The 57671-nt window shown below is 60.2% G+C and carries 40 protein-coding genes (2 of these 40 running past the window's edge); 18 read left to right on the top strand and 22 right to left on the bottom strand.

What is annotated here, in order from left to right:
- Positions 1–695, bottom strand: partial view of a hypothetical protein gene (locus AC24GY_RS06560; protein WP_487681336.1) — the 5' portion only. Its footprint begins 415 nt before the window's first position; the window shows 695 of its 1110 coding nt (coding positions 1–695); the start codon lies at positions 693–695; the stop codon falls past the left edge of the window.
- A 184-nt stretch (positions 696–879) separates the two neighbouring features.
- Between AC24GY_RS06560 and abc-f the strand changes: the two genes are divergently transcribed.
- Both abc-f and AC24GY_RS06570 read left to right on the top strand, forming a co-directional pair.
- On the top strand, positions 880–2739 hold the full coding sequence (gene abc-f / locus AC24GY_RS06565) for a ribosomal protection-like ABC-F family protein (RefSeq protein WP_487681338.1): 1860 nt from the start codon (positions 880–882) through the stop codon (positions 2737–2739).
- Positions 2740–3038: 299 nt separating this feature from the next.
- A complete protein-coding gene (locus tag AC24GY_RS06570; RefSeq protein WP_487681340.1) occupies positions 3039–3467 on the top strand; it encodes a L,D-transpeptidase family protein in 429 nt (142 codons plus the stop codon).
- A 16-nt stretch (positions 3468–3483) separates the two neighbouring features.
- Here the strand turns inward: AC24GY_RS06570 and AC24GY_RS06575 are convergent, their stop codons facing one another.
- A complete protein-coding gene (locus tag AC24GY_RS06575; RefSeq protein WP_487681342.1) occupies positions 3484–4503 on the bottom strand; it encodes a phosphotransferase enzyme family protein in 1020 nt (339 codons plus the stop codon).
- A 147-nt stretch (positions 4504–4650) separates the two neighbouring features.
- Between AC24GY_RS06575 and AC24GY_RS06580 the strand changes: the two genes are divergently transcribed.
- The gene (locus tag AC24GY_RS06580) at positions 4651–5037 is read left to right on the top strand and encodes a hypothetical protein (RefSeq protein WP_487681344.1); all 387 of its coding nucleotides are present in this window, start codon (positions 4651–4653) and stop codon (positions 5035–5037) included.
- Position 5038: 1 nt separating this feature from the next.
- Here the strand turns inward: AC24GY_RS06580 and AC24GY_RS06585 are convergent, their stop codons facing one another.
- The 10 genes from AC24GY_RS06585 to AC24GY_RS06630 form a co-directional block, all read right to left on the bottom strand.
- Positions 5039–5329 carry a VOC family protein gene (locus AC24GY_RS06585; RefSeq protein ID WP_487681346.1) on the bottom strand — a complete coding sequence of 97 codons (291 nt, stop codon included), beginning with the start codon at positions 5327–5329 and terminating at the stop codon, positions 5039–5041.
- 202 nt (positions 5330–5531) lie between these two features.
- Entirely contained in the window at positions 5532–6089 is a 558-nt protein-coding gene (locus AC24GY_RS06590; protein ID WP_422321403.1) for a chloramphenicol phosphotransferase CPT family protein, read from the bottom strand.
- Positions 6090–6126: 37 nt separating this feature from the next.
- Entirely contained in the window at positions 6127–6504 is a 378-nt protein-coding gene (locus tag AC24GY_RS06595; protein ID WP_487681348.1) for a VOC family protein, read from the bottom strand.
- 93 nt (positions 6505–6597) lie between these two features.
- Positions 6598–7032: a type II toxin-antitoxin system VapC family toxin gene (locus AC24GY_RS06600; RefSeq protein WP_487681350.1), complete on the bottom strand. Its 435-nt coding sequence runs from the start codon at positions 7030–7032 to the stop codon at positions 6598–6600.
- Complete coding sequence (locus tag AC24GY_RS06605) at positions 7029–7280, bottom strand: ribbon-helix-helix protein, CopG family (protein WP_422321400.1); 252 nt, start codon at positions 7278–7280, stop codon at positions 7029–7031. Before AC24GY_RS06605 ends, AC24GY_RS06600 begins: the two co-directional genes overlap by 4 nt.
- Positions 7281–7351: 71 nt before the next feature.
- Complete coding sequence (locus AC24GY_RS06610; protein WP_487681352.1) at positions 7352–8254, bottom strand: hydroxypyruvate isomerase family protein; 903 nt, start codon at positions 8252–8254, stop codon at positions 7352–7354.
- A gap of 227 nt (positions 8255–8481) precedes the next feature.
- Entirely contained in the window at positions 8482–8694 is a 213-nt protein-coding gene (locus tag AC24GY_RS06615; RefSeq protein WP_487681354.1) for an addiction module protein, read from the bottom strand.
- A 41-nt stretch (positions 8695–8735) separates the two neighbouring features.
- The gene (gene hisF, locus AC24GY_RS06620; RefSeq protein ID WP_487681356.1) at positions 8736–9494 is read right to left on the bottom strand and encodes an imidazole glycerol phosphate synthase subunit HisF; all 759 of its coding nucleotides are present in this window, start codon (positions 9492–9494) and stop codon (positions 8736–8738) included.
- Positions 9495–9590: 96 nt separating this feature from the next.
- On the bottom strand, positions 9591–10529 hold the full coding sequence (tal, locus tag AC24GY_RS06625; RefSeq protein WP_487681358.1) for a transaldolase: 939 nt from the start codon (positions 10527–10529) through the stop codon (positions 9591–9593).
- Between the two features lie 43 nt (positions 10530–10572).
- Positions 10573–11721: a lactonase family protein gene (locus tag AC24GY_RS06630; protein WP_487681360.1), complete on the bottom strand. Its 1149-nt coding sequence runs from the start codon at positions 11719–11721 to the stop codon at positions 10573–10575.
- Between the two features lie 125 nt (positions 11722–11846).
- Between AC24GY_RS06630 and AC24GY_RS06635 the strand changes: the two genes are divergently transcribed.
- From AC24GY_RS06635 to AC24GY_RS06645, 3 genes are all read left to right on the top strand, one after another.
- The gene (locus tag AC24GY_RS06635) at positions 11847–11993 is read left to right on the top strand and encodes a hypothetical protein (protein WP_422321394.1); all 147 of its coding nucleotides are present in this window, start codon (positions 11847–11849) and stop codon (positions 11991–11993) included.
- Positions 11994–12388: 395 nt separating this feature from the next.
- Entirely contained in the window at positions 12389–13501 is a 1113-nt protein-coding gene (locus AC24GY_RS06640; protein ID WP_487681362.1) for a D-TA family PLP-dependent enzyme, read from the top strand.
- 289 nt (positions 13502–13790) lie between these two features.
- On the top strand, positions 13791–14255 hold the full coding sequence (locus tag AC24GY_RS06645) for an EVE domain-containing protein (protein WP_487681364.1): 465 nt from the start codon (positions 13791–13793) through the stop codon (positions 14253–14255).
- A gap of 513 nt (positions 14256–14768) precedes the next feature.
- Here AC24GY_RS06645 and AC24GY_RS06650 read toward each other — a convergent pair.
- From AC24GY_RS06650 to AC24GY_RS06660, 3 genes are read right to left on the bottom strand one after another with little or no spacing between them, the layout of a single operon-like run.
- Positions 14769–15353, bottom strand: coding sequence for a hypothetical protein (locus tag AC24GY_RS06650; RefSeq protein WP_487681366.1), 585 nt, complete (start codon positions 15351–15353; stop codon positions 14769–14771).
- Positions 15350–16828 carry a sulfatase family protein gene (locus AC24GY_RS06655; protein ID WP_487681368.1) on the bottom strand — a complete coding sequence of 493 codons (1479 nt, stop codon included), beginning with the start codon at positions 16826–16828 and terminating at the stop codon, positions 15350–15352. Before AC24GY_RS06655 ends, AC24GY_RS06650 begins: the two co-directional genes overlap by 4 nt.
- 57 nt (positions 16829–16885) lie before the next feature.
- Positions 16886–18427 (bottom strand): sulfatase, encoded by a 1542-nt coding sequence (locus AC24GY_RS06660; protein WP_487681370.1) that lies wholly within the window; start codon positions 18425–18427, stop codon positions 16886–16888.
- Between the two features lie 523 nt (positions 18428–18950).
- On the opposite strand from AC24GY_RS06660, the gene AC24GY_RS06665 reads away from it, so the two are divergent.
- Positions 18951–33254 carry a beta strand repeat-containing protein gene (locus AC24GY_RS06665; RefSeq protein ID WP_487681372.1) on the top strand — a complete coding sequence of 4768 codons (14304 nt, stop codon included), beginning with the start codon at positions 18951–18953 and terminating at the stop codon, positions 33252–33254.
- A gap of 221 nt (positions 33255–33475) precedes the next feature.
- On the opposite strand, the gene hflC is transcribed toward AC24GY_RS06665, so the two are convergent.
- The 3 genes from hflC to AC24GY_RS06680 are packed head-to-tail and all read right to left on the bottom strand — an operon-like array spanning position 33476 to position 36532.
- The gene (hflC, locus tag AC24GY_RS06670) at positions 33476–34528 is read right to left on the bottom strand and encodes a protease modulator HflC (RefSeq protein WP_487681374.1); all 1053 of its coding nucleotides are present in this window, start codon (positions 34526–34528) and stop codon (positions 33476–33478) included.
- Complete coding sequence (gene hflK, locus AC24GY_RS06675) at positions 34525–35526, bottom strand: FtsH protease activity modulator HflK (RefSeq protein ID WP_487681376.1); 1002 nt, start codon at positions 35524–35526, stop codon at positions 34525–34527. The genes hflC and hflK overlap by 4 nt, the downstream gene beginning before the upstream one ends.
- Positions 35527–35563: 37 nt before the next feature.
- Positions 35564–36532 (bottom strand): NAD-dependent epimerase/dehydratase family protein, encoded by a 969-nt coding sequence (locus AC24GY_RS06680; RefSeq protein WP_487681378.1) that lies wholly within the window; start codon positions 36530–36532, stop codon positions 35564–35566.
- A 56-nt stretch (positions 36533–36588) separates the two neighbouring features.
- On the opposite strand from AC24GY_RS06680, the gene AC24GY_RS06685 reads away from it, so the two are divergent.
- Entirely contained in the window at positions 36589–37461 is an 873-nt protein-coding gene (locus tag AC24GY_RS06685) for an NAD(P)-dependent oxidoreductase (RefSeq protein WP_487681380.1), read from the top strand.
- Between the two features lie 301 nt (positions 37462–37762).
- Positions 37763–38581, top strand: coding sequence for an ATP-grasp domain-containing protein (locus AC24GY_RS06690; RefSeq protein ID WP_487681382.1), 819 nt, complete (start codon positions 37763–37765; stop codon positions 38579–38581).
- A gap of 167 nt (positions 38582–38748) precedes the next feature.
- On the opposite strand, the gene AC24GY_RS06695 is transcribed toward AC24GY_RS06690, so the two are convergent.
- A complete protein-coding gene (locus AC24GY_RS06695) occupies positions 38749–39504 on the bottom strand; it encodes an SDR family NAD(P)-dependent oxidoreductase (RefSeq protein WP_487681384.1) in 756 nt (251 codons plus the stop codon).
- A gap of 430 nt (positions 39505–39934) precedes the next feature.
- On the opposite strand from AC24GY_RS06695, the gene AC24GY_RS06700 reads away from it, so the two are divergent.
- From AC24GY_RS06700 to AC24GY_RS06720, 5 genes are all read left to right on the top strand, one after another.
- Positions 39935–41299, top strand: a complete 1365-nt coding sequence (locus AC24GY_RS06700) for a DUF1501 domain-containing protein (protein ID WP_487681386.1) — start codon at positions 39935–39937, stop codon at positions 41297–41299.
- Between the two features lie 5 nt (positions 41300–41304).
- The gene (locus AC24GY_RS06705) at positions 41305–43722 is read left to right on the top strand and encodes a serine protease (protein ID WP_487681388.1); all 2418 of its coding nucleotides are present in this window, start codon (positions 41305–41307) and stop codon (positions 43720–43722) included.
- 77 nt (positions 43723–43799) lie between these two features.
- Positions 43800–44591 carry a GxxExxY protein gene (locus AC24GY_RS06710; protein WP_487681390.1) on the top strand — a complete coding sequence of 264 codons (792 nt, stop codon included), beginning with the start codon at positions 43800–43802 and terminating at the stop codon, positions 44589–44591.
- Between the two features lie 152 nt (positions 44592–44743).
- The gene (locus AC24GY_RS06715) at positions 44744–46936 is read left to right on the top strand and encodes a DUF1549 domain-containing protein (RefSeq protein WP_487681392.1); all 2193 of its coding nucleotides are present in this window, start codon (positions 44744–44746) and stop codon (positions 46934–46936) included.
- A gap of 321 nt (positions 46937–47257) precedes the next feature.
- A complete protein-coding gene (locus AC24GY_RS06720) occupies positions 47258–48637 on the top strand; it encodes a c-type cytochrome domain-containing protein (protein ID WP_487681394.1) in 1380 nt (459 codons plus the stop codon).
- Here the strand turns inward: AC24GY_RS06720 and AC24GY_RS06725 are convergent.
- Positions 48572–48931, bottom strand: coding sequence for a hypothetical protein (locus tag AC24GY_RS06725; RefSeq protein ID WP_487681396.1), 360 nt, complete (start codon positions 48929–48931; stop codon positions 48572–48574). The two genes, AC24GY_RS06720 and AC24GY_RS06725, sit on opposite strands and share 66 nt — an antisense overlap.
- A gap of 212 nt (positions 48932–49143) precedes the next feature.
- Here AC24GY_RS06725 and AC24GY_RS06730 point away from each other — a divergent pair, with 212 nt between their 5' ends.
- Together AC24GY_RS06730 and AC24GY_RS06735 are read left to right on the top strand one after the other, a co-directional pair.
- Entirely contained in the window at positions 49144–49785 is a 642-nt protein-coding gene (locus AC24GY_RS06730; protein ID WP_487681398.1) for a 3-keto-disaccharide hydrolase, read from the top strand.
- Positions 49786–50216: 431 nt separating this feature from the next.
- A complete protein-coding gene (locus AC24GY_RS06735; protein ID WP_487681400.1) occupies positions 50217–51293 on the top strand; it encodes a hypothetical protein in 1077 nt (358 codons plus the stop codon).
- Positions 51294–51319: 26 nt separating this feature from the next.
- On the opposite strand, the gene AC24GY_RS06740 is transcribed toward AC24GY_RS06735, so the two are convergent.
- Positions 51320–53215: an ABC-F family ATP-binding cassette domain-containing protein gene (locus AC24GY_RS06740; RefSeq protein WP_487681401.1), complete on the bottom strand. Its 1896-nt coding sequence runs from the start codon at positions 53213–53215 to the stop codon at positions 51320–51322.
- Positions 53216–53642: 427 nt separating this feature from the next.
- On the bottom strand, positions 53643–54434 hold the full coding sequence (locus tag AC24GY_RS06745; RefSeq protein ID WP_487681403.1) for a glycerophosphodiester phosphodiesterase: 792 nt from the start codon (positions 54432–54434) through the stop codon (positions 53643–53645).
- A 46-nt stretch (positions 54435–54480) separates the two neighbouring features.
- Here AC24GY_RS06745 and AC24GY_RS06750 point away from each other — a divergent pair, with 46 nt between their 5' ends.
- Together AC24GY_RS06750 and AC24GY_RS06755 are read left to right on the top strand one after the other, a co-directional pair.
- Complete coding sequence (locus AC24GY_RS06750) at positions 54481–55866, top strand: alkaline phosphatase family protein (protein ID WP_487681404.1); 1386 nt, start codon at positions 54481–54483, stop codon at positions 55864–55866.
- Positions 55867–56503: 637 nt separating this feature from the next.
- Positions 56504–57671, top strand: partial view of a hypothetical protein gene (locus tag AC24GY_RS06755; RefSeq protein WP_487681406.1) — the 5' portion only. Its footprint extends 983 nt past the window's final position; 1168 of the gene's 2151 nt are visible here — the first part of the coding sequence; it begins with the start codon at positions 56504–56506; its stop codon lies beyond the right edge, outside the window.

The following is a 57671-nucleotide window of genomic DNA, read 5'->3' on the forward strand; positions in this document are numbered from 1 at the left end:
AGCTCCTTCTCCGGCGGATACACCGTGTCGAACCCGGCGCGATCCGCATTGCTGAACGGCGCGATCATCTTCCAGCTCATCAAAAATCCAAAATGCTTCGGCAGGTCCACCTTCTGGTCCAGGCCGCGCAGCTTCTTCGCCAGCACCTTGATCTGGTCCTCATCCCGCGCTCCGCCCAATCCCTTGCCATAGGCCACGATCGCCGCTGCGTTGTCCTTCTTCTCCAGCGCCGCATCACCCGCCTCGATCAGCTTCGCCACCGGATGCCGCCGCAGGTCCGAGCTCGGATCCTCCAGCAGCGTCGGCGTCAGCTCCTCCGCCAGCTTCTCATCTGCCCGGTGGATCAGATCAAACGCCACCACCCGCGCTCCCGGGCTGTTTTGCGTGTTCTTCAAAAATGCCACCAGCGCCGGTACCGGCAGCTTCTTCGCCTTCAGCGCCTCATCCGCGATCACGCCCACCGCCGCCCGCAGCCAGTTTTCCGCCAGCGGATTCGCCCCGTTCATGCCCTTCAGCACCTCCGGCAGCGTCGCCGCATCCGCCTTCACGATCTCCCGCCACGCCTTCCCCGCCGCCTCATTGCCCTGGCCTTCTTTTCCCACCGCGCGCAGAGCTTCGATGGGTTTCGACAAATCCTCCGCCGCCTGCAAAGACACAGCGGCGAGGGCAAACAAACAGAGGAGACTCAATTTCATAGGCAGATGGGCAAGCTTTCACAAAGTACGCCCCACGCCAAGCCGGAGTTTCGTTCCCGATGGCAAAGAGTTCGTTGCTTTGCCTTGAAACACCCCCTGCCGTTGGGAATCTCAGGGGCAGTCCCCCAGCCTGCGCCCTCGACACTGGGCATTTCATCGCCACAGTGCGCGCCCCCTTTCCCTCATGCTCTCCGTTTCCAATGTCAGCAAAACCTACGCCGGCCGCACCTTGTTCAGCCAGGTGTCGTTTCACATCAACCGTGGCGAAAAAATCGGCCTGATCGGCCCCAATGGCGCCGGCAAATCCACGCTCTTCTCCCTGCTGCTGCGCGACACCGTCCCGGACGATGGCCAGGTCGTCATGGAGCGCGGCATCACCTTTGGCTTCCTCCCGCAGGAAAGCGCCCCCATTGAAGACGTCACCGTGCTGGAGCTTGCCACCGGTCATGTGGACGAACATCAGCGCTGGGAAGTCGAGCCCAAGGCCAAGCGCATCCTCAGCGGCCTCGCCTTCCGCGAGTCCGACTTCGAGCGCAACGCCCGCACCCTTAGCGGTGGCTGGGTCATGCGTGCTCACCTTGCCCGTCTCCTCGTGCAGGAGCCCGATCTCCTCCTGCTCGACGAACCGACGAACCACCTCGACCTCGAATCCCTCATCTGGTTCCAAAATTACCTCCAGAGCTATCCGGGCGCCATCCTCATGATTTCGCATGACCGCGAATTCCTCAATGCCCTCTGCGACAGCATCCTCGAAGTCGCCCACAGCAAGATCACCCGCTACACCGGCAATTACGACGACTACACCCGCGAAAAAGCCGCCCGCATGGAGCAGCTTCAGGGCGCCTACGACAATCAGCAGCGCGAGCTCGCCAAGATGCAGGCCTGGGTGGACAAGTTCAAAGCCAAGGCCAACTTCGCCTCCCGCGCGCAGGACAAGGCCAAGATGATCGACCGCATCGAAAAAGTCGATGCACCCGTGGCCGATGCCAAGACTGTCAAGTTCCGCTTCCCGCAGCCACTGCGCAGCGGCCAGCGCGTCATCCGCATCAAGGATGTCGATTTCGCCTACGGCACCCAGCCCGTTTACACCGGCCTCGATCTCGAAATCGAACGCGGCCAGCGCACCGTGCTCGTCGGCCCCAACGGCGCCGGCAAATCCACGCTCCTCAAACTTCTCGCCGGAGCTCTCAAACCTCAGGCCGGCACCTATGAGCTCGGCCACAACGTCAAACTCGGCTACTTCGCCCAGTATCGCGGCGATGTCCTCAACATGCGCCACACCGTGCTGCAGTCCGCCATGGACCTCCCCAGCCGCCCCGGAGAAAACATGTGCCGCACCCTCCTCGGCTCCTTCCTCTTTCACGGAGACGATGTCTTCAAGCCCGTCGGCGTTCTCAGCGGGGGTGAAAAATCACGCCTCGTGCTCGTGCGCCTCCTGCTCGATCCACCAAACTTCCTTCTCATGGACGAGCCCACCACCCATCTCGACATGGGCAGCATCGACGCCCTCATCGGCGCGCTCGATCAATACGAAGGCACCCTCGTCTTCATCAGCCATGACGTGCACTTCATCCGTCAGATGGCCAAGCACGTCCTGCACGTCAGCGCTGGCGTCATCACCCCCTACGCCGGCGACTACCAGTACTACCTCGACAAGTCCAAGGCCGGCTCCGCCCGCGAGGCCCTCACCGCCACCCTGCACAACGCCCAGCCCAATTCTTATAACAGCGCCCCAGCACCAAAAGAGGCCAAGAGCAAGCAGCAGCGCCGTGCCGAGGCCGATGCCCGCAATGCCTACAGCAAGGCCAAGAAGGAGCTCGATCTGCGCATCTTCAAAATCGAGCAGGAGCTCGCCACCCTCGACAAGCGCAAGCACGAGATCGTCAATCTCCTCCAGGAAGAAGCCACTTATGCCGATGCCGCCCAGTTCCGCGTCCTCAGCGCCGAACTCGAAGCCGTCGAAACCAAGATCCCCAAATTCACCACCGAGTGGGAAAAAGCCACGGAGGAGCTGGAGAAACTGGTGCCAGTGGACGCAAAGTAGTCGGCAGTCCTGTGAAAACGGTTGCGCGTAGAGGGTGGCTGTGTTTACCCGGCAGGGTGAACTCACCATCTCATGAACATTGCTTGCGTCGTGGTGCCGTGTGCTGCGTGCTGCTGCTGGTGTCTGTCAGCCTGATGTCTTGCTCAAATGAAGTCGAAGTACGCCATCCGATTCCCGGCACGGGCGCCTTCTGGATTGAAAAAGTCCCGGTGTACAAGAGACCACGTGCACCCCGAGTAAACAAGACTCCGCAACTGCAAGCCCCAAGGCATGATGAAGGCGAGTGGCACGGCGACTCCATGAGTGGCTCTCCGAGCATGCTGATCCGTCTGGGCGAGCAGAAAATCTACTTTTACAAAGGTGGCCAGCTTGCCGGCGTCTCGCCGATTTCCTCGGGGCGGGAAGGCATGGCCACCAGGGCTGGCAGTTTCTCCGTCATGGAAAAAGACATCGATCACGCCTCCTCCTTGTTCGGAGACTACGTCAGCAAGGACGGCACCGTCCTGAAGCGCGAGATCGATGTGCGCAAAGATTCGCGCCCGCCCGGCGCATTGTTTGACCCTGCCAGAATGCCTTACTTCATGCGCATCACCGGTGCCATCGGCATGCATGAAGGCTACCTGCCGGGCTATCCCGCCTCCCACGGCTGCATCCGCCTCCCGCAGCGCATGGCGGAGATCTTCTACCGTCATTCCTCCGTGGGCACACCCGTGAAGGTCGTGCCCTGAAGTCCGGCGGCAAAGCTCAGATCGCGGTGCTGATCTGCGCGTCCTTGCTCAGCAAGGCCAGTCTCTCAAAGTCCACCTGGTGCGCCTGATCTTCGACATTCTTCCGCATCACCTCCAGTCCCGCCTTGAACGACTCGCTCAACGCGGGCACATCCAGAGTCCGGTGGTAGTGAATGTAGATCACTGCTTCACGCAAAAGGAAGAAGTGCTTGAGCTCGAATGCGTCAACGGCTGCCAGCGGGCCTGTCCTTGAGTACCCCTTCCACAGCCCCGCCCACAGCGGCGCGATGCGGTCATTCAGCCCCTCATCAGCAAACTGGTTGAGAACCCTGCAGTAGATCGAATCGTACAATATCGTCGCAAAATCCTGCACAAAGTGCCCGTGCTCGCAGTTGTCGAAGTCGAAGATCCACAGTTGGTCACCATCCAAAAAACAGTTTCCCAGGCAGGCGTCAGCATGAACGAGTCCAAAGGAGCCGGGAGCCGCCGGCAGTTTCCGCAGCTTCTGCATCAGATCCTTGAGGCTCTTCAGAAATCCCGGTGAAACGCGCCCCCGCAGCTCTGCCACATCCTCATTCAGCAGGCGTGACTCATGCCATTGCGCTCTCGTCTCTGCGGCATGGCCTTCAGGCAGCTTCAGTGCATGAGAATGCAGCTGGGCCAGCAGTCCGCCGAGCTTCTCATAGATCGGCGGTGCGATGTCAGACGGCATGATCTTGCGTCCTGGAGCATGCTCAAAGCATGTCACGATGTAAACCGTGCCCTCGGCGCTCAGAGTCACACAGGTTTCGCCATTCAGAGCCTGGATCGGCCTGCACACCCGGACGCCCTGCGCCGCGAGAAATTCGATCCAGGCCAGCTCGGCCTCCACTTGGGCGCTGCTCCGGTGCCTTCCTGTGGAGATGCGCAGAATGCACCTTCTGTCATCACGTCGGCACAGATACACATGGTTCTGGTTGCTTCGCACAAACTCCAGGTCATCGGACGCCATTCCATAGGACCGTGCCAGCATTGCCAGATGTTCGTGTGTAATCATGCAGCGGAGGCAGGGCACTCGGTGATGGCCATTCTTTGTCAAGCTCCGCAAAGGCAGGCTGATCGGTCCGTGGGCCATCCTGCGATGCAAAACATCGTCTGATTTTGCAATGGCCCGTCCCCTCCGCCCGGGGTTAAATCCCGGCAAATGAAAACCATTGCCGAACATGAACAAGCCTTTCGCAGCTCCGAGGAGTTCGACAGAGGCGTGCATGCCTACGTCGCGGCGAAAAAGCGGTTCATCGTGCGTGGCCTCCTGCTCTCGGTCGCAGTCATGGGGATCTCAATCTTGTTGTACTGGCTGTGGCCCGGCGCCAAGGGGCCTGTTTCAGGAAACCTGGCCTGTACGGGACTGGGCATTTTCTTTGTGACCTGCCTCGCCGCATTCCATATGAAGCGGGTACGATGCCCCTTGTGTGGCGGGAAAACGGAGCTCCGGGTCCGGTACACAGGCCAGGGAGGCGATCAGGAGGTCATCACCATCTGCCAGTCTTGTGAGGTTCAATGCCCCACCGGCATGGTCTTTTCGGGTTGAGCTAAGCCCCCTCCGTGATCACCGCCTCGATCCGATACCCATCCGGATCCATCACAAACGCCGCAAAGTAATCCGGCCCATATTCCGCGTGCAGTCCCGCGCCGCCGTTATCCCTGCCGCCATGCGCCAGCGCAGCCTCGTAAAACGCACTCACTGCCTCCCGCGTTGGTGCGGCAAAGGCCACATGAAATCCATCCCCCGGCACGCCCGCATTTTGCGGACGAAGCTTCAGGGCAAACACATCCTTCCCCGGCTCCGTCCCATAGCCCACAAAGGTCTCATCCTCCCACACCCGCCCATACCCCAGCGGTGCCAGCGCGGCATCATAGAAGGCCCCGGAGCGTGCGGCAAGATGACCTTCTCGCCATCACGCCGGCCCAGGTAAACATGGTTCTGGCTGCTGCGCAGAAACTCAAGGTCGTCGGGCACAAATCCATAGGGCCGCGCCAGCAGCGCAAGGTGTGCATCTTGGATCATCGTCTTCATGCTGGGCTTTATTGAGCTGCCCGCATATCACGGTGGCGTTCCAGCGCCTGAGGTTTTGCGCCAGAGCAAAGCAGTTGTTTCAAGGTCTCGACATTCTCCGCCAGCGTATGCGTGAACGTGTTCACCACGGCATCGTAGTCCCCATACCGGTGCACCCATTCTAGCTGCATCTTAGCGAACCCAATCTGCCGGTCCCCGCGCGCGCTCTCCCTTCGTTCCAGCTCCTCCACGGGACATTCCACCTTCACAAAGTACACATCGAATCCCCGCAGCGCCTCTGCGATCTCATCCATCCAGTCACAGCGCTCGATTACATGGTCGATGATCATTGGAAAACCACAGCCCGCAATAAGCGGCAGCGAACGATGAAACGCAGACAGCAGAGGCATCAAAACTTTGGGCCGCGCCGCATCATCCTTCAGCACATGCTCCGGCGTCATGAAGATGAAATTGTCATTCGATACATACAACACCGGCTCCGGCATCGCCCGTTGCAAGGCAGTGGCGAGAGTCGTTTTGCCAGAACTGGACGTTCCATTGAGAAGGATGGCCGGGGCACGGTTCATGAGGAAGGAAAGATCGTAAACAGATCTGCACACCAGACTACTCTCCAACGAGCGCTGCCTCAATCCGATACCCATCCGGATCCATCACAAACGCTGCAAAGTAATCCGGCCCATATTCCGCGTGCAGTCCCGCGCCGCCGTTATCCCTGCCGCCATGCGCCAGCGCAGCCTCATAAAACGCACTCACTGCCTCCCGCGTTGGTGCGGCAAAGGCCACATGAAATCCATCCCCCGGCACGCCCGCATTTTGCGGACGAAGCTTCAGGGCAAACACATCCTTCCCCGGCTCCGTCCCATAGCCCACAAAGGTCTCATCCTCCCACACCCGCCCATACCCCAGCGGTGCCAGCACGGCATCATAGAAGGCCCCGGAGCGTGAAATGTCCGTGACGGCGAAGGAGAGATGATGGAGCATGGCTTGAGATGATTGATTGTCGATCTTGTGGGTCAACGGTCGATCTCAAACATCCGCCGTCATCGACCATGTCGGGATCATCAGGACAGGCTTTCAGTCAATCGGGTTGATCACTTTCGGGAAAGGGATGTCCGTGAAGTCTTTTTCATTGCGGGTGTAAAAAGTCTTCACGCCATGTTTGAGGAGCGTCATCCCCAAAACCGAATCGTGGGTGCGCTGATATGGAAAGCGAGGCTTTTCCAGCAGGGAGAGAACCTCGTTGAAAAAACCTGTTTCATAGCTGCAGCAGACCACACCGCTCTTCTCCCTGATGAACCGCACCTGTGCCGCCGCCTGCGCGGAAGTTCGCGGCTTTTGCAAAATTTTGGGATGGCGTAGCGCTTTGTAAAATTCCCACAAGACCTGGTCTGAGAGAATCCATTCACTTGGATTCGCGAGCATCAGGTTCACCACGGCAAGCACCTTTGCATGCTCCGGCGCATCACTATTGGCCGCATAGATCAGGATGTTGGTGTCCAGGCTGTTCATGGCATTTCATCACCATGGATCAGCGCTTTCATCTCGGAAGCTTTTGCCAGCACCCTGCCTCCGCCGAAAGTGGGAAAAGCTGGCGGGCGCGCCCCGGCATTCGAACGTTTCAGCATCCCCGCACGTTGTTCCAGGTCACGGTCCACGGCACGCCTGACAATTTCACTTACCGGTCGGTCTTCAGCTCGCGCCAGATTTCGAAGCATTTCCATGAGCGGATCAGGAAAAAGAATTTGGATCTTTTGCATGGATCCATGCATCGCATGGATGTTGGGCAAATTCAAGTCGGTAAAGGCCGCTGAAACTCAAGCCAGCCCGTTCACCCCACCGTGCAGATCTGCACCCCCTGCTTCAGCGAGGCCAGCTTGTCCGCCCGCTTCGGAATGAACTCCTGCCCCAAATACCCCGCATACCCCGTCTCCTGAATCGCCTTGATGATCGCGGGGTAGTTCAGCTCCTGCGTCTCATCAATCTCCGCCCGCCCAGGCACCCCGCCCGTGTGATAATGCGCAAAGTACTCATGATCCCGCCGGATCGTCGCAATCACATCACCCTCCATGATCTGCATATGATAGATGTCATAGAGCAGCTTGAAGTGAGGCGATCCGATCTTCTTGCACAAGGCCACGCCCCAAGCGCTGTGGTCGCACATATAGTCCGGGTGGTTCACCTTGCTGTTTAAGAGTTCCATCACCAGCGTCACCCCCAGCTTCTCACACAGCGGCATCAGACGCTGCAGGCCCTTCGCGCAGTTCTCCAGTCCCTGCTCGTCGCTCATGCCATCACGGTTCCCGCTGAAGCAGATCACCTGCTTAAATCCCGCCTCCGCGCTCGTCTGCAGCAGCGGCTCATACGCCTGCACCAGCAGATCATGATGCTCCACACGGTTCCACCCCTTCGGGATCGGCCCCAGTTTCACGCCGCCCGGAGCTTCAATCGTCGGATAGCTCACCATCGCGCAGTGCAGCCCGTGCTTCTTCACCGTCGCAAAATCCTCCGGATTCAGCAGCTCCACCGACTCCAGCCCGATCTCCTTCGCCGCCACACAGAAATCCTCCAGCGGAATATCCTTGTAGCACCACTTGCACACCGAGTGCCTCACCTTGCCTGCACCAGCCGCTGCCTTGTCAGCCGCTTCAATCTGCGTCCGCAGCATCGCCGCGATGGCACCGACACTGGCAAGAGTTCCGAACTGGCGGCGGGAAAGCGTGGATGGATTCATAGGCGCAGCCTACACGGACACCGCGCAAGATTCCAAGCACAGAATCATAGCTCGTAGTTCGGGCTTTAGCCCGTTCTGGACTTTCCACCCCTCGCCTCCAATGTTTCCAAGGCGAGAACGGCATTTTCACGAAACGCAAGCGCCCACCCAGCTTACGTATTGTAGTACCGGCTTTAGCCGGAATCCGGAAGCGCATGCGGCCGCAAATGCGCACGCCCTGCGGCCTCTTATCGCCCGCCGCAACGACGTTCGATCTCCTTCAGCGAAATGCGTTTCACCTCACCATCGCGATAAGCACTCCACCGCTGTTCCAAAGTCTCTTGTTGCCACTTCGGTGTCTTCATGCCGTCATCCACACAGGAAAGCCACAGCTCATCAGCCAGCTGCATTCGCTTCCTTTTCGGCAGGCGGGCCAGATCGGGGAAATGATCGAGACTCATGGTGCCAGACTATGCCTCCACCATCTCCAAGCAAGCCCCTCCTACAGCCTCACCGGCACCCCACGCTCACCCAGATACTTCTTCACATCCCCCACGGTGTACTCACCAAAGTGGAAAATGCTCGCCGCCAGCACCGCATCGGCCTTCCCGTCTCTCAAGACATCCACCATGTGGTCAATGTTCCCTGCGCCACCGCTGGCGATCACCGGAATCGTCACCGCCTCGCTCACCGCTTTGGTCAGCCCGATGTCATAGCCATTCTTCGTGCCGTCCGAGTCCATGCTCGTCAGCAAAATCTCACCGGCACCGCGTCGGCACACTTCAGCCGCCCACTCCACCGCATCCAGCTCCGTCGCATTGCGGCCTCCATGCGTGTAAACCGTCCAGGAACCATTCGCATTCCTCTTCGCATCAATCGCCACCACCAGGCACTGGCAGCCAAACGCATTGGCCGCCTCATCAATCACCTGCGGGGTCTTCACCGCCGCTGTGTTGATGCCCACCTTGTCCGCACCCGCCAGCAGCATCTCGCGCATGTCCGCCACGGTGCGGATGCCTCCGCCCACGGTCAGCGGCATGAAGCAGCTGGCCGCTGTGCGTGCCACCACATCCACCATCGTCTTGCGCTCCTCATGGCTCGCCGTGATGTCCAGAAACACCAGCTCGTCCGCCCCCTGCGCATTGTACACCTGCGCGCACTCCACCGGATCGCCGGCATCACGCAGTTGCAGGAACTTCGTGCCTTTGACGACACGGCCTTCCTTCACGTCGAGACAGGGAATGATGCGCTTGGTCAGCATAATGAAAATGGGATACGCCGTAGAAATCAAAAAGGGAAAAAATCAGAGAACTTCTTCTCCGATTTTTTCTCCTCTTTCCCTTCTTTCGGCTCAGTCTCAGCCCAAAGCCGAAGCCACCATCGTTTCCAGTTTCACGATGTCCTTCGCGAAGTTGCGGATGCCCTCGGCGGTCTTTTCAGTCGCCATGGCGTCTTCGTTGAACAGCCAGCGGAAAGTCTTCTCGTCGCTGCCGATCTTTTCGATCTTCAGGGACTTCGCGTTCGCAGCATTGAGCTTCGGTGTGATGGCCTCTTCGCTTGCCGCCAGTTCACCCAGCAGGCCCGGGCTGATGGTCAGCAGGTCGCAGCCGGTGAGTTCAGTGATTTCACCCTTGTTGCGGAAGCTGGCGCCCATCACCTCGGTCTTGTAGCCGAAATGCTTGTAGTAGTTGTAGATCTGCGTCACGGACTGCACGCCCGGATCTTCCGCTCCTGCGAAGTCCTTGCCCGTGCTCTTCTTGTGCCAGTCAAGGATGCGGCCCACGAAAGGAGAGATCAGCTTGATCCCGCCCTCGGCGCAAACCACCGCCTGCGCGAGGCTGAAAAGCAGCGTCAGGTTGCAGTTGATGCCTTCCTTCTGCAGCACTTCCGCAGCCTTGATGCCTTCCCAGGTGGAGGCGATCTTGATCAGGATGCGCTCACGGCCGATGCCAGCCTTCTCATACATGCTGATCAAATGACGCGCCTTGTCGATGTTGGCCTGCGTGTCGAACGACAGGCGGGCGTCCACTTCCGTCGAAACACGACCCGGGACGATCTTCAGAATTTCAAGACCAAAGGCCACCACCAGGTTGTCCATCACAGCGTCCACGCCGCCGGATTTGCCATCAGCCACAGCTTTGTCGAACAGCGACTTGTACTCAGCCTTCTGCGAAGCCTGGAGGATGAGGGAAGGATTGGTCGTGGCGTCCTGAGGCTTGTAGGCCTTCATGGCTTCGAAGTCGCCGGTGTCGGCCACTACCACGGTGTGCTGCTTGAGCTGATCGAGCTGGGTCATAGTCTGGGGGTTTTGGGGGGATGAGAGTAAAGGCTGTGGCAGGTTAATCAAGCGCAAGGAACCGCACGCAGATGCTCCCCGGGACGTTCACCTTCGTGCCGGTGAAGGTGAGCTTTCCGCTGTCCTGATCCACCTTGAAAAGTGCTGCCGTCGCGCTGTCCTGATGCGCGGCGATCAGCCACTTGCCGGTCGGGTCCAGGCAGATGTTCCGGGGGATCTTGCCTTCCACAGGAACGTTTTGCAGCAGCGTCAGCTTCCCGGTGGCAGGGTCACAGGCAAACACGGCGATGGTGTCGTGCGTGCGGTTGGAAACATAGACCACGCGCCCATTCGGATGCGCCACCGACTCAGCCGTGCTCAGGCCCTTCATGCCACGGTCCGCTTCCGGCAGCGTGGAGACAGTTTCCACCTCGGTCAGCGCGCCCTTTTCCGCATCATAGGCAAACACCGTCTCAGACATCCCCATTTCGTTGTTCACAAAGACAAACTTCCCGCTCGGGTGAAACGCCAGGTGGCGCGGTCCGCCGCCTGCCGGTGTTTTGGCAAAGGGCGGGTCATTCGGCGTCAGCTTCCCGCTGGCCGTGTCCACCTTGTAGATCAGCACCTTGTCCAGCCCCAGGTCGCAGGCGAAGGCAAAGCGGTTGTCCGGGCTGAAGTTCACCGAGTGCGCATGCGGTCCCGCCTGACGCTTCGGGTCCGCGCCTGAGCCCTCATGCTGGAAAAAGCTCACTTCCGGAGAGACCGAGCCGTCCTCCTTGATCGCATAGGAGCTGATGCTCCCGCTGCCGTAGTTTGCGATCGTCGCCACCTTTCCTGTCTTGTCCACGCTCACATGGCATGGGCCCGCTCCAGTCGTCGCCGCCTGATTGATCAGTGTCAGCTTGCCGCTTTTTGAGTCGATCCCAAACGCGCTGATCCCCCCCGCCTTCTTGCCATCGGCCTTCGTCACGTCCCCGCAGGCATACAGATACTTCTTCGACGGGTGGATCGCCAGGAAGCCCGGGTTGCCTGCCTCCACAGCGAGTTGCGGCTCCGTCAGTTCTCCGGTCGCCGTGTTGAACCGGGACACATACACCCCCTTGCTCCCGTTCTTCGCATTGGTGTTCGTCCCAAAGTACACGAGGAAGTTTTCCCCGGCGATGGCGGTGGTGGTGAGGGCGGCAAAGGCAAAGGCGATGGAGGCTCGGGTCATGGTGCCCCGATGCTGACGGCGTGTGGCTGCCCGGTCAAGCCCTCACTGCGCCTGCTGCATGAACGGATTTCATCCCGTCAATTTGTTAGCTTGCTCCTTCATGATGACCGCGCATCTTCCGTGCCATGAAACCTTCCCTGTTTCTTCTCGCCGCCCTTTTGCTGATGCTCCCTGGCTGCAGCGGCTTCCAGCCCATCAAGTTGGAGCACGATACGGATAAAGAGAAGCCTCTCGACTACCGCGAAGGCGATTGGATTCCGAAGAACACCTAAAGTAGCCATTTCGCTCCGCGAGATGAACCGAGGGCTGCTTTAAGAGCCCGGGTTCTCGCTTTGAAGCGCCGGCCTCGGAGCGCGGAATTTATTCCGCAGCACTCCGCCACATGCCGAACCCCGCATTTCATGCTCCCTGCGCATCCGGGATAAGCATGACTACGCGAAGCTTTCCCTGCTCTTGCCCTCCCTCACCTCTCCGCTCGCGGGATCCTAAACCGCTCAATGCCCATAGGTCACCGCACCTCCGGCCAATTTAAAATTCTCAGTTTTCAGTTCCCAGTTTGCAATTCCCACACGCGCTGGCCACGCTCTCCGCTGCCTTGAACTAAGCGCCATTCGCATTACGCCCGCATTTGACCGCGCCCGCCGTCCTCGCCACGGTGTGCCCACCTATGCAACCCGCCTGGTTCCACGTCGAAAACGAAGCTGACATCCCATCGCCTGCGCTCCTCTTCTACCGCAAGCGCATCGAGCACAATCTGGCCCTCATGCTCCAGATCGCAGGCAATCCCAAACGCCTGCGCCCTCATGTGAAGACCCACAAGACGGCCGAGGTCATCGCCATGCAGATCCGTCTTGGCATCACCCAGTTCAAGACCTCCACCATCGCCGAGGCGGAAATGTGCGCCGCCGTGGGCGCCACGGACGTCCTCCTCGCCATGCCCTGCGTGGGCATCAATGCCCAGCGCCTCGGCGATCTCGCCGTCAAGTTCCCCGACACCCAGTTCTCCAGCATCGCCGACTCCGAAGAGGTCATCACCTTCCTCGCCTCCGCCGCCCAGCAGCACAATGTCACCCTCGGTGTTTACATCGAAATCGACTGCGGCATGGGCCGCACCGGCATCGTTCCCGGCGACGCGGCCGCCATTCTCGCCCATGTCATCAAGGACACCCCTCGTCTCCAGTTCCGCGGCATCCATTGCTATGACGGCCACATCCACGACGACAGTCTCGACGTCCGCCGCGAGCGCTGTGACGCCGCCTTTGAGTCCGTCCTCCAGTTCCGCTGCCGCCTCCAGGGGGAGGGCATCATCGTCAAAGAACTCGTCGCCGGCGGCTCCCCCACCTTCGGCATCCACGCCGGCTATGAAGACCGAACCCTCAGCCCCGGCACCACCGTCCTCTGGGACTTCGGCTACGGAGACAAATACCCCGCCGATCTCCCCTTCCTGCCCGCCGCCGTCCTTCTCGCCCGCGTCATCAGCAAGCCCGGCGTGAACCGCCTCACCCTCGACCTCGGCCACAAATCCGTCGCCCCCGAGAATCCCCACCCCCGCGTCCGCTTCGAAGAGCTCCCCGACGCCGTCGCAGTCATGCAGAGCGAGGAGCACCTCGTTCTCGAAACCGAGCGCGCCCACGAATTCACCATCGGCCAGGCCCTCCACGGTATCCCCCGCCACGTCTGCCCCACCGTCTCCATGCACGGCGAAGCCTACGTCATCGACGGCTTCAAAACCACCGAACGCTGGCCCATCACCGCCCGCAACCGGCTGATCACCGTTTGAGCCACGTGGCACTTTTTCGTTCGTGGGATGGGTGTGGCGACAGCCCGCCCGTCTCTGAACGCGTGATAAACACACGCCCGCTCCAGTAGTCCGGCCTCATGAATTGCATCGGCGGTTGAGACACCATCACACCGCGTACCAAGCGTGAAGTGGTCCGCACATTCCATGGGCGGTTTGGCACCCTTCAGCAAACGGCACCATCGAACCACTGACCAGCTCCCATTGATCGGGCCATCTCTAACTTGCCTTTCCCTTTCCGTGTATTCCGTGTATTCCGTGGTTCAATCTCATGCACCACTGGCTCCTCAAATCCGAACCCGACGTCTTCTCCTTCGACCACCTGAAGCAGCGCCCCAAGAAGACCGAGCCCTGGAACGGCGTGCGCAATTACCAGGTCCGCAACATGATGCGCGACCAGATGAATGTGGGAGACCTCGGCTTCTTCTACCACTCCAGCTGCGACGTCCCCGGCATCGCTGGCATCGTGAAGATCGTCAAGGAAGCCTATCCCGACCACACCCAGTTTGACCCCTCCTCCGAATACTTCGACAAGGGCAGCAAACGCGAGGACCCCCGCTGGCTCATGGTCGATGTGAAATGGGAGGCCGACTTCAAAACCTTCGTCACCCTCGACATGCTCCGCGCCGACCCCAAGCTCGCCGACATGCTCATCCTCCGCCGCGGCAACCGCCTCTCCATCACCCCCGTGGAAACCAAACACTGGGATCGTATCTGCAAACTCGGCGGCCTGTAGATCCTGGCCCCGCAGGTAGGGCGGGCTGTCCCCAGCCCGCCGTCGCCGGCCTGTCCTTCATGGCTCGACGCAGGAGGGCGGAGAAGGAAGCCCAAAGCATCCAATCAACCGACTCTCGTTTGAGCAAATGCCAGCCCTTTGGACTGCGGTTTCTGCTCAGTCGCGCATGCTATGCCGATCAGAGGACAAAGCTGACCGCTATGTGCGCTAGCTTTTCGTTGGCTCTACGATGTTCGGCCCTCTGTATTTCCTTGCAAGGATGCTCTCTCTTTCGCCACTCCACTCCGCCATACATCAGCCCCAAAGGGGCTGCGTAATATAGCCCAGGGTCAGCCGAGCTTGGCGAGGCGACCCTGGGTATGGAATGCCTATCCGGGAAGCAAACCCAGCACCCCGCCGCACAACTCGCCCACCAGCAGCGTTTGCAAGGAGCTCCGCCGCGCTCAGAGCGTGCCGCTAGCTCCAAAGCTCACGACCAACGCGCTTAACTGAGTGCCCTTCCTGCGAGCACCGCTACTTGTCCACCACCATCTCCATCACGCTCACCGTGCCGTAGCTGAAGCCCACACTCAGATTCGTCTTCGCGCGCGCAATCGACGCGTGCTCATACGTCTTCGTAAAATCCCCGATCTTCACCGTGGCCTTGCTGCCGCGCAGCTCCACACGGATCTTCGTCCACGCATCCGCCTTCAGCACTACCGCCGCCTCATTCCCCAGCGAGATCGACTTATGGTCCTTCTCCTCCGGTGGAAAAGCTCGCACACCCATGCCGGACTGGCTGAACACCAGACGAAACACATGCCCCTCCGCACCATTGGCCGTGAAGACAATCGTCTTTTTCGCCGCATCCGGCTTCACCGCGAAGTGGATGGCCGCGTCCGTGTAGGCCAGATCATAAAACAGGATCGGCCCATGATCCTTGTTCTTCTTGAACAGCGCATCATCCTGCGTGCACGTGGCGCAGCCTTCCGCAAACTTCCACTCACCTCGCGAGGCACGGCGGGTTTCAAAGTTCGGCAGCAGAAACTCATCCTTCAGCAGCGGAGCATCTGCCGCGAAGGATGCAGTGGCGAGGAAAAGAAACAGGGCGGTCTTCATGGCAGTGTCTTGGCGATCTTATTAAAACCTTCGCGCACCGTGCCATCGGCGCTGATGAGCGGCTGCGGATGCTCCACCCGTCCCAGCTCACGCACGCCCGGCGCATCCTTCGTCTTGTCACCCAGGTCCGCCTTCATCGTCTCCGCCTGCTTCTCCAGCCGCGCCACGATGTCGGCATGCTCAGCCGCCACATTCTTCGCCTCGCCGATGTCCTCATCGAGATTGTACAGCTCCTTTTTGCCCAGGTGCAGCTTCCACGCTCCGCTGCGCACCGCCTGCAGGTTGAAGCCCGCATAGTAATAAAACACATCATGCCCGCTCGCACCCTTCTGGCCCAGCAGCACGGGCGAGATGTCCTTGCCGTCCAGCGTCAGCTCTCCCACGCTCTTGCATCGCGCCAGCGTTCCAAAAGTCGGCAGCCAGTCCATGTGCGCCGTAATCTCATTCGTCTTCGAACCCGCGGCGATCTTCCCCGGCCACCACGCAATCGTGCACACGCGAATCCCACCTTCCAGCGTGCTCCCTTTGCTGCCACGCAGCGGCGTGTTGTCCGCGCCCTGATTGAGCGGCCCGCCATTGTCGCTCGTGAAAATCACCAGCGTATTCGAGTCCAGCTTCAGCTCACGCAGCGTGTCCAGCACCTGCCCCACCGACCAATCCACCTCCATCGCCCAGTCCTTCTGCAGACTGATCCCCGATTTGCCCGTGAAATCCTGATGCGGGTAGTGCGGGAAGTGCACCGCGTTGTGCGGCAGATAAAGGAAGAACGGCTGCTTCTGATTCTGCCGGATGAACTTCACCGCCCGCTCCGTGTAGCGCCGCGTAAAAGTATGGTGCTGCTCCGCTTTCACGCGTTCCACCACGTTGTGGTCTTCCACCAGCGGCAGCGGCGGCTGCGCATTCCCTTTCAGTCCGGTTTCAGGCTCCGCATCCCCCTTGCCAGCACTCGCTTTGCCTTTGCCCTTGGCAGGCCCCTTGGGCAACGGCTGGTCCGGATTGCTCTTCGACCCCTCAGCCACCGGCCCCATGTCATTCGAGTACGGGATGCCAAAGTAATGTTCAAAACCCTGACTGGTCGGCAGAAACTCCGGCTGGTCACCCAGATGCCATTTGCCGATGCAGGCCGTCGCATAACCACCCGCCTTCAACACCTCCGCCACCGTGATCGCATTCGGGTTCAACCCCACCGCCGCCGCCGGAAACAGCACCCCGGGAATCGGCAGCACTCTCTTCGGATAACATCCCGTCATCATTGCCGCACGCGAAGGCGAGCACACTGGCGCCGCATAATGACTAGTGAGCTTCATCCCCTCCTTCGCCATCCGGTCCAAATTCGGTGTCGAAATCTTGGCCCCAAACGGACCAATGTCCGCATACCCAAGATCATCAATGTTGATGAGCACGATGTTCGGCGTCGCCGCAAACGACGAATGCAAAACAATGAATGACGAAAGAAGCAACAGCAGCGGTTTCATAAGTTGTCAGCAGGGGATGAAAAGAAAGTTCAGGTCTGGAGATGATGCACTGCCTCTTCACTTCTTGGCAGCTTTGCCACCCTGAGGATCCACCAGTTCGGGCGCATACATCACATTCCCTTGGGGAATCTCCGGCGTCTTCCCGCTCGCAGGATACGTCGTCTTCACGATGCCATGCAGCTGCTCAGCCAGCTTCGCCTGCACTTCCGCCTGCTCAGGTTTCTCCGCCAGATTGGTCAGCTCCTTGGGGTCGTTGGAATGATCGTAGAGCTCCTTGCCTGCGGCTCCTTCATTCCATTCGATGTAGCGCCAGCGGTCCGTGCGCAGCGCATAACCAAAGATCCTCTTCCCATCATCGCCCTTCGCCGCACTGGCCCCCATACGCTTGAAGCCCCCCCCGCGCACCACCTGGCTCAGCACCCAGCCGCGACCTTTGACCGTCGGGTCCTTCAGCATCGGCACCAGGCTCTGCCCCTGAAGATTCGCGGGAGCTTTGACATCACACAGCTCCGCAAGCGTTGGGTAGAGATCAATCAAGCCCACGGGCGAATGGGCCACCACACCCTTCTTGGCCCCAGGCCCGGCAACGATTAGCGGCACACGCGCGCTCTCCTCAAAGAGGCTCTGCTTCTGCCACAGCCCGTGCTCTCCCAGATGGTACCCATGGTCGCTGGTGAATACGACGATCGTGTTTTCCGCCAGTCCCAGACGGTCCAGCGCATCCAGCACCTTGCCCGCCTGCGCATCCATGAAGCTGATCGCTGAAAAATACGCCTGCACCGCCTGACGCCGCAGGTCATCCGTCAGCTTGTCCTGCTCCTTCTTGTAGCTCCCGAGCGCAGGCGCGGGCAGATCCGCCTGATCTTCCTTCACCCCTTGCACCACTGGCATCTCCGCCTCCGGGTAGCCCTTGAACCACTTCTCCGGCGACACATACGGCGTGTGCGGACGGAAGAACCCCAGCGCGAGAAAGAACGGCCGGTCCTTTTCCTTCGCACAGCGCTCCAGCACCCACTCCGCATCCTTCGCTTGAAGTCCATCCGTGTGCTTCTCATCCGGCCGCGGCGAGGCATACCAGCTCAGCGTGCCACCAAAGTTCCCGGGCAGCAGCGAAAAAATATCCGGATGTTCCAGGAGGCGATCGCAGCCCGCAGGGTTGAGCTCAAGCTCCCACGAAGTCGGATCGTCATGACCGTTCGTACCAATCGAGTTCGGCACTCCATAGTGATAAAGTTTTCCGATGCGCGCGGCGAAGTAACCCTCCCGGCGAAAAGCCTGCGGCAGACTCACCGCGTTCGGGATCGTCTGGCGGAAAAGCTGGGAGTTGGTCAGGATCCCCGTGCTGTTCGGGTAAAGACCCGTCAGTATCGAATTCCGGCTCGGGCCACAGAGCGGAAACTGGCAGTTCGCATTCTGAAATCGCACCCCTCGTGCCGCCAGCTTGTCCAGATTCGGCGTTTTGACCAGCGGGTGCCCATAGCACCCCAGGCTGTTGTTCAGGTCGTCCGCCATCATGAACAGCACATTCGGCCGTGGCGCGGCGTGAAGCTGTGAAAAGACGATAAGTGCGGCGGTGGCGAGAAAGGTTGGGAGTCTCATGCGGCCGGGGGAAACGCCCGGGAAAGACGCATCTTGCCAAACACCAGAAATGTTGCGGCACCCATCCTGAATTTTAAATGAGGCTAAGCAGTGGGTTAGGTAATGCGATCACCGCGGGATTTGATGGACATCAACGGCCTGCGGGTCTCAAACGATGTCACCGCTTGGCTGCCTTCTGCCGGGTTACGACCTTCTAAGTGATCATAACTTGCCTTGGATTGCTGACAGTAGGTTCATTGTACACGATGCAATGAAGTGTGTGCACAGTGTCGCCACAAAAAGGCGAATTCAGCGGTCAAAACTCAGGCCGAGCTTCCGCTAAAGAAACAGTCTCTAAAAAAATAAAGATAAAAGCATCATAAAACTAAAGGTTTGGCCTAGCTTAAACCTAAGGACCACTTTGGGCTTGTTCCAAAGAACGCAGTTCATTCAAGCTGATCGGTCTAACACAACCTGTCTGATCATTTGTGCGGTGCCTTGCACCGTTCAAAAACCGCCCAACCCAATCTGTCTCATCCCCTGCATGAAGGCCACTCATCAGCTGCTTAGCGTCCCCGCGTGGTGCCGTCTCGCTGCTTTCACTCTCTTGCTGTGTCAGTTGGAATCCACGCAGGCAGCCTCGTTCTACTGGGACACGGACACCACCACGGCTGGCAACAACGCGAATGGCACCGGCCTCGGCGGCACCGGTGCATGGGATCTGACGACCTCAAACTGGTGGAATGGTGCAGCACTCGGCCTCTGGCCCAACACCAGCGCGGACACGGCCATCTTCAGCGCACCCGTGACGCTGCTGCCCACGTTGAGCACAGTGACCCTCAGCCCCGGAATCATCGCCGGTCAGTTGTCCTTCCTTCGCAGCGGTTACACACTCACCGGCGGCAGTCTCACTCTGGCAGGTGGCTCGCCCACCTTGAGAGCGGCCTTGGGAGAAAGCGCCACCATCAACACTCAGATTCTCGGCACGGGAGGACTTACGATGTTGGGAGGAGGCACCATCCGCCTCGGCAACAACGCCAACGCCTGCACAGGCACCACCACCATCAGCAACGGTTCGCTTGTCATCACCGGTCAAGGCGCACTCGGCACGGACCTTTCGGCCATTGTTGTCACGGGCTTCAATCCGGTGATCGCCTCCACCAATTTGCGCGGCTTTGGCGGCGGTTCGTTGGTGCTGGACGGCGGCGCCGGCGGCATCACCATCACACGCGATTTGTTGCTGCAGGGGCAGGGGCCCATCTCCGACCGTGGTGCCGCTCTCATCAGCACCGGCGTCAACACGCTCTCGGGCTCAGTCACCATGGGCGCCCCCTATGTCACCACCAACCTCAGCACCCGCATTATCTCCGCGGATGGCGTCCTCAATTTCACTGGCTCCCTGAACGTGCTCGGTACTGCCGCGACGACCATCAGTTCCCTCGGCGGCACCAATCAGGCCGGTGCCAGTTTTTACAACATCTCCGGCGTGCTCACGGGCTCGGGAACTCTTGAAGGCAGTGGCGGTGGTACACTCTACCTCCATCCCACCGACTCTTCCGGCTTCTCCGGCACCATCCGCGTCAGCGGCAGCGCTGCCAGCGGCCAGAGCGAGGTCCGCATCGACTCATCCAATGCCCTCGGCACTCGCACCGCCGGCACCACCAGCGCGGTGCTCGACTTGAATGGCGGCGTCCTCGCCGTGCTCATGGACTCTCCGGATGTCAAAGTCTCGAACGGCACCAACGCCAATGTCTATTTCCGTGCCGCCAGCACCATTTTTGCAGACCACGCGCCGAACAGTTCGGCCAAAGATCAGACGGTTTCTTTCGGCAACTTGTCCTATGAAGACGGCATCACGCTCACCTTCAACAGCCGCAACGGCTACGGCATGAGCTTCACCACCGCACCGGTCAATGGTGGCAACGGCGATACCACAATGACCAACAATCTCCAAGGTGGCGCGCTGCTCACCTTCACCGGAAATTTCTGGAGCAACACCGAGAACACCGGCAACCGCACCATGACCATCAGCGGCAATGGCAACACCCTGATCAATGGCAACGTCAATGGCGCCTCCGCCGGTTTCGCGCACAACCTCACCAAGTCCGGCTCGGGCACCCTCACCATCACCGGCACAGCCTCGACTCTCGACGGCGCCGTAAGCGTGAGCGGTGGCACGCTGGCCGTCAGCGACTGGCGCGCCATCAACAACAACACCGGCACCATCAACATCGGCACCTCCACCACCTCGGCGACTTTGAGCGTCGTCGGCAACAATGTCCTTCAGGCCAATCTCACCACCAGCAAGGTCATCAATCTCGCCGGCACAACCGGTGGCGCCACCATCCTCGCCAGTCAGACCGGCACCAGCCCCGGCCTCATTCTCAATGCGGACTTCGCAGCCACGGGTGGCACCTCGGCCAATGCGAAGACCTTGACCCTGGGCGGCACCAGCATAGCACAGAATACCATCAATGGCATCATCTCCAACAACGATGCAGGCGGTCTCGTGAATCTCACCAAGGTGGACGCAGGAACCTGGGTTCTCGCCGGCGCCAATGCGTTCACCGGCGCCACCACCATCACCAACGGGATCTTGAAGCTCAAGGCCAACGCCGCCGTTTCGACCATCATCGCCGACACCTCCGCGATCACCTTCAATCAGGTCAACCAATACGCAGGCGGCACCCTGGAGTTTGTCGGACAGGCCAGTGCCAGCAACGTGGAGACCCTGGGTGTGCTGACCCCCGCTTTCGGCTCAGGCACCATCAAGCTCACTCCCGGCAGCGGTGGCACCGCCTCGCTGGTCTTTGCTTCGCTCGGCACGGTGGGCGGCGGCAGCACCGTAAACATCGTGGCTCCCACCAGCAGTGACACCGTCTCGTTTGCCTCCACCAGCATCACCGGCAACATCGCCAATGCAGGACTCTTCTACAACGGTTCAGACTTCGCCTTCGTCCCCGGTGCCGGGCTGGCCGTGCGTGCGCCCAATTATTCCAGCGACGCAGATTTCGCCACCAGTGCCACCGCGCTGACCTCGGCCCAAAGCAATGAAATCACCGGCAGCTTCAGCAATGCAGCCGTCACCATCGACTCACTGAAGATCAATGGAGCCCAGGCCCTCAACATGACCGGCCTTCTCACCATTCGTACGGCTGGCACCACAAACGCTTCCGGCGGCATCATCCAGACGGGCGGCTCCGGCTCCATCTCCGGCACCGGCGTTACCACCGGCGGCAGCGGAGCGCTGGTCATCAATGTGGACGGCGGCGCAAACACTCTGACTCTCAATGCGCCCATCACCAGCACCACGACCGGGGGCTTCACCAAGGTCGGCGCGGGCACGCTGGTCATCGCTGGATTAAACGCGCAAACCGGCGTCAACTCGATCAACGAAGGCACCGTTCAGCTTGCCACTGGAGGCCGCTTGAGCGCGGGCGGCTCCACCGCAACTCTCTCTATCCGCCAGGGCGCCATTTTGGATCTGAACGGAGTGAATGTCTCCATCGGCATCGATGACTTCAATAACAACGGCACCGTCTCCAACACCAATGCTGCAGCAGTGACCCTCACCATCGGCAACAGCAACGGCGTCGGCACCTCCTTCGGCATCATCGATCAGACCAACGGCGTCATCAATCTCACCAAGCTCGGCACCGGCGCGATGTCATTCAACGGCCTCAGCACCTACACCGGCATCACCACCATCAGCTCCACCGGCATCCTCACTGTGAACAATGTGGCGGACGGCGGGTTCGCCAGCGGCATCGGCGCAGCCAGCAATGCGGCGGGCAATCTTATCTTCACCGGTACCAGCGCTACTCAGGCCTATGGCGGTCTCAGCTTCGCTGGCACCACCAATGATTCCACCGATCGTCTCTTCACCTTCAACGGCGGTGCTAGTGGCGGCGCACGCATTCAGGCCAATGGCGTCAACGGAGCCACGCTGAGTTTCACCAATACAGGTGCCTTGGCTTTCGGCGCTGCCGCCACTGGCAATGCCCAGGGCCTCGTCTTGGGCGGCGCTTCCACCGGTGACAACCGCTTCGCCCCCATCATCAATGACAACGGTGCAGCCCTGACTTCGCTCTACAAGGCGGATGCCGGTGTCTGGATTCTGGGAGCTGTAAACAACTACTCAGGCGCTACCACCATCACCGGCGGCCTTCTTTATGCCAACGACGGCACAAGTCTCCCCACAGCCTCCAATCTCGTGCTGAACGGCGGTTCTCTCGCCACCACCGGAGCTTTCGTCCGCACCCTCGGCACCGGTGCCGGTCAGGTGCAGTTCGTGGGCACGGTTGCCAGCGGTTTTTCTGCGGGCGCTGCCCCGCTCACTGTGGACCTCGGCAGCAATCCCATCTGGGGCAGCACGGCCGGCTTCCTGGATGGCGGTGCCTTGCTCTTCAATGCCATCTCACAAACCGTGAACGGCATCGCCTTGTCCGACGTGACCATGCTCAACGGATTTCAAATCACCAAAGGCACCTCCATCTCCGGCCTGTCTCTCACCACCACCGCCGGCAGCGCCACCGTGAATCTCGCCTCCGGCACCACCGCCGGACTCACCGCCGGCCAGACGATTTCCGGCAACGCCGCCATCCCCGCCGGTACGACGATTGCCAACATCATCAGCGCCACTCAGTTCACCCTCAGCAGCGGCACAGGAGTGCTTGCCGCGACCGGTGTTTCCACCAGCGTTTCTGGCGACGGCTACCGTCAGGTCAATGTGGGCGACTTCACCACCAGCGGCTCAGACTTCGCCACCATCAGCGGCGTCATCTCCGGTGCTGGCAATCTGGCCAAGGAAGGTGCGGGCATCCTCAATCTGCGCGGCGCCAACACCTACACCGGCCAGACCCTGGTTCGGCAGGGCACCCTGGCCGTGGAGACTCTGGGCAGCAGCGCCACGCCAGGCAGCTCCAGCGTCGGCGATTCCACTCTCGGCAACACCAGCGCAGGGGCCATTCTCCTCGGCAACGGTACCACCACGGGCGGCATTCTGGAGTATGTCGGCCTCGGTGAAACCAGCGACCGCTACATCCGCCTCAACACCACCACCGCCAGCAATCAAATCCATGCCGATGGCGTGGGCCCTTTGATTCTCACCAATGTGGCCAACGACCTCGTGCTTGGAAGCAAGGTCCTCCTCCTGCGTGGCGTCAATGCCTCCGGCAACATGATCACCAGCGTGTTGTCCGACAACGGCGGAACCCTCGGCATTCAGGTGGACAGCTCCGCCATGTGGATCCTCACCAACAGCTCCAACAACTACACCGGCACCACCACCTTCACCGCCGGCTCCCTCGGCATCGGCGATGACAACGCTCTTGGCACCAGCACTCTCGACTGGAGCAACGGCACCTTGTTCTCCTACGGCGCAGACCGCACCATCAGCAACGCCGTCCGTCTCATCAACAACACCACCACCGCCTTCGCGGGCGACTACAGCCTCACCACCACCAGCGTCTTCCAGTTGCTCCAGTCCGCGAACAACTCCGGCCTCAACAACAACGTCGCCAGCGACAAGGCCCTCACCTTTGCCGGACTCACCTCCGACCTCATGACCGCCAATCGCTCCTGGACCGTTGACGGCTCGGGCACGACGATCATCAACGGCTCTTTTACCACCTCCACCGCCTTCGGCGTCGTGCTCACCAAGACCGGTGACGGCCTCCTCCAGCTCAATGGCACCGGCTCCACCTACAACAAAAACAGCGCCCTCACGGACATCGATCGCGGCACCCTCCGCATGGGGGCGGACAACGCCATTCCCTCCGGCGCTGGATTCGGCGGCGTGGCCCTCAGTCCCGAACTCGCCAATGGCGACACCGCCACCTTCGATCTCAATGGCACCTCCCAGAACATCAATGGTCTCACCGCCAGCACGGATGGCACCGCAGTCATCGACAACACTTCTTCCACGGCCGCCTCCCTCACCTTTGGTGCCGCCGACTCAGCGGTCAGTTACGGCGGCGGTGTCGGCACCTACGCCATCCAAAACAGCGGCGGCGGTGCTCTCTCCATCACCAAGACCGGCACTGCTGCGGCGGTCATATCCAGCGGAGTCACGCTGACCTACACCGGCACCACGAACGTGAACGGCGGTTCGCTGACCATCGGCTCATCGCTCAATGGCACCACCGGTCTCAGCGTCACAAACGGCTCCACACTCACTCTTACCGGCGGCATCGCCGCCCCCGCTGCCGTCACCAGTGTGGTCGTTGCCAGCGCTTCCACGCTCAGTCTTCTCAACGGGGCAGGGGACAGGCTCAATCAGCTCACCATCCTCTCCCTCGGTTCCACTGGCGGAACCATGACCACCCTGAATTTGAATGTCGGTGACGGCGGCATTTCGGGAGACAACGCCACCACCGACCTTCTCGGACTTCTCGCAGGCGGCACCCTGCAGCTCTTTGCGGGAAATCAGATCAAGCTGAACCTCAGCGACACCGGCCTCAACGCATCCCAAACCTACAACCTCATCTCCTCCGCAGACGGCGGTCTCATCACCGGCCCCCTTGGCGCGGGTGATTGGATCCTCGGTTCCACCCCGGGTGGTTTCAGCTCCATCACCATCCATCAAACGGACAACCTCATCTCCATCACCACCGGCACCCTCATCACCGGCACCTCCTACTGGCGCGGATTGACGGACACCACCTGGAACGGCAACGTCAACAACTGGTCCCAGGATAAAGCAGGCGCCATCGCGGCGCTCTCCACTCCGGGCCAGGGCACCGATGTCATCTTTCAGTGGAATGCGCCCACCATCGCGGCCGTCTCCACCACCTTGGAGCAAAGCTTCAAGATCAACTCCCTCACCTTCGAGGCCGCCACCATTGGCGCAAACACACCGACATCCGTCACCATCGCCTCCGGCATCGATCCTTCCTTCCGCCTCAGCATCGCCCCGCAGGTCGCCACCGATGGCATCAAGATCACCGCCGGCGGTCCGGCCACGGTGAATATCACCGCTCCCCTTCGCATCGTTTCGGATCAGACTTGGAGTGTGGCGGACGCAGGCTCCGTCCTCTCCCTCGGACCCCTGTTCGGAGAGGCCGATGTCATCAAAAGCGGCGCGGGCAAAGTGACCCTCACCGCCGCAGCCGATCTCACCTTCAACACCACTGTCACCTCGGATTTCACCATCAACGCAGGCGCGTTGGAAATCCTCACCGCCACCGCTTTGGGCAGCACTGCCAACAGCAACCTCGCCACCATCACCGTCAACACCGGCAGTGCCTTCTACTACAATGGTGCTGCCAATTCTGCGGCTACAGGCGTCGCCAACAAGCTCACTCTGACCGGCGGCACTCTCTCCGCAGGCGGCAATGCCGGAAACAATTACTACACCGGCACCGTGAATGTCAGCGCGGGTTCATTCATCAACATGCGCGGCTCCAATTCCGCCGTGCTCACCGCTACTCAGGGGAATGTGGTTCTCAGCGGCGTCGTCAGCGGCGCTGGCAGTCTCACCGTGGACTCCATCAGCACGCTTTCGAGTGGCAACCAGCTGACCGGCACCCTCTACTTCCAGGCGGACAACAGCGGCTGGTCCGGCGGCATCAATCTCATTCGCGGCACCGTTCAGACCCAGACCGTCACCGGCCTCGGCACCGGAGACATCACCGCCAGCGCCGGCCGCATTCAGTTCGTCACCACCGGCGGCACCACTTACAACCTCAGCCAGAACATCACCGTGGATGGCCTCGGGGGCATTCTGGAATTGAGTGCAGACGCCTCAGGTACACCCGTGAGCGACATGACCGTCAACCTCAGCGGCATCATCACCATCGGCAGCGCTGCCAATGCAAACAACGCCCTCCGCATCAGCCAGGCCTCGGACAACTTCAGCATCATCAACATCACCAATTCCATCGTCCTCGGCAACAACGCCAGTCTCAGTTACCAAGGCTCGTCCGTCCGGCCCTTGATCATTTCCGCCGTCATCTCCGATGGTGGTTTGGGCCGCAGCCTTGCCATCAATGACGAGCTCGGCGCCTGGGCTGTCACCAGCCAGACCATACGCCTCCTCGGAGCCAACACCTTTGGCGGTGACATCTCGCTCAAGGAGGGCACTCTTGAATACAACACCGTCACCAACAGTGGTGGCGCCGCCAGCAGCCTCGGCCAGGGCTCGGCCATCAACATCACCGGCACATCCATCCTGCGTTTCATGGGTGACACCAGTCAGTCCACCAACAGGGCGCTCACCTCCACGGCCAGCTTCACCTTGGATGCCAGCGGCACTTCGGGGTCCATCATCACCTATGCCGGCGCCATCTCTCAGGGTGTCGACAACAGCCTCACTCTCACAGGCACCGGAGAAGGCGTCATCAGCGGCGGCATCTCCCAGCCCACCGGAACTTCCGTGGCCGATCTCAATGTGAATTCCGGCACCTGGACCCTCCGCGACAACACAGTCACCATCGCCGATGATGTGATCGTCACAGGTGCCTCCACCGTCCTGAACCTCAACACCACCGGTATCCTTCTGGCCTCCAACCCTGCGGGAACCAGCAGCGGTCTCTACGCCCGCACCGGTGCCATCATCAATCTCAACGCGGATGATGTGAATGGCGTCGCCAACAGCGGCGGTCTCGACTTCATCATTATCGGCGACTCTGGCGGCCCTCAGACCGCCATCCTCAACACCAACACCTTCAACATCACCACCCTGCGTTTCGACGTCGGTCAGCGCGATGTCGGCTTGGTTGGCCAGATCGACGGCACCGGTACGGTCACGGTGACCGGTGGCGACATCAATCTCTACACTGGCACCATCAACGCCAACCTTGCCAGCAACGGCACTAACGCATTGGAAAAATTCGGCCTCGGTACCATCACCCTCAAAGGAGACAACAGCGGCCTCACCTCCACCGGCAACAGCATCCTCTACGAAGGCACTCTGGTGCTCGATTACACCGTCAGCAACACCACCAAGCTCCGCACCGGCTCCGCTCTTGAAATACTCGGCGGCAATCTCGTCCTCACCGGCAGCGCCACCTCCGCTACCAGCCAGACCGTGGCCAGCACCACTCTGGACGGCAGCTCTTCCAGCGACAACAGCGGTGCCAGCACCATCACGCTCAATCCGGGAGCCGGGCAGGAAATAGTGCTAAACCTGGGGGCCATCACCCGCACATCCACCAACCGGGACGGCACCATCCGCTTCATTCTGCCTTCCGGCACACAGAGCGCCACCCATGGCTTCACCACCTCCACGCTCAACGGCACGCAGGGTCTCCTCGGCACCAGTGCTTTCGCCACCGTGGATGATGGCACCGGCGTCTGGTTCGCCACCAACGCCACCAACCTCGCCGGTGGGAACATCGTCGCTCTCGTCTCCACCGTTAAAAACGATGTCTCCACCTGGGCCGTCGCTGATCACATCACCGACGACACCACCGGCTTCACCGGCACGCTTCAGGGCCTGAACATCAACAGCCTTCGTTTCAATGCCGTGACGGGTTCAGATTTGATCATCGCTCAAACAGGCGTTCTCAGCGTCGCCAGCGGCGGCATTCTTGTCACCAGCAACGTCGGCGGCACTCCCAGCATCCAGGGCGGCACTCTCGCTTCGGGCGTCACCGAACTCATCATCACTCAAGACAGCGCCCAGACCTTCACCATCAGTTCGGACATCCGCATCAACCATGCAGTGACCAAGTCCGGCACGGGCACCCTCCTCCTCACCGGCAACAACGTTTACACCGACGAAACGGAAATCCTGCAGGGCACCCTTCAGGTCTTCGGCGGCAATGCCATCGGTGACAGCTCCATCGTCTCTCTCAGTGCCTATCAGGACACCACCTTGCAGCTGTTCGCTGACGAGACCATCGGCCGGCTCTCCGGTGGCCAGCGCGCCACCAATTCTGACAACGGCACCGTCGCCGTCGGCACCCACACCCTCACCATCAACGAAGTCTCCAGCACCACCTATGCAGGCTTCTTCACCGGCACCGGCGGCATCATCAAGCAGAGCGTGGGCAATCTCAATCTGACCAACCTCAGCACAGGATTCACCGGCATCTTCACCGTGGCAGGCGGTACCCTCCAGCTCAGCGGCAGCGGTCAGCTCAACGCCTCCACCATCCGCATCAGCAAGGATGGTGCCCTGCTCATCGACAACAACGGTACCACCCGCTCCGGCACCCGCATTCTCGACAACGTCACCGTCACACTCGACTCCGCAAACGGCACCTTCAGCGGCCAGACCATTGTGCGTGGCCTCGCCATCCGCACCGATCAGGGCGCGACCACCAGCGAGACAATCGGCAGCCTGAATTTTGCCTCGGGCGCAAACTATCTCAGCGGTGAAACGACCAACTCCACCGGCACGGCCCTCTCCGCGATCATTGCGGATGATTTCATCCGTCTGAACAATTCTACGGTCAATGTCCGCGGCCGTTCACTGGGGCTTACGACAGGCAGTCGCAATCAGTTCCTCATCGGTACCGCTGCAAACCAAACCGCTTTCATCGCCACCATGGTCGGTGGCGGTGGCCTCGCCGGCAGCACCAGCATCAGCATCGTGCCCTGGGCTGTGGGTGAGACCACCAGCGGCGCTCTCACCGCCGGCAACATGGGCAACTCCCTCGTCACCTACGTCAGCGGGGCTGGCTTCCGCCCCCTCGATCTCACCACCGAGTACAAAACTCTCGCTCTCGCTGGCGCGACTGACAATGCCCGCGAATCGCTCTCCGCTGACCTCACCGGACTTGGCGGCAAGACGATCAATTCTCTGGTCCTGAACAACGCCGCCACACCGGCTCTCAGCGTCACCGGCTCCGGCGCAGGCCAGTCGCTCGGAGTCACCAGCGGCGCGCTGCTCTTCACCGTCACCGGCGCGGTGACAAACACCGCCTACACCACCACCCTCGGCGGCTTCGACAATGGCATCACCGTGGGAAGCACCAACGAGTACGTCATCAGCGTCATCAATCCAAACTCCTCCAACAGTTTGACCACCGGCTCCACCACCTTTGGGAGTTCGATCGTCACCGTGGCCAGCACCGCAGGCTTGCAGGCGGGGATGCCGGTTTTCGGCGCGGGCATCGCATTGGGGGCCACCGTCCTGAGCGTGACAGATGCCACCCACTTCGTCATGAGCCTGCCGTCCATTTTGACCGCCAGCAGCCAGACCTATCAATACGCCACCCTTGAAAACCTCACGGCCAGCATCAGCTCCTCGCTGACCTCCACGGCGGACATCACCAAATCCGGCCGCGGCACCTTGATCCTCAGCGGCGTCAACACCGCCGGTGGTGGCACCAGGAAGACCACCCTCAATGAAGGCATTCTCGAAATCGCCTCTCTCGGTAACATCGGCGGCACCACAGGTTCACTGGTCTTCGCCGGTGGCTCGCTTCGCCTCGGTGCCGGATTCACGGATGACATTTCATTGCGCACGATCCTCTTCCTCCAGGGCGGTGCCACCATTGACACCAATGGCAACGATCTCGCGCTCGCCCGCTCGGTCGGCTCCGGCGTCGGCGGACTGACCAAGACCGGTCTTGGCAAGCTGACCCTGAACGCCGCCGCCACATACACCGGAGCCACCACGATTGCCGGCGGCACGCTCACTCTCGGGGCGGACAATGCCACCGGTGTCGGCGGTGATCTCAACATCGGAGCCGGTGCCACTCTGGACATGGTCATCTACAACATCACCGCCGGTCTCGTGTCCATCTATGGCGACAGCCCGGCCATTCTCGGTTCAGGTTCCATCACGGCCAGCGCCGGCTTCTACTTTGGAAGCACCAGCAACATCGGTGTGGACACCGTGCTGGCTGGCGCTGGCGGTCTGCTGAAAACACAGGCCAGCACGCTCACCCTTTCAGGCTTGAGCACCTTCACCGGCCCTGTCGAAGTTCAGGCCGGCACTCTCAGCTTTAACTCCATCACCAGCGTGGGCGGTGGTGCTAGCTCACTGGGCAGTGCTTCCACGGCTCAAAACGGCGTCATTCACATGGGGCTTGGCTCGACTGCCACCACGCTGATCTACACCGGCGGCGGCAGCATCAGTGATCGCACCATCGGCATGCAGGGCACCACCGGCGCGGTTACTCTGGATGCCTCAGGCTCCGGCGCGCTGGTGCTCGGCGGCGTCCATTTTGAAACGGCAGGCAACAAAACGCTCACCCTGAAGGGACTCTCCGATCCTCTTCTGGCCAACACTCTGGGCAGCATCAATGAATACGGCCTTGGCGTCCTGACCTTGGTCAAGTCAGACACAAACACCTGGGTCATCAGCGGCACCAGCTCTTACTCCGGCGCCACCAGCATCAACGACGGCACCCTCCGTTTCACCGCAGACCAAAACCTTGCGGGTGCGCTGAACTTTGGCACGGCCAATTCCATCACCACCGCAGGCACGCTCGATCTCTCCACCGCCAGCGCCTCCTTCGCTGGAAACCTTCTCGTGCAGACGAACACGGCGCTCGAAACCAATCAAATCCTCATCGGGGCAGGGGAGACCCTCACCATTGGCGGTACAGTGACACTGGGCGGTACAGCCACCAACTCAACGACCCTCTTCTCCGCCTCTGGTGCGGGCACCTTCAATGTCATCAACACCACCGGCACAGGCCTGACCTTCCTCGTGGGCAACAACGGCTCCACCAACACCACCACCGCCGACTTCAGTGCGCTGGCCGCCCTGAATGTCTCCCTCAATACCACCAGCGGCATTCTTCAGGTCAGCAGTTCCACGGGAACCAACAGCACGGGATTCGCCACTCTGATCCTGGCGCAAAACACCACCATCACCGCCAGCGCTCTCACCGTCGGCGGCGGCGGTGCCTACAATGGCAACGCCGGGCAGATCAACTCGCTGAAACTCGGCACCGGCACCAACGTCATCAATGTCGATGCCATCAACATCGGTACCGGCTCGCGTGATTTGGGTTCCATCACATTCCTGAATTCCAATGGCACGTTTGCCGTTCGCGCTGCCGATGGCATTGCCGCCGCCGCCTTCAACATGGGTGCTGGTACCAGCGTCACCGCTGCGCTGCTGCCTGTGGGCAATCGGAACACCTTTGATGTCTCCGGTCATACGGTGGATCTTCTCTTTGGCGCTGTGTCCATTGGCACGCAAAACACCAGAACCGGACCCATGGAAAACCTCTTTGTCTTCGACACCGGCACCCTGACCACCGGCAATCTCACCATGGGCTCCAAGACGGCCGCTGGCAACAGCACCAACGTCATGAATCTCGGCGGTGGCGTTGTGACCATCGGTTCCGGCACCGGCAACGCCGCCACTCTCGCCAGCAACACCAGCACCGGAGCCGTAAGCTCCACCATCAACGTCACAGGCGGCACAGTCACCATCGGCTCTGGCGCAGGTCAGGCGCTCATCCTGGGCAACAGCAACACCAACGCCACCGGTTCCACCACCACCGCTCTCAATGTCTCAGGTGGCTCGGTCACTCTGGCCACCACCGGCACCACTGCCGTCACCATGGCCACCGCCAATGCTGGCAGTGCCACCGCCGCCATCTCCATCACCGGCGGCACTCTCACCGTTCAGGGAGACATCCTGCGTGGCACCGGCTCAGGCATCCGCAACGCCACCCTCACCCTCAATGGCGGCACGCTCGACATGACCGGCAAATCCATCGGCGCTTCGGCCAATGCCATCACCTTCAATGCCCAGTCCGGCACTCTGACAAATCTCGCTGAATTCAATGGCGGTGGCGCCTTCACCAAGACCACCACCGGCACCCTTTACATGGATGGCGTGAACTCCTACACCGGCACCACCACGGTCACCGACGGCACCCTCCAGTTCCTCCGTGAGACAGCTCTTTACAACAACACCTCCTCAAGCTGGACTGCCGCCAACATTACGGTCAGCAGTGCTGCCACCGCCGCCTTCAACGTCGGCGGCACCGGCGAGTTCACCGCTTCAGACGTGGACATCCTCAAGACCCTCGGCACCTCCACCGGCGGCTTCACCAATGGCTCTTTCATGGGCCTCGACACCACCAACGCCTCCGGCGGCAGCTTCACCTATGACGGCAGCATCGCCGACACCAACAGCGGTGCAAACAGCGTGGGCCTCAAAAAACTGGGTGCCAACACCCTCGTTCTCACCCAGACCAGCACCTACTCCGGCACCACCTCCGTCGCCGCAGGCACCTTGCAGGTGGGCGATGGCTCCAGCGGCGCGCTCACCGGCTCCGGCATCGTCACCGTCAGCACCGCCGCCACACTCTCCGGCTCCGGCAGCATCGCCGGCGCCACCGTCATCACCAGCGGTGCCGTCCTCGCCCCCGGCGTGGGTGCCACGAGCACCAGCAATCAAACCCTCACCTTCACCGCAGCTGCCACGGCGGTGAACGTCAATGATGGCGGCCAGATCCAGCTCAGCCTCACCTCCAGTTCCCAAGTCGATTCAGCCTTTGATCTCTCGGGCAGCGCTCTCAACTACTTGGACACCCACGGCGGTGCCACCGGCACCGCCTACACCACCATCTGGAACCAGTCAGGAAATTACGACAGCATCAGATTGACCAACGGCACCTTCACTCTGGGCACCACCGCAGGCGGCACCCTCAAGCTCCTCAACAACAGCGCCACCCTCGGGGCTGGCAGCATCTTCAAACTCCTCGACTGGACCACCGTGGGCACGGCAGATTCACTCGCCGGCTCCGGCACCTTCACCCTGGCAGATTTGGATCTCTCCAGCCTCGCTCTCGGCTCCGGCCTCTCCTGGGACACCAGCGCCCTCACCACCTACGGCGTCATCGTCGTCGTCCCCGAACCCTCCCGGCTCCTCCTTCTCCTCCTCGGCCTCTCCGCTTTCACACTCCGTCGCCGCCGTACAGTGATTTGATCCTACGGCATACAGCCTCCCATATGGACTGCGGTTGCGCAGCGAGGAACGAGCGCAGCTACCGCTTTCGCAAGCCGGACCAGCATACACCCACCACAAGCCCTCCGAACGCCACAGCCCCCACACGCCAAAATCCCTCATCATCCACAAGCTACCCAGCGCCGTTCCGTAGTCCCGGCTTCAGCCGGTTCCGGTTCAGCAAATGCGAAGCATGAAGCCCCTCACCGCCCCACTTCCATCAGCGTCGGCAGCTTGTGCAGCGGCGTAAACTCCCCGCTCGCTCCCGCCGCCGGTTTCGTCGCCTGCGGATTGCTCGACTTCAAAAACCGAAACAGCTCGCTCTCCGTCGTAAAAATCATCGTCGTATCCGCCGTGATCAGCTGCTTGTACGTCTCCATCGTCTTCAAAAACTCAAACAGCTGCGCAGCTTCCGGCGTCTGGTTGTACGCCTTCGCATAAATCTCCGTCGCCTTCGCATCCGCAGTGCCTTCCATCTCCTGCACCTTGCGGTACGCTTCAGACTCGATCGTCGCCAGATCACGCTCACGCTCACCGTTGATCTTCGCCGCCTCGCCTTCGCCTTCCGCACGGTGCAGCTTGGCAATCTGCTCACGCTCGGAAATCATCCGCTGGTGGATCGACTGGCTCACCGAAGGATCGTAGTCGATGCGCTTGAAGCGCACATCCAGCAGCCGGATGCCATACCCCTCGATCTTCGGAACCGCATTCTTCAGCACCTCCGCCTCAAGTTCCACACGTCCGTAAATGATCGGCGGCAGCACACCCAGGCGTGAATCCGCACTCGAAGGCGCGCTGCCCGTCGTGGTCGTGTTGGCCACATCACGGATCGCCTTGCGGTCCTTCGTCGTGCGCACCGCTTCGATGAAGTCATGCTTCGCGATCACGATGCGCGTCTCGCTCGCCAGAATGTCATCCAGCCGCGACAGCGCACGGCGCTCGTCCGTCAGCTGGCGGAAAAACACCAGCGGGTCGCTGATCTCCCAGCGCCCAAACACATCCACCACCACGATGACCTTGTCCTTTGTCGTCATGTTGGCCGATGGCCCGTCCCATTCCAGCACCCGTTTGTCCAGTCGGTTCACCGTCTGTACAAACGGCGTCTTCCAGTGCAGTCCGGCCTTGAGGATCGACTCTCCCACCGGCTTGCCAAACTGCGTGATCACCACCTGCTCCGTCTCGCTCACGGTGTACAAACCGGAGCTCGCCACGATCCCCAGCGCGAGGACAATTATCAAAACAAGAGAAGCTTTCATCGTGTGGCAGGGGCAGAGTTGGTTTGCGGTTCCGCCTGGCGGAGATTCATGAGCGGTAGAAATGAGGAGGCCTTGTCATCCAAAATGATCTTGCCCGGCACTTGCGACAGCACTTCTCCCATCGTTTCCAAATACAGGCGCTTCTTCGTCACCTCCGGCGCCTTCAGGTACTCCGCCAGCACAGCCTTGAAACGAGCCGCATCACCCTCTGCTTCATTCACGCGCTTGGCCGCATAGCCCTCAGCACCCTTGATCTTCTGCTCCGCTTCACCACGCGCCTTGGGGATGATCTGGTAATAATTCCCGCTCGCCGTGTTGATCGCAGACTCCTTCTCCTGCTTCGCACGGTTCACATCGCTGAAGCTCGCCTGCACATCCGCCGGCGGGTTGATGTTCCCCAGCTGGATCTGGTCAATCCGCACACCCATGTTCAGCGTCGCCACCAGTTCGCGCAGGCGTTCAGCACATCGGGTCTCCATTTCCTGACGCCCAATCGTCAGCACCTCATCCACCGTTCGGTCACCCACCACCTCGCGCATCACCGCTTGGGAAAGATCACGCAGCGTAGGCACCGGCTCACGAAAATTAAACACATACGCCACCGGATCACTGATGTGGTACTGTACCACCCATTCCACCAGCGCCGTGTTCAGGTCGCCGGTCACCATCGTCTTTTCCTCCTCCTGATCTCGAGTGTCCGAATACTGATACGGATTGGTCGCCCCCTGCGTGCCAAAGCCAAACTCCAGCTTCTGTTGCCGTAAAATCTCCACCAGCGTGATCTGGTCGATGCCCCACGGCAGCTTGAAGTGCAGCCCCGGCGTCTCCGTTTTCAAGTAACCGCCAAACCGCTGCACCACCGCCACCGACTCCGCCGGCACCTGATACACCCCCGAGAAAATGCCGACCGCCAGAAACAGTCCGATCAGCCCCGTGAGGATCAGGCGCGGGTTGAAGCTTATCTGCGGCGCATTCGCAAAAGGTCGTATCTCACTCATGCGGTGAGGCTACTGCATTCCTCGGTCGCGGCAAAGCCTACTTCATTCCAAAGTCCGCCACATATTGTTCCACGATCACTTTCAGCTCCGGCGGCCTCGGCAGGCCAATCGCTTCCGCCCGCGCCCCATCCACCTGCTGCGGCCAGTTGTCCACGATCCCCTGAATCCGCGCATCAAACGCATCCACAATCGGCCCCAGCGTGATCCCGCGTTCCGCCGCCACTTCCTGGATCACCTTCTCCGCAATGTTCGGCGTCACCCGGTGTGCCGGCAGCACATACGCCCGGTCCTTGCCCAGTTTCTCCTCCGCCACTTCACTCAAATAGATGAACGAATCAATCACCGTCCGGTACCCCGTCATCGGATGCGGCTGATCCCGCCGGATCGGCAGCATGCACGCCTCACCATTGAGCGGCTCACGAAACATCCCGCTCGCCCAGCTTGATGCCGCCGCATTCGGCTTGCCCGGCCGCACGATCACCGTCGGCAGCCTCACGCTGCGCCCGTCAAAGTGGCCTTTGCGCGTGTGGTCGTTCACCATCATCTCGCACATCGCCTTCGTCATGCCGTAGGTCGTCTGCGGCAGTTGCTTGGTCATATCAGACATCAGCTGAGACATGTCGATGCCGCCATAAACCGCCACGCTGCTCGCAAACACCACCCGTGGCCGCCCTTCCGCCGCACGCGCCGCCTCAAACACATTGCGCCCGCCCTCCAGATTCACCCGCATCGCATCATCAAATCTCTCCTCACACTCCCCGCTCACCATCGAGGCCAGGTGAAAGATCACGTCAAACTTCGCTCCCGTCGCCGCCAGCACCGTCGCCCGGTCGCCAATGTCACCCTTCACATGCTTCACCCGCGCATCCGTCGGCTCCCCACGAAAAAACGCATCCAGCAGCACCATCTCCGTGATCGCCTTGCCGCACCACGTGCCGCGTTCCAAAAGTTTCTGCGCAAGTTGGGAGCCAAGGAAGCCGCCGCCGCCGGTGATGATGATTTTCATGGTTGAGTAGGGAAGGGTTTGCCATCAGGCACCGCCTGATGTGAGTTCGCCCCGACATGAGCAAGCCTCTCACAGGACACAAGATCGGATTCGTCGGACTCGGCAACATGGGCCGCGCCAATGCACGCCACCTCCATGAAGCCGGAGCCGACGTCGTCGTCTGGAATCGCAGCCCCGCCCCCGCAGAGGCCGCCGTCGCCCTCGGCATGCGCCGCGCCTCCTCCCTCCCCGAGCTCGCCCGTGAGATCGGCCCCGGCATCATCTGCATCAATCTCACCATGACCGACGTCGTCGAAGCCGTCGTCTTCGGCCCCGGCGGCCTCATCGAAGGCCTGCACCCAGACGCCCTCATCATCGACTTCGGCACCACCGGCGTCCCCGAGACCAAAAAATGGGCCGAACGCGTCAACTGGGTAGACTCCCCCGTCTCCGGCGGTCAGGTCGGCGCCGAGGCCGCCACCCTCACCATCATGGCCGGCGGCAGCGACGCCAATTTCCAACGCGCCCTCCCCATCTTCCAGGCCGTCGGCAAAAACATCACCCACCTCGGCCCCGTCGGCAGCGGGCAGGTCACCAAATTGGCAAATCAGCTCATCGTCGCCCAGACCATCGACGCCGTCGCCCAGGCCCTCCGCCTCGCCGAACTCTCCGGCGTCGATCCCGCCCTTGTCCGTAAAGCCCTCCTCGGCGGCTTCGCCGAAAGCCGCATCCTCGATCTCCACGGCGACCGCATGGTCCGCCGCGACTTCGCCCCCGGCGGCCGCGCCACCCTCCAGCTCAAAGACGTCCGCCTCATGTCCCAGCTCGCCGACTCCGTCGGCCTCGACTCCCCCACATTAAAAAACTCCCTCGCCCAGTGGGAAAAATTCGTCCACGAAAAACACCTCGGCGACCTCGACCACAGCGGCCTCTTCCGCCTCTACGAGTAAAGCGAACAACTATTCAGGGAAGTGGAAGAGGCATGCGGCAAAACTGACATCAGAAGCGACTTGGAAGAAATCCAGTCAAGAGTTCAGCAAGAAGCGGAGTAATGGCGCTTTCGACTCCGGTATAAATTCAAAGCGTTCCAACGCGAATCCCCTCTCCCCGTCCCAGCCTTCATAGCTCAAGACACCCTTCGGGGAGAGGCCGGGTGAGGGGTGGAACAAAGTTTTGTTTAGCCGCCATCGCGTGACTCCCCAAGAACCTGAATAGTCACCTTCCAAGTTTGCCCCAAAAAACACGACCCCGATGCTGCTCGAATCCATAACAGTCTTCCTCGGCCCTCGCGCCACCGACGACTCCGTCGCCATCTGGCGCGTCTGCGTCGCGAATCATTGGCCCGTCCACCGCATCCAAGCCTGGCGCGTCCCAGGCGAACTGCGCTCCATTCAAACAAACGTCATCATCTACGGCGAACCTCTCTTTGCCGAAGCCGTCGCCGACCAAATGGAACTCGCCCTTCTGGAACCCTCCATCGACTGGCTCACCACCGTCCCTCAAAAATACCTCTCACGTCAGATCGAGTTCATGACTCTCGGCAGCGCGCGCCTCTTGAACTCACCGGCCTTCGTAAAACCAGCCGACGGCAAGATCTTCGATCCCAAAGTTTACGCCACAGGCCACGACCTCCCATCTGAAGACAACGTTGATCAAGACATCCCCGTCCTCCGCTCCGGCATCATGGACTTCCTCCTTGAAGTCCGTTGCTTCGTCTTGGATCGCAAGCTCATGACCATGAGCCCCTACTGGAGGGAAGGGGCGCTCGCCCGTTCCGCTGACGGCCAATGGCCCTTCCTCTTCCATGAAGAAGCCGAAGCTCGCTCCTTCGCAGAAAGCATCCTGTCAGACCCCACCGTCCCACTGCCACCCGCTTGCACCCTGGACCTCGGCAAAACCAGCGATGGCATTTGGGCCGTCATCGAGTCAAACCCATGCTGGGGTGCCGGCCTCTACGGCTGCGACCCTTCCCAGGTACTCCAGACCATTCGCGCCGCGATTCTACCAAAATCAAAAGTCACCACGTCACATCGAACGTGGATTTCAAAACGCAGGACTGCCTTAGCTTAGAGCGAACTTGCAAGCCCGCTCCCATGTGAAAATCCAGAACGCCCTGGCAGGTCTCCTTCTGGTTTCCGTGTATTCAGTGTATTCCGTGGTTAAAAACTCTGCTCCCTCTGCCTCTCCGCCCCTCTGCGGCTAAATCGAACGTCCCTGCCATCTTGCCTTCGCACCCCTCACGAATGCATCACCTGCCCCCCATCAATATTGATCGTCTGCCCGGTGATGTTCTTCGCATGATCTGACGCCAGAAACGTCGCCATCGCCGCATACTCCTCCGGCATCTGCCAGCGCCCCAGATGCGACACCTTCTTGATCTTCTCCGCCGCCCACTCATCAAAGCTCCGCCGCTCTGAATCCGGCAGCTTCTTCTGCCCCGCTGCCCAGATCGACTGATTCAGCTCCGTCTTCACCATCCCCGGTGCCAGCGCATTCACCCGCACATTGTGCGGCCCCAGATCCTTCGCCGCGCACTGCGTAAAGTTAATCAGCGCCGCCTTCGAAGCACTGTACGGCGGATCCGTCTGCGATCCCATCTGCCCCGCCACCGAAACCAGAAACAGCATCGATCCCCCGCCGCTCTCGATCAGCCTCGGCGCAAACGCATGCGCCACATTCACCGCGCCAATGAGGTTCACCTCCAGCACCCGCGCCCAGTCGCCGGGCTCCAGATTCCAAAACGGAAACCCAAACTTGCCCGACCCAATGCCCACACAAAACACCACGTGTTTCACACTCTCAAACTCATCCGCAAAAGCCTTCACCCCCTCATAGCTTGCCACATCCCCCGCAGTCACAAACTCTGCCGTCTTCTCCCGGTCAAACCCCCGCACCGCGCATCCCTCCGCCACAAACCCGTCCGCAATCGCCCGCCCAATGCCACGCGCCGCTCCAAACACAGCAACCGACTGCCCTTCAAGATTCAAATTCATCCCCCCACTATGAAACGCACTCCCTGCTTGTGCAAAGCTCACCTGCAGGAATGACACGCGGTTAAGAAGGTGTTTGGAATCGGGCATTCACGCGAACGCCGCAGCGCTTTTGGACTGCGGTCGCGCAGATGCAAGGCGCAAGCCTGCATCGGAGCTACCGCTTTCGCGGGGTGAAAAGGGTCCTCCGTCCTCAGCCCACCGTTCGGCCTGCGAAAACGTCAGCCCGCCCATGCTTGCCTATCCCTCGTCGCCTCGGCGAAAACGGAAGCCCGAATCAGTTCCGTCCCATTCCCTTGCTAAAATCAAAGCTCCCTCACGCTCTATCTCATAAAGCCGCCCATCCCCCCGAGTTCTCGGGGTCCCGCAAGGAACCCCCGCCTCAATCAGTAAATCCTATCCGCACCTTTCCCCGCAATCTCTTCACAGCCACATGAAACTCCCCGCCCTCTCCGGCTGCTCCGGCTTCCGCCAGATGAATCTCCACCGCCGCGAAGCCATGCGCATCGGCTTCTGCAGCGCCCTCGGCCTCAGCATGGCCGATCTCCTCAAGCACGAAGCCCGCGCCACCGTCGAGCCCGGCTTCTTCAAAGAAGGCAAAGCCAAAAGCATCATCCATCTCCATCTCCCCGGCGGCATGGCCCAGCAGGAATCCTGGGATCCCAAGCCCGAAGCTCCCACCGAATATCGCGGTGCCTTCGGCGTGGCCAAAACCAACACCGGCGAAGTCTTCAGCGAGAACTTCACCCGCCTCTCCAAAGTCGCCGACAAGCTCACCATCGTCCGCTCCGTCACCGGCAAGATCCCCGATCACCAGCAGGCCACCTACCACCTCTACACCGGCTACACCCCCACCACCGTCATCGACTACCCGCAGATGGGCAGCGTCGTCTCCCATCTCATGGGCGTGCGCCAGGGCATGCCCCCCTACGTCGCCATCCCCTCAATGCGCGGCTTTGAGGGCGGCACCGGCTTCCTCAGCAGCAAGTACGGCCCCTTCCAGCTCAACGCCGACCCCGGTGCCAAAGGCGAGTTCAAAGTCCGCGACTTCAGCATCCCCGACGGCGTCTCCATGCAGCAGTTCGAACGCCGCAAAGCCGCCCGCGACATCGTCGAAGGCCAGCTCCGCAAACTCGATGCCGACATCGACAAGGTGAACACCATGGATGATTTCTACAAAAGCGCCTACTCCCTCCTCACCTCCGACGCCGCCCGCAAAGCCTTCTCCCTTGCCGATGAAAACGACGCCACGCGCGATCTCTACGGCCGCGGCTACGAGCTAAAACAAAAAGCCCCCGCCGCCGTCGGCGAGCGCCTCCTGCTCGCCCGCCGCCTCGTCGAATCCGGCGTGCGTTTCGTCAGCGTCAATTACGGCTCCTGGGACTCGCACGTGGACATCAAAGGCACCTGCACCGAATTCATGCCCGCCCTCGACCACGCCACCTCCGGCCTCATCACCGATCTCGATCAGCGCGGCATGCTCGACAGCACCCTCGTCATGGTCACCACCGAGTTCGGCCGCACACCCAAGGTGAACATGAGCAATGGCCGCGACCACTGGGCCCGCGTCTACTCCATGCTCCTCGCCGGCGGCGGCATCACCCGCGGCCAGATCTACGGCGCCTCAGACGCCACCTCCGCCGAGCCTGCTCGCGATGAAGTGAAACTCGAAGACTTCCTCGCCACCGTTTACAACCAGCTCGGCATCGACTCCAACGAAGAGCTCATGGCCTTCGGTGGCACCCGCCCCATCGAAATCGTCAAAGACGGCAAAGTCGTCAAAGGCATCATCTCCTAACCGACATGAGACTTTTCACCGCCCTCATGGGTTCAGCATGCCTGCTCACCTCGGCCTTCGCAGGCCCCATGGTGCATCACATCGAGTTTGTCACGCCCCGCGCAGGCCAGCGCGGCACCACGGTCGAAGTCACCATTGAAGGTGCCTTCATCAAAGAGGCGCGTGAGATCCTCTTCTATCGCCCCGGCATCCGCTGCATCGAACTCAAAAGCCTGCCCTCACTGCCCCAGCCACGCAGCACCATCCACGGCGGTTTCATTGAGGACAGCGTTCAGGCAAAGCTTCAGATCGACTCCGACAGCCCGCTCGGACTGCACCCCTTCAAGCTGCGCACCGCCACCGAGCTCACCACCCTCAGCACCTTCGCGGTGACGCGCTTTCCCATCGTCAAAGAAGCGCAGGAAGACCAGCCCGTACCGATGAACAGCGCAGTGCTCGGCCGCATGGACACAAATCAAGTCGGTGACGTCGATGTCTATCGCGTCACCGGCCGCAAAGGCGATCACCTTTCCGTGGAAGTCGATTCCGTGTGGCTCACGGAGAAATTTTACGCCGGGTCCGAGTTCGATCTCACCGTGCGCATTCTGGATCCGACCGGCAAAGAACTCACCCGCAATGACGACAGCGCCCTGCACCTGCAAGACCCTGTGCTCAGCACCATTCTCCCTGCCGATGGCGAATACCGCGTCGAGGTCAAACAGCGCGTCTTCAATTCGGGCGGCAACTGCTACTACCTCGCGCACATCGGCTCAAATCATCGCCCCCTCGCCGTGTATCCCGCCGGTGGCATGAAAGGCGAAAAACTTGCCGCCACTCTTCTCGGCGATCCCACAGGCGATGAAGCCATCCATGTCACGCTCCCCGCACAAGCTGGCGACTTCGCCTTCAACGACACCTTGCCCTCGCCGCTGCTGATGCGTGTGAGTGACTTCCCCAATGTGCTCGAAAACAAAAATGCCGATGAAACCACCGTCAGTGCCCTCCCTGCTGCTTTGAACGGCCGCATCGAAGCCGCCAATGATGCCGACACCTTCCGCGTCAAAACCAAAGCCGGCGACCGCTGGCGCGTGCGCGTGTTTGCACGGTCATTCGGCACCCCGCTCGATCCACGGCTCACGATCCGCAAAGCCGATGCCGAATCCGACGACATCACCGCTGATGACTCGACGCTTCCCGATCGCGATCTCTGGGCCATGTCCCGCCAGATTCAGCGGAAGGAACTCATGGACCCGGCGGTCGTTTGGGAACCGAAAACCGATGGCGACTACCTCATCAGCATCACCGACATGCGCGGCCTCGGCGATCCCACTTCCGTTTATCGCATCGAAGTCGAGCCCGTCCGCGATGAGATCAACACCTTCATCCAGGCGCGCGTCATCGACATGGTCGAATGTCCACGCCTCACCAGCATCGCCGTGCCGCAAGGGGGCCGGTGGACGGTGAATGTGAATCTCATCGATGCCCCCGGCAGTCGCTACAAAGGCGAACTCGATCTTGTCGTGCATGGCCTGCCCAAAGGCGTGCGCATGATCGCTCCGCGTCTGCTCGCCGGTCAGCGTCAGGTGCCGGTTCAGTTCATTGCCGACGCCAGCACCAAGCCACAGACCGCCCTCATCTCCATCACCTGCAAAGCCACCGATGGCACCCCGCTGCTCAGCCGCTCCCAGCAGTCCTTCCCCTTCCTCGGCCACAGCGGTGGTCACGCCTGGCATTCCTTCGTCGTCAATGACTATGCTTTTGCCGTCACGGAGCCCACACCTTATCAAATCGATGTCGATCAGCCGACCATCCCGCTTTCTCAAAACGGTGAACTCACGCTGCCGGTCAAAATCACCCGCCAGCCCGGCTTTGATGAAGCCATCGAGCATCAGTTCGACTGGGTTCCCCCCGGTGTCGAAGGCGAGCCCACACTCACCATTCCCGCAGGAAAAAACGCAGGCGCTCTGCGCTTAAGCGCCAGCACCTCGGCCGTGCCCGGCACCTATCGCCTCGCCATGACCGCCTCCACCGCAGGCGGCTCCTATTACCTCGGCGCGGGTCGCATCCGCGCCTCCAGCGCCTTCATCGACATCACCATCGCTCAGCCCTACATCGCCCTGAAGAGCAATCCCACCGCCGTCCGTCGCGGCGAAAAAGCCCAGGTCATCTGGGACATCGAACACAAGAAACCCTTCGAAGGCCATGCCACCGCCACCCTCCTCGGCCTCCCCAAAGGTGTCACCGTCATCAACACCCCCAAGCTCAAGTCCGGCGACAAACACCTCACCTTCGAAATCTCCGCCACCACCGAAGCCCTCCTCGGCCAGTACAAAGAACTCAGCTGCGAAATCACCGTCACCGAACGCAACCAGCAAATCCGCCAGCGCACCGGCAAAGCCATCCTCCGCGTCGACCCCGCCCTGCAACAAGCCGCCCTGAAATAGCCCCCTCGGATTAGGCAAAGGAATGTTTTGGCAATGGAATGACTGAACTTTGCAGAACAGATCTCTTATTTCACTTCATGCCGATTACCTGCGCCATACCCATCGCCAATCTGACGCGCGACGAGTTCATCGAGCGAGATGAACTCATCATGAAATGCGCCTACGCCACGCAGAACAAACTGGGCCGCTTATGCGACGAGCAAGTGTACGAAAATGAACTGGCAGAACGTCTCCGCGCTGCGGGAATGATGAACGTTAGAACTCAAGTGCCACTCCGTGTCACACACGGCCCCTTCATCAAAGAATACCGCCTCGACCTCGTGGCCAATGACGCCGTCTACGAGCTGAAAACCGTCACTCAGTTTAATCTCGCCCACGACGCACAGGTTTTCAATTACGCCATGTGCCTCGGCATCAGCTGCATCAAATTGCTGAACTTTCGAGACAGCCGTGTCAATGGGAAGCTACGCATGGTGCCCGTCACCCCAGTCCAGCGGCACGCTTGTAAAATCAACTCGAGTGGCTGGCAGCCGCTTTCGCCAAGATGTCATCTTTTCAAGGAGCAGCTCACAAACCTCATTGATGATCTGGGCGGTTATCTCGAAGCCTGCCTCTACTCGGAGGCCTTGTCATGCATTCTGCCTGCTCCAGAAACTCGCCTCATTGTCACCAGTAACGGCATCGCTCTCGGCACCCACGCGTTGCCCATGCTCGATGAACACATCGCCTTTCACGTAAGTTCCTACACGGGCTACCTCGGACACCAGCTCCCACACCTCCAGCGGCTCCTGGCCACCCTCCCGCTCAAGTGTCTCCACTGGATCAACTTCAACCGTCAAGACATCACCCTGACCACCTTGATCAAATAGACCATTCTTCCGCGCCCAACCCCAATTCTGGATCATTCCTCTGCCAATACATTCCTTTGCCTAAATAAGACCTTTCTTGCTGGCCCTGCCACTGCCTTTCCCTGGCAGCCAGTGACCCCATTCTCTCCCGGCAAAACTCACCCCTGCCAAAAATGAAACCTCTCTTCCTCGCCCTGCTGCTTTCGTTCACAGTGAATGCAGAGGACGTCCCCAGCTTCCGCCGAGACGTCATGCCCATCCTCTTCCGCTCCGGTTGCAACCAGGGCACCTGCCATGGCTCCGCTCGTGGCAAGGACGGCTTCATGCTCTCCCTCTTCGGCTACGATGCCAAGGGCGACTACTACCGCATCACCCAGGAAATGGTCGGCCGCCGCGTGAATCTCGCCGCCCCCGAGCAAAGCCTCATGCTCCTCAAAGCCATCGGCAAAGTCCCCCACACCGGCGGCGAGCTCTTCAAGCCCGATACCAAATACTACCAGACCCTGCTCAACTGGATCGCCGCCGGCGCCCCCGACGACGCAGCATCCGTCCCCCAGCCTGTCGAAATCACCCTCGCACCCGAGCGCATCGTCTTCGAGGGCGGCAAAGGCACCCAGAAGACCACCGTCACCGCCCGCTACTCGGACGGCACCAAACGCGATGTCACCGACCTCGCCCTCTTCGCCAGCAACAATCCCTCCACCGCCAAGATCGACAAAAACGGCGTCGTCACCTCCACCGGCCGTGGCGACACCCACGTCTTCGCCCGCTTCAACCGCTTCACCATCGGCTCCGAAGTCATCGTGCTACCACAGGGCAAAAACTACCAATGGACCCATCCCGTCGCGAACAACTACATCGACGAAATCATCCACGACCGCCTTCAAAAGCTTCGCCTCCTCCCCTCCGAAATCTGCGATGACGAAACCTTCCTCCGTCGCGTCTTCCTGGATCTCAGCGGCGCTCTGCCCACCACCAAGGACTACCAGGAATTCATCGCGGACACGTCCAAAGACAAGCGCACCACCCTCATCGATCGCCTCCTAAAAAGCGACGGCTTCACCGATCTCTGGACGGACCTCTGGGCCGAAATGCTCCGCGTCAAAGGTGGCGGCTACGCACCCTCCGCCACCGATGTCAAAGCCGCCGACGTCTACTACGAATGGATCCACGATCAGATGGCAGAGAACCGTCCGCTCAATGAATTCGTCGCCGATCAAATCACCGGCACCGGCAGCAACATCAACAGCGGCCCCGCCAATCTCTACACCATGCTCGTCCATGATGTTCGAGTCACGCCCAAGAACCTCGCCGCCGACTTCTCCCAGCTCTTCACCGGCGTGCGCATCCAGTGCGCCGAATGCCACAACCATCCCTTCGACCGCTGGACCATGGACGACTACTACGGCTGGGTCAGCTTCTTCACCGGCATCCAGCGCAAGCTCGGCGTCGAGCCCCGCGAGTTCTATGTCTTCAACGACCTCTCCGCCGCACCCGCCAAACACCTCGTCGATGAGCGCCCCATGCTCCCCACCGTTCTCGGCGGCGAAACCAGCGTGCCCAAAGGCAAAGATCCTCGTCAGGCCCTCGCCGCTTGGCTCACTTCCCCAAAGAACGAGCTCTTCACCCGCAACCTCGCCAACCGCATCTGGTCACACTTCATGGGCCGCGGCTTGGTTGAACCCCTCGACGACATGCGCGTCAGCAATCCTCCCACCAACGGCCCCTTGCTCGATGCCCTTGCCCAGCACCTCGCCGACTCCAAGTTCAACCTCCGCGCCTTCATTCGCGACATCACCACCTCCCGTACCTACCAGCTCTCCGCTCAGCCCAACAAGACCAACGCCGACGACACCCGCCAGTTCTCCCGCGCCCAGCTCCGCCGCCTCCGCGCCGATGTCCTGCTCGATGCCATCGTCGAAGCCACCGATGGCGAACGCGGCTTCACCTATTTCCCGAAAGGCACCAAGGCCGTCCAGCACTACCCGCGCACCCCTGGCGACACCACCCACGCGATGACCGGCGATCCCTTCTTTGAAACCTTCGGCCGCGCCGGACGCGCCAGCGTCTGCGCCTGCGACACCAAACTCGAACCCACCCTCTCACAAACCCTCCACATGGTCGCTGGCGACACCGTCCAAAGCCAGGTCGGGGCAGGGAAGGTCATCGAAAAACACCTCAAAGCCGGCACACCGCCCGAAACCATCATTGAAGACCTCTACCTCCGCTCCCTCAGTCGCAAACCCAAGCCCGAAGAACTCAAAGCCCTCCTCGAACTCGTCGGCAGCGACACCAAAGACCGCAAGCCCTACCAGGACATCTTCTGGAGCCTCCTCAATTCCACCGAGTTCATCTTCAATCATTGATCCATGCGGAGTCTGTTTCCAAAAACCGTGCCATGCGCATTCCCAGCCCCAACGGGGCTGCGCATCATAGCGAAGGGTTGCCGAGCCTTGGCGAGGCTACCCTGGATCAGCATGCCATTGACCGGGAAGCAAACCCAAGACTCCGCCGCACACCACGCTTACCAGAAGCGTCTGCAACGAGCCCCGCTGCGGTAGAAGATCGCCGTCAGCTCCAGAGCTACCAATCCGCCCCCTCCAAACGCCTATCTCCGAGCGCCCTTCCATCCAGAAATAGAATCCTCCGGACCCATTCCCTTGCTCTCTCATTCCTTTGCAAAAATCATGCGCCTCCTTCTCCTCCTTCCCGCTCTAATCACCACCGCGCACGCCGCCGATCCCGTCATCACCTACGACGAGCACATCAAGCCCATCTTCCGTGAGCACTGCCTCAAATGCCACGGCGACGACGAGCAAAAAGCCGATCTCAACCTCGCCAACTTCACCGCCGTCCTCAAAGGCGGCAGCGGCGACAAAGCCGTCATCGCCGGCCGCGCCAGCCAGAGCCTCCTCTTCACCGCCATCACCGCCGAAGACGATGCCGAGCGCATGCCGCCCAAAAAAGCCGCCATTCCCGCCCCGCAGATCGAGCTCATCCGCCAGTGGATCCAAGGCGGCCTCCGCGAATCCTCCGCCAGCAAATCCCTCGTCGCGGAGCGCGACACCACCTTCACGCCCACCACCGGCATCAAACTCGACGGCCCGCCCCCCATGCCCGAGTCCCTGCCTCCCTTCACTCCCCCCGCGTTGAAGCGCCCGCTCCCCATCATCGCCATGGCCGCCAGTCCGCGCGCACCGCTCATCGCCGTCGCCGGTCACGAACACGTGCGCCTCCTCGACGCCACCACCCAGCAGCCCCTCGGCGCCCTCGCCTTTCCCGAAGGCCAGCCCAACGTCATCCGCTTCAGCGCCGATGGCCGCGTCCTCATGGTCGCCGGTGGCAAACCCGTCCAGTCAGGCAGCGTCGTCCTCTTCGACGTCAAAACCGGCAAACGCCTCACCACCATCGGCGATGAAACCGACGCCGTCCTCGCCGCAGACCTGAGCCCCGATCAGCAGCTCGTCGCCCTCGGCGGCTCCGGCAAAATCGTCAAAATCTACGGCACCGCCGATGGCAAACTCCGCCACAAGCTCACCAAGCACACCGACTGGATCACCGCTCTCTCCTTCAGTCCCGACGGCAAAAAACTCGCCAGCTCAGACCGTGCCGGCGGCATCCATCTCTGGGACCCCACCGGCGGCGGCATCCTCCTCTCCCTTTCCGAGCACAAAGCCTCCGTTCGTTCCCTCGCCTGGCGCAGCGACAGTAAAATGCTCGCCAGTGGCGGCGAAGACGGCCTCCTCATCTGGTGGGACGCCAAAGACGGCTGGCCCGCCATCACCAAAACCAATGCCCATCCTCCAGAGCGCCCGCAGGGCTCTTATGGCAAGATCCCCAATGGCATACTCGCCGTCGCCTTCGGCCCCAAAGGAGAACTCCTCAGCGCCGGTCGCGACAATCAGGCACGCCTCTGGGACGCCAGCGGCGGCTCAGTCAAATCCTTTTCCTCTGGAGGCATTCTGCCACTCCAGACCACCATCACCTTTGACGGGAATGGCTTATTTGCCGGAGGTGCGGACGGTCTCGTACGATTCCTGTCGGGAAACGACGGTCGTTCTCGTTGACGGCAGCGCATAGCCACCGTGGTCCCAGCTGTTGCCCACATTGTTCGGATCGTCTTCATTCGCGAAGTTCTCACCGTAGTTGATCGTCGGCTGTGGCCAGACGCTGTAGCCATTGCCGTAGCCACCGCCGTGTCCGCCGAAGCTCGGCGCTCCGTTGAAGTTGCTGCCGTAGTAAGTGCCTCCCGGGGCGACGCGCCTGTAGCCACCACTGCCCCAGCTCCAATCATGACCACAGGAAGTAAGGGACAAAGCAGCAAGAACCGAGAGGATGACCAAGGAGTGAGCGGATTTCATGGAACGGATAATGTGAGTGCTGGCGGGTTATTTTATGGAGAATTGGCCAAGCCGGAGAAAAAAGCAATCCTATAAATCCATCACCCCGAACAGTTTCGCGCCGAATCTACCTAAACGAGGCGGCAGACCCCGTAGTCGGGCAGCCCAAAGCCAAACTTTCCACCCACAACTTGGAATCTTCCACATCCCCTCCACGTTACCACTCACCACCCATGAAACACGCCCTCCTCGCTCTTCTCGCCACCGCCTCCCTCTCCCTGGCCGTCGATCCCCCCGACACCACCGGCTGGAAGGACCTCTTCCCCTCCGACTTCTCCAACGCGGTTGAGCCCGCAGGCTGGGTCATCAAAGCCGATGAACTCGTCGCCACCACCCACGACACCCTCTGGACCAAAGACTCCTACGGCGACTTCATCCTCGATCTCGACTTCAAAGTCGAAAAGGAATCCAACAGCGGCATCTTCCTCCGCTCCGGCAACATCAAAGACGTCCTCTCCGCCCTCGAAATCCAGGTCCACGACTCCGCAGATGGCAGCAAGTACGGCATGGTCGCCGCCATTTATGACGCCATGCCCCCCAGCAAAAGCATGGCCAAGCCCGTCGGCGAGTGGAATCACTTCACCATCACCTGCAAAGGTCCCCTCGTCAGCGTCGTCTTCAACGGCGAGGAAGTCATCAACGCCGACCTCGACAAATGGTCCGAAGCCGGCAAAAACCCCGACGGCACCCCCAACAAGTTCAAAAAAGCCCTCAAAGACTACGCCCGCACCGGCCCCATCGGCCTCCAAGGCCTCCACGGCAAAGCCCAGGCCCCCGTCTACTACCGCAATCTGAAGATCAAGGTGCTGCAATAGATGGTTGAGTTCCCGGCTGCCTTCTTCAAAAAAGGCAGCAGGAAACATTCCACGGTCTTGCGACTATGCCCGCCGACCCTCTACTCATTTCAGCCTCGCGATTCAGGAACAAGGCATTTGCGAAACAGATGCGATGACATCGCACCGCATTTGCGTTTACCAGTCAAACCTGTAGGAATTATTGAGAATCACCTCCTTCATTTCGGTCGGAAGTGCGGCTGATGGACTCCTTCTAAACTAAGAGGAAAAGTGAGTTTTTCAGTCCCTCATGCCATATTTTCACCTGAACCTAAACTAAGAGCCCAAGCTCCGCCAACAATGAGCAATCATTGTGCTCGGGAAAAGATGGGAAGACAAAGTTGCGATAAAAATTTGAAGTCGAAGACGAATAAAGTGAAAGACTCATATGGTTTGACCGTTCGGTAAATCATATGGATTTTTACGTAAATTCCTCAATAGGGTTGGTTCTGTTTTTGATTTTATCGCCGCTTGTTCCTTATATTTGGTGGGGCCTAAGAGTGCGGCGCGACGAAATTTTGGCGTCGCTGAAAGAGCAGTCAATCAAACTTTATTTTCAATTATACCAACCGGGGACAGAGCAGGATCATCTAAAACGGGGCGAAAAAAAGAATCCAGCCAAGCCTCTTCAAGGCGCATTCGAAAAGCATTACGAGGAACATTTTGGAAGACGACACTTCATCATTCCATGCATGGCCCTGGTTACAGTAGCTGGAATTTTGACTTTTTGGAGTTCTCTCTCTGTTAGAGATTGGCTGAGTGGTCAATCAGCACAAAGTGGTCATCTCCCGGAAATAGCAGTGGCAGCAATCATGGGAGCTTATGTGTATGTAGTGTATGATCTCATATCGCGTTGGAATGCCTGCTCTCTGACAGCTATCGATATTTTTTGGTGCGCCTTTCGGCTTGGTATCGCTGTGCCAACAGGATATGCGCTGACCGGGGCTGTGAAAACGGAAATTGCTGCCCCTTTGGCCTTCTTATTGGGCGCATTCCCAGCGGGCGCCATCATCACCTTTTCTCGTCGGATTGGTGCAAAAGCATTGGGCCAAGACGCGGTACCCGAGAGCAGTAGCAGTGAGCTACTTAAACTAAACGGGATTGATCTGCGAGTAACCGAGCGCCTGGCAGCTGAAGGAATATATACGCCATTACAGCTTGCATATACAGATCCTGTTAAGCTCACGATTCGCACTAACCTGGGATTTACTTTCTTGAGTGACTGCGCAAGCCAAGCATTGCTGTATATTTACGTTTCTGAACGATTCGAAGATTTCAGAAGGGCTTCTTTGCGCAGTAGCTACGAGATCAGGGGATTGCTTATCGAACTAAAATCTACGAAAGAAGAATTTCGATCGGCCGCCGAAGTCAAGTTTAATGCCATCGCCGCACAACTGAACATGCCAAAAGATGTTCTGCGAAATTTCGTCGATGAGGTAGGAGACGATCCTTACACTGAGTTCCTTTACTGTGTGTTTTACCAAGACTAGATTTCAAACTTCACGAAGGCCGCAATTCAGCCACACGCCACCCGCACCTCTTCCAGCTCCGCCCACCGCGTGAACTTCCCTTCCAGCTCATGCTTCTTCGCATCGAGCTTCGCGATGAAATCATTCGTCCCAGCCCCCAGCTTCACAAACGTCTCGGGGTTGCTCAGCTCCCCCTCCATCGCCGCGATCTCACTCTCCAGACTCGTGATCGCAGCCTCACACTCCGCCAGCTCACGCTGCTCCTTCTGCGACATCTTCTTTGGCTTCGGCGCATTCGCCGCCACCGTCTTCTCCTTCTTCACCGCCGCATTCACCAGCGCCAGCTCCGCCGCAGCTTTCGCCGCCCGCTTCTCCTGGTAGTAGCTGTAGTTCCCCGCGCACTCATGGATGCGCCCCTGGCCTTCAAAGGCCAGGATGCGGTCGCACACACGGTCTAGGAAATACCGGTCATGGCTCACCACCAGCACGCAGCCCTTGAAGGAAAGGATCGCCTCCTCCAGCACCCGCATCGTCTGCAGATCCAGATCATTCGTCGGCTCATCCAGAATCAAAAAGTTGCCACCCCTGCGCAGGATCTTCGCCAGCAGCACGCGGCTCTGCTCACCACCACTCAGCTCCTTCACCCGCATCGTCACGCGTTCATCCGTGAAAAGGAACCGCCGCAGGTAAGTGCGCACATGCATCTTCTCAGGCCCAAACTGCACAAACTCAGACATCGGCCCCGCCACCTCCTCCATCACGCTGTTCTCCGGGTTCAGCAGCAGGCGCTGCTGATCCACATAGTTAAACACCGTGCGCTTGCCAATCGTGACCTTGCCCTCATTCGGCGCCTGCTGTCCCATCAGCATCCGCAGCAGCGTCGTCTTGCCCAGTCCATTACGGCCTATGATCCCCGTGCACGTCCCCGCTTCAAAGCTCAGATTCAGATGGCTGAACAACCACCGGTCATTGATGTGCGCGCCGATCTCCACCGCATCGATGATCGTGTTCGCCAGCGCCGACGCCGGCGGGATGATCAAATCCATCACCAGCTCCGCCTCAGGCGCGTCGATCGCCGCCACACGGTCATACTCATCCAGTCGTGATCGCTGTTTCGTACCCCGGCCTCTCACACCCGCACGCACAAATTCCAGCTCATGCCGCAGAAAGCTCTGCCGCCGCCGCTCCGAATTCGCCTCCACAGATTCACGCACCGCCTTGCTCTCCAAAAAGTCACTGTAGTTCCCCGGATGACTGTAAATCCGGCTGTCATCGATCTCGATGATCCGCGTCGCCACCCGGTCCAAAAAGTACCGGTCATGCGTCACAAACAGCACCGCACCCGTGAAGTCCCGCAGGAAAATCTCCAGCCACTCGATCGACTCCGCGTCCAGATGGTTCGTCGGTTCGTCCAGCAGCAGCAGATCCGGCTGCGACACCAGCGCCCGCGCCAGCGCCACACGTCGCTTTTCTCCACCTGAGAGACCTTTCACAATACGATCCGCCGCCGGCAGCCCCAGCTCATTCATCGCCGTGCTGATCCGCGTCTCCACACCCCAGCCGTCATGCATCTGGATTTGATGCAGCAAATCATCCTCCTGATCCCCCTTGTAGTCGCCAGACTCGTAGCGCTCCACCATCTCCAGCAGCGCCGAAGCACCCGCCCGCACGTTGTCGATCACACTCGCCTCATCATCCAGCACAAACTCCTGCGCCAGATGGCTCACGATGATCCCATTTCTCCGCGAGATAATCCCGCTGTCCGGCTTCTCCGTCCCCACCAGGATGCGCATCAGACTCGTCTTCCCGGAGCCATTGCGCCCCACCAGCCCCAGCTTCTCACCCTCATGAATGCTCATCGTCGCATCATTGAAAACCTGCTGCAGTCCAAATTGAAGGCGCAGGTCTTTGGCGGAAACGACAGCAGGAGTAATAGGAGACATGAGTGGGGGGCGGCTCAGATAGCACGGTCTCCCTCCCCCTGCGACAGATTCCCTTCATTCGCTCCACATTCCGATACCTGCATTCAGGGCATCAAAGCATCCAAACCAAGGCTCAATGAGAGCTTTGTCACCCAGCACCCAGATGGAGGTCCGCCACTCTTCAGCCCCAAAGGGGCTGCGTATTTCAGCCCAGGGATGCCGAGCTTTAGCGAGTGCTTCCCTGGGTCAGTGCCCGCCATCCGGGAAGCAAACCCAGCACTCCACTGCATCTTGTACTCACCAGCAGCGTCTGCAAAAAGCCCCGCTGCACGCCTCCGGCCAATTTACAATTCTCAGTTTTCAGTTCCCAGTTTACAATCCTCCAGACCGCCAACTCGTGCCAGACGCCTCCCTTGCCTGAGCGCCCTTCATCCCCGCCCCGTAACGCTCACTTCTTCCCCAGCGTCTCCCTCACCATCACCGGATCATCCGTCGTGATCCCATCCACCCCCAGCTTCGCAAACCGCTCCACATCCGCCGGCTTGTTCACCGTCCACACATAAAGTTCAAAGCCCGCATCCCGGATCTGCTTCACCATCGTTTCATCCCACGGAAAATCAGCCATCCCCAGATCCAGCCCATCCAGCTTGTCCTCCAGAGTATCCGCGATGAGCTGCGTCAGATCCGTCGGCTTCTTCTCCTTCGTCTTCCCAGCCGCCAGACGGTAAACTTTAATCCACGGCATCGCCTTCTTCGATTCCGCCGCCGCATCCCGCTTGAACGCAATGATCGCCAGCTGTGCCGCACGTTCCTTCATCGGCTCCAAAATGCGCTTCAGCTCCGGTACGATCTCCGCCCCGCATTTGATCTCAATGAAAAACCGCTGCTTCCCCTTCGGCATCGTCGCCAGCGCCTGCTCCAGCGTCGGGATCTTCTCACTTGCCCACTCCTTGCCCTTCCATGTGCCAACATCGATGGCCGTCAGATCCCCCTGCTTGGACTTCGCCACATCCAGGTTCACCCCCGCCGTGCGCTTCGTGTCCTTGTCATGAATCACCGCCGTCTTGCCATCCGCCGTCAGGTACACATCCAGCTCGCACGCATCCGTCTGATTCTTCCAGCCGAGTTCAAAAGCCGCCAGCGTGTTCTCCGGCGCACGCGCGGAAAAACCGCGATGCGCGACGATTTCAACAGCATTGGCGGGCATGGCGGTGAGGAGAAAAAATGCAGCAAGCTTCATGAGGGAGAAAGCAAACGACGCAAGCACTCGTAACCCTTCGCTCCAAATGAAATTTTGTTTCCTGCTTGTCCTCAGCATCATCATTGTTCGCACACTGACCTCCTGCTCCAAGTCGCCTTCGACCAACCCCAAGGACCAGCACGTCATCCTCATCAGCCTCGATGGCTTTCCCGCATGGCTCTGGAATGATGAATCCCTGCAGATCCCCAATCTGCGCAAGCTCGCCGCCGAAGGTGCCAGCACCAAGGCCATGACGGTCAGCAATCCGTCCATCACCTGGATCAATCACACCACCCTCGTCACCGGCGTCGAGCCCCGCAAGCACGGCGTCCTCTTCAACGGCCTCCTCGTCCGCCAGGGCGACAACAAGCCGCCAAAGATCGAGCAGTGGGCGGACAAAACCAGACTCGTCTTCGCCCCCACCATCTACGACATCGCTCACGAAGCCGGCCTCACCACCGCCGAGTCAGACTGGGTCGCCGTCACCAAGGCCAAGACCATCGACTGGAGCTTCGCCGAGCTCCCAGAAGCCGAAGGCAAAGTCGAAAAAGAAATGATCGCCGCCGGCGAGATCAAGCCCGAGCACATCACCTGGATGCAGCTCGGCCCCCAGCGCAAAAGCGTCACCTTCCTCGACAACATGTGGACCAAGGCCGCCATCCACATCTTCAAGACCCACAAGCCCAACCTGCTGCTCTATCACACCCTCAACACCGACTCCACCCACCACACCTACGGCCCCGGTTCCATGGCCAGCGCCACCGCCCTCGCATACGCAGATCGTCTCGTCGGCGATCTCGTCAAAGCCGTCGAAGACAGTGGCCTGCGCGACAGCACCACCTTCATCATCGCCACCGATCACGGCTTCAAAAAAGTCACCAAGATCATCCTCCCCAACGTCGAGCTGAAAAAAGCCGGACTCGCCCAGGGCCTCGGCCCCACCATCAGCACCTGCGACGCCTATTCCATGACCCAGGGCGGCATGGCCTTCGTCTACATCACCAATCCCGCCCGCAAAGCCGAGCTCCTCCCACAGCTCAAAGAAATGTTCTCAAAAGTCGAAGGCGTGGACCGCGTCATCGACGGCAAAGACGGCCACACCCTCGGCATGCCCACCCCCGAAGAAAACCAGGGCATGGGAGATCTCGTCCTCTATGCCAAACCCGGCTACGCCTTCAAAAACGACGCCGGCGGAGACGCCACCGTCACCCCCTCCGTCAACTACGCCGGCACCCACGGCTACTTCAACGGCGACCCCGAACTCGATGGTATCTTCATCGCCAGCGGACGCGGCATTAAAAAAGGCATCATCCTCGACCGCATGGCCAACCTCGACGTCGCCCCCACCATCGCCCAACTCCTGGCCCTCAAGCTCCCCAATCCCGACGGCCGCGTCCTCGACGAAATCCTGATTTCCTCCGACAAAAAATAATTCACTGCTCATCGCAGCAGAGATCGGCACTAATGGACTAAAGCTCACTCAGGGAAGCGCATGCATCTCGGCATTCTGCACCGGAGGCAAAAGGCTTTAGGAGCGCGGACTTTAGTCCGCAGCAGGCCGCAATTTTGAGGCGCGTGAAGCTGGGCTTTAAGCATCGCAAGCAGGCCGGTTCTGGAACGTGAATGCGGCGCGGATGAAACGCGAAGGGCATTTGCTCCCGGAGGGAGCAAGGAAGGTAGCCGGTGGTGAAGCGAGCCTTGGCGAGCGGGAACCACCGGACCAGACCCACGACGTTATTCCCATCCAGGTGCGCATGCCGGAGGTATGCGAGAAGCATTCTTCTTCCCATCGCTCACCCGAGAGTTTGCGCACGCTCGATGCAATGCAGGATAATACCACATAATACCCAGCGGTGAAAAATGTCCACACGTCGTCGCGAGGGCGGCAGCAAACTGGTCCGCACTCTCCGAGTGCGGTTTCTGGGCAGTTCGTGCACGCAGAGAACTGACTCAGAGGTCTGTATGCTCCATGATCTGCGCCAGCCTCCGTCTCGCGAAATCCACCGAATTCCTCAGCAAGTCAGGTTCGACATTCGCCACGCCCTTCTGCTAGGATGGCTATTTATTTTATGAGACTCATTCCACTCATCATTGGCTGCCTCTCTCTCCTATCACAAGTCAGAGCCCAGACCGTGGACGGCTACACCTTCCTGCTCGATGGCAAGCCTGAGGATCCATATTGGCTGCAGGTGGACAGCGCCGCTCTTTCGGCTGGAGATGTGATCTACATTCGGGACATCCCGCTCTGCCTCGACGAGCCTGGCACTTACCGCTTCGAAGTGAAGGAAGGCCTTGTCCACCGCATCTTGGACAACGGACGTTCCGTGGTCGTGGCCTGTGCAGTGAATGGAAAATATGATGAGTCGCTTCCCGAGGAGAAGCGATACAATGGGAATCCCCTGATCATCAATCCTCTGTCTGGCATGAGTGACGCTGCCCTGAAGTCGCTGCGAGGTGTATCCATCGACGTCTGGTCGAAAGACGTGGCCAAACAACTCGAAAAACTCGATCTCGAGCACGTGTGCATTCGCGTGCAAGCCTGGGCCCTTCATGATTGCCTTCCCCCGCTGCCAAAAGGAGTCCGCACCCTCATTCTTCATTCCGGCGGAGGCTGGAGCTGTAAGGACATGAGCGGGTTTCGTCGCTTGCAGCACTTGCGGCTTCTGGAGCTCAAAGACACCATGCCCGGGAAGTTCGACTTCGAGGTGCTCAGAGGCATGCCTTTGGAATATCTGAGCCTGCCGTGGGCACACGAGCCTTCCCACCTGGAGGTGCTGGGCAGTTTTGACAAACTGAAAACTCTCGCCGCCAACCACTGCTCCTTCCTCGGAGATGGCCGCTGGATCGCGCAGTTGACGAACCTGCGCACGCTGTACGCCAGCCATGTCCGTTCCGCCTCCGATGGGAATCCCGTGGCGCTGGACCTCGCGGCATTGGCCGGCCTCCAAAAGCTGCGTGAGATCCACGTGCAAAGCACTCGGGTGAAATCCCTGCCTTCCACACCCATGCCAGCGCTGACCCGTGTTTCTTTGCTGCTCAGCAATGCGCCCACGGAGGACATTGATGCACTGGCCCGCGCAAATCCCCAGGCCGTGATCAGCCGCAGCATGAACGCGCAGCTTTCCGCGCAACTCGCCAAGGCAGACCGCATCCTAGTTCGCACCGGCGGCGTTTGCCATCGCCGGGCCGAAAGAGAAAAAGTCATCGTTGAAAGCCGCGATGCCGCAGTCATTGCAG

It is taken from the genome of Prosthecobacter sp. Pr1 (genome assembly GCF_057652315.1).

Excerpts from the sequence above, each read along its gene's own strand:
- AC24GY_RS06705 (WP_487681388.1), top strand. The coding sequence starts at position 41,305 with ATGAGACTTTTCACCGCCCTCATGGGTTCAGCATGCCTGCTCACCTCG.
- hflK (WP_487681376.1), bottom strand. The coding sequence starts at position 35,526 with ATGAGTGAGATACGACCTTTTGCGAATGCGCCGCAGATAAGCTTCAAC.
- AC24GY_RS06640 (WP_487681362.1), top strand. The coding sequence starts at position 12,389 with ATGCAACCCGCCTGGTTCCACGTCGAAAACGAAGCTGACATCCCATCG.
- AC24GY_RS06730 (WP_487681398.1), top strand. The coding sequence starts at position 49,144 with ATGAAACACGCCCTCCTCGCTCTTCTCGCCACCGCCTCCCTCTCCCTG.
- AC24GY_RS06710 (WP_487681390.1), top strand. The coding sequence starts at position 43,800 with ATGCCGATTACCTGCGCCATACCCATCGCCAATCTGACGCGCGACGAG.
- AC24GY_RS06745 (WP_487681403.1), bottom strand. The coding sequence starts at position 54,434 with ATGAAGCTTGCTGCATTTTTTCTCCTCACCGCCATGCCCGCCAATGCT.
- AC24GY_RS06660 (WP_487681370.1), bottom strand. The coding sequence starts at position 18,427 with ATGAGACTCCCAACCTTTCTCGCCACCGCCGCACTTATCGTCTTTTCA.
- hflC (WP_487681374.1), bottom strand. The coding sequence starts at position 34,528 with ATGAAAGCTTCTCTTGTTTTGATAATTGTCCTCGCGCTGGGGATCGTG.
- AC24GY_RS06655 (WP_487681368.1), bottom strand. The coding sequence starts at position 16,828 with ATGAAACCGCTGCTGTTGCTTCTTTCGTCATTCATTGTTTTGCATTCG.
- AC24GY_RS06605 (WP_422321400.1), bottom strand. The coding sequence starts at position 7,280 with ATGCAAAAGATCCAAATTCTTTTTCCTGATCCGCTCATGGAAATGCTT.
- AC24GY_RS06715 (WP_487681392.1), top strand. The coding sequence starts at position 44,744 with ATGAAACCTCTCTTCCTCGCCCTGCTGCTTTCGTTCACAGTGAATGCA.
- AC24GY_RS06695 (WP_487681384.1), bottom strand. The coding sequence starts at position 39,504 with ATGAATTTGAATCTTGAAGGGCAGTCGGTTGCTGTGTTTGGAGCGGCG.
- AC24GY_RS06570 (WP_487681340.1), top strand. The coding sequence starts at position 3,039 with ATGAGTGGCTCTCCGAGCATGCTGATCCGTCTGGGCGAGCAGAAAATC.
- AC24GY_RS06650 (WP_487681366.1), bottom strand. The coding sequence starts at position 15,353 with ATGAAGACCGCCCTGTTTCTTTTCCTCGCCACTGCATCCTTCGCGGCA.
- AC24GY_RS06595 (WP_487681348.1), bottom strand. The coding sequence starts at position 6,504 with ATGCTCCATCATCTCTCCTTCGCCGTCACGGACATTTCACGCTCCGGG.
- AC24GY_RS06690 (WP_487681382.1), top strand. The coding sequence starts at position 37,763 with ATGCTGCTCGAATCCATAACAGTCTTCCTCGGCCCTCGCGCCACCGAC.
- AC24GY_RS06590 (WP_422321403.1), bottom strand. The coding sequence starts at position 6,089 with ATGAACCGTGCCCCGGCCATCCTTCTCAATGGAACGTCCAGTTCTGGC.
- AC24GY_RS06750 (WP_487681404.1), top strand. The coding sequence starts at position 54,481 with ATGAAATTTTGTTTCCTGCTTGTCCTCAGCATCATCATTGTTCGCACA.
- AC24GY_RS06645 (WP_487681364.1), top strand. The coding sequence starts at position 13,791 with ATGCACCACTGGCTCCTCAAATCCGAACCCGACGTCTTCTCCTTCGAC.
- abc-f (WP_487681338.1), top strand. The coding sequence starts at position 880 with ATGCTCTCCGTTTCCAATGTCAGCAAAACCTACGCCGGCCGCACCTTG.
- AC24GY_RS06580 (WP_487681344.1), top strand. The coding sequence starts at position 4,651 with ATGAAAACCATTGCCGAACATGAACAAGCCTTTCGCAGCTCCGAGGAG.
- hisF (WP_487681356.1), bottom strand. The coding sequence starts at position 9,494 with ATGCTGACCAAGCGCATCATTCCCTGTCTCGACGTGAAGGAAGGCCGT.
- AC24GY_RS06665 (WP_487681372.1), top strand. The coding sequence starts at position 18,951 with ATGAAGGCCACTCATCAGCTGCTTAGCGTCCCCGCGTGGTGCCGTCTC.
- AC24GY_RS06610 (WP_487681352.1), bottom strand. The coding sequence starts at position 8,254 with ATGAATCCATCCACGCTTTCCCGCCGCCAGTTCGGAACTCTTGCCAGT.
- AC24GY_RS06680 (WP_487681378.1), bottom strand. The coding sequence starts at position 36,532 with ATGAAAATCATCATCACCGGCGGCGGCGGCTTCCTTGGCTCCCAACTT.
- AC24GY_RS06600 (WP_487681350.1), bottom strand. The coding sequence starts at position 7,032 with ATGAACAGCCTGGACACCAACATCCTGATCTATGCGGCCAATAGTGAT.
- tal (WP_487681358.1), bottom strand. The coding sequence starts at position 10,529 with ATGACCCAGCTCGATCAGCTCAAGCAGCACACCGTGGTAGTGGCCGAC.
- AC24GY_RS06725 (WP_487681396.1), bottom strand. The coding sequence starts at position 48,931 with ATGAAATCCGCTCACTCCTTGGTCATCCTCTCGGTTCTTGCTGCTTTG.
- AC24GY_RS06615 (WP_487681354.1), bottom strand. The coding sequence starts at position 8,694 with ATGAGTCTCGATCATTTCCCCGATCTGGCCCGCCTGCCGAAAAGGAAG.
- AC24GY_RS06735 (WP_487681400.1), top strand. The coding sequence starts at position 50,217 with ATGGATTTTTACGTAAATTCCTCAATAGGGTTGGTTCTGTTTTTGATT.
- AC24GY_RS06575 (WP_487681342.1), bottom strand. The coding sequence starts at position 4,503 with ATGATTACACACGAACATCTGGCAATGCTGGCACGGTCCTATGGAATG.
- AC24GY_RS06720 (WP_487681394.1), top strand. The coding sequence starts at position 47,258 with ATGCGCCTCCTTCTCCTCCTTCCCGCTCTAATCACCACCGCGCACGCC.
- AC24GY_RS06630 (WP_487681360.1), bottom strand. The coding sequence starts at position 11,721 with ATGACCCGAGCCTCCATCGCCTTTGCCTTTGCCGCCCTCACCACCACC.
- AC24GY_RS06685 (WP_487681380.1), top strand. The coding sequence starts at position 36,589 with ATGAGCAAGCCTCTCACAGGACACAAGATCGGATTCGTCGGACTCGGC.
- AC24GY_RS06740 (WP_487681401.1), bottom strand. The coding sequence starts at position 53,215 with ATGTCTCCTATTACTCCTGCTGTCGTTTCCGCCAAAGACCTGCGCCTT.
- AC24GY_RS06700 (WP_487681386.1), top strand. The coding sequence starts at position 39,935 with ATGAAACTCCCCGCCCTCTCCGGCTGCTCCGGCTTCCGCCAGATGAAT.
- AC24GY_RS06635 (WP_422321394.1), top strand. The coding sequence starts at position 11,847 with ATGAAACCTTCCCTGTTTCTTCTCGCCGCCCTTTTGCTGATGCTCCCT.